A 53804-nucleotide genomic window follows, 5' to 3' on the forward strand; every position below is an offset into this window, starting at 1 on the left:
CCGGAGTTCGACCGCTGGAACGATCAGGTCTGGAAGGCGCTCTTCGTCATCGGTGAGGACGAATCCAGCGGGGAGGTGATCGACGAGGTCTTCTCCGGGGCGGTCGCCGGATTCTACTCGCCGGCCGACGATCGGATCGTCATCGTCGTCGACGACGATGAGAACGTGCAGGTTTCGCCGTCGACGCTGTTACACGAACTCGGCCACGCGATGCAGGACCAGTACGACGATTTGAGTGACGAGCGGTTCACCGGCGAGACCCAGGACGCCGACCTCGGCATCGACGGGGCCGTCGAGGGCGAGGTGGTCTACATGGAGGAGGTGTATGCCGAACGCTGTGCGGACGAGTGGGCCTGTACGCCGGAGCCGTCAGGGACCGGCGGCGGGGGTGGTGAGGAGAACCTCGGCGTGTTGCTTACCGTCCTCCAGCCGTACTCCGACGGCGCACCCTACGTCGACGAACTGATCGAGGCGGACGGTTGGGAGGCCGTCGATGACCTGATGGCCGATCCGCCGGAGACGACCCGCGAGACGATCCATCGGGAGCCGTTCGAACCGACCCCCATTGACCTCAACGATACCGCCGAGGAGGGTTGGGAGCGGTACGACGAGCAGGGCGTCAACGGCTCGGATACGGTCGGCGAGGCGTCGATGTTCGTCTCGCTGTGGTATCAATCAAGCACCTACGATGCGGGTGTAATGGCACACGACGATCTGTTTCCAAGCGAGGATGCACATCCCTATCAGACCTATAACTACTCACACCCGGCGACGAACGGCTGGGCGAACGACGTCCTCTACCCCTACCGGAACGACGAGGGCGACGAGGAGCGGGACGGCTACGTGTGGCGGATCGAGTGGGAAAGCGGCGCGGACGCCGAGCGGTTCCACGAGGCGTACCTCCAGATCCTCGACGCCCACGACGCCGACCACCGACCCGACGGCATCTACGAGGTCGCCGACGGCGACTTCCGGGGGGCCTACGGGATCGAACGCAACGACACGACGCTGACGATCACCCACGCGCTGGCGCCCGACGAGGTGTTCGAGATCCGCCCGGATCTCGACCCGACGGACACACCTGCGAACGTCGAGCCCGACGATTCCTTTGACGAGCCGATCGGGGACGACCTCGGCGGCGTCGATCCCGACGGGTCGCCCGAGGCGGACGATGTCGGTGACGACGCGCCCGGATTCGGTGTCCTCGTTGCGCTCGCGGCGGTGCTGTCGGCGGCCACACTCCTCGCCCGCCGAAGCCGGACCATTTAGAGTCCCGGCCCGGCTAGCCCGTGTATGACTGATTTCGACATCGTCGGGCCCGAAGCGATCCGAGAGGGTCGCGCGACCGACGCCTACTTCGAACGGACCGAGACGACGCTTCGGGAGGCAGGCCGGAACCCCCGGGTCGTCGCGGAGGTGACCGCGGACCAGTTCCCCGACGGCGAGTTCGAGCTGTTCGCCGGGTTGAAGGACGCGGTCGCCCTGCTCGAAGGTCGGCCGGTAGACGTCGACGCGCTCCCCGAAGGTCGGCTCTTCGACGGGGGACCGGTGATGCGGATCGAGGGCGAGTATCGGTCGTTCGCCCGCTTCGAGACCTCGCTTCTCGGGTTCCTCTCACACGCCTCCGGGATCGCGACCGCCGCGCTCGACTGCCGGGTCGTCGCCCCCGATGCGACCGTGTTCTCCTTCGGCGCCCGCCACGTCCACCCCGCGATGGCCGCGACGGTGGAACGCTCCGCGCTGCTCGCGGGCTTCGACGGCTTCTCACACGTCGCCGCCGGCGACCTCCTCGGTCGGGAGGCAGCGGGGACGATGCCGCACGCGCTCGTCCTCTGTTTCGGCCCCGGCGAACAGGAGGCAGCGTGGGTCGCCTTCGATGAGGCCGTCGACGACGATGTCCCGCGGATCGCGCTCTGTGATACCTACACGGACGAACGCGACGAGACGCTCCGGGCGGTCGCTGCACTCGGAGACCGGCTCGATGGAGTCCGGATCGACACCACCGGCTCCCGGCGGGGCGATTTTCGCCACATCGTCCGGGAGGTTCGCTGGGAGCTTGCGGCCGCCGGCCGGCCCGAACTGCCGATCTACGTCTCCGGCGGGCTCGGCCCGGACGACCTGCGCGAGCTTCGCGACGTCGTCGAAGGGTTCGGCGTCGGCGGATACGTCTCGAACGCCGACCCGGTCGACTTCTCGCTCGACCTCGTCGCCGTCGACGGCACGCCGGGGGCGAAACGGGGGAAGCTCTCCGGCGTGAAGGAGGCATACCGGACCGCCGACGGCGCACATGCGGTTCGCCCGTCGGCCGATCCCGCACCCGACGACGCCGAGCCGTTGCTCACGCCGGTCCTCCGTGACGGCTCGCTCGTCGACGGCGCGGACGACCTGTTCGCGCTCGAATCGGGCATCGAGCGCGCCCGCTCGGACGCGTCGCTCGTCGGGTATGGCGAGGCGTGAAAATCCGGAGACGATCGGCGCTTACAGCTCCTCAACGGCGCCGCCGTCAACGCGCTCGCGGAACACCTGTCCCTCGATCAGCGTCACCATCGTGTCGTCGTCCTGCCAGGCGTTCGGCGGGAGTTTGGCCTTTCGGCAGGCGCGCGAGAGGAACTCGGCGCCGGACCAGTCGTTCTCGACGGGAAGCGTCGGGTAGAGCCAGCCGTGGGCGTTGCCGCGGTCGACCGCGACGCCGTGAGTACCGATCTCGAGGTCCGCGAGGGGATCGTTCGTGATCACGGTGTTCGAGACGATACAGACGGAGACGACGATGTTGTCGAGCTCCTTCGGTTCGACCTCCGAGCCACAGGAGTCGCCGGAGGCGGCCTGGATGGCGGCCTCGACGATCGCGTGTCCGAGCTGCTCGGTCGTGTCCCACGCGCCGGCACAGCCACGGAGCCGGCCGCGTCCCCGCGTCGATTGAAGCCTGACGAACGCGCCGGTCCGCGCGTAGAACGCCTCGCGCATGCTTCCGGGCTGTTCCCGCTGTCCCTGTCGTACGAACGATTCGACCGCCTCCCGCGCGAGTTCGACCGCTCGTGCTCCGTCGTCGTATGAGAGATGAACGGTCTGGGCCTCGGACATACCTCACATTGCGCTGCCGTGAACTTGAACGCTTCCCTTGGCGGTGAAGGTTCATGAGGAACCCTGATCGGACGTGAGAGCGCTGAAAAACCCGGATTTCGGGGCGTTCCTTCCGGCTTCGATCCCGTGGCCACGGCGGTCCAGTCGGATCACATCCGGTCAACCGAACGATCACACCCGATCGACCGAACGGCTTATTCGGACACGCCGGGTACGTTATGGCGGACAGAGGGAGCCCGACTCCCGTGCATCCGCATGAGGAAAGTCCCCCCACCGGCCGGACGGGCGACCGGGCTCACGCCCGGAGTCGGAGACGGCTGGCGCTGGAACAGCAACGAGACCCCCCGCCCCGACCGATGAGGTGCGTCAGGTCGCCATCGGCGACCGGCGACGTCCGTAGCCTCGCTATGGCCGTGCGAACCGACTCGTAAGAGGAGGGAGCTAACCCACCGAGGGCCCACGACGGGCGGGAACGGATGGAACGGCGAATCCTCGCCGGTGCAAGTCCGTGCCATCAGGTAGTCCGGCCACGGCGCGGACGCTGAGCCGAATGTCGGGACGAACCGAAGGGGGCTTACTCCCCTCAGTCCAGCTCACCCGTGGAGCGACGGCGATATCCTGTGACATCCGTGGTCGCTTTACCGATTCGACGAGGGCCTCACGGTCCACCGACCGTACACTCAGTCGACGGCCGCAAGTCGCCGGCGGATCGTCTCTTCGACCCGTTCGATGCATCCACGCTTGCCGAAGCCGAAATGGACGGTATTCGTATCGACCGGGGTTGAAAACAGGCTCTCGCTGTCAGCGGTGATTCCGTCCTGTTCGATCTGGAGGTAGCTGATGACGAGTCGCTTCGAGTACGTCACGCCGGTGATCTCGGATAGGGGGATCCACCGATCGGTGAACTGTGACTTCGGGGCGCGTTCGATGAAGACGCCGTCGGGGTAGACGTGGACGGTGCCGTCTTGACACTCACAGGTAACGAGGATCTCGTCCTCGCGAGGAGGTCCTGTCGGGGGCTCATCGGTACGCTCGGACTCCATTACAGGTCCGTTTCGGGAGTTGATATAAAAAGGCTGGCGCCGTGTGCATCCGTTTCAGGGACAAGCAACTCCGACCCGTCCTCTCTCGTTCAAAACGGAAGCGGTAAGACAGCCATCTCGGCGAACTCCTCGATTTCGTCGGCGAACGTGACCGAGATGTAGAGGATGGTGAAGATCACGGCGTTGTGGAGGCCGTGGAGCAGCGACGGCACGACGATGTTCTCGGTGTACTCATAGACCGCCCCGAAGACGAGGCTCGGGAAAAAGAGGATGGCGACGGTCGTCAGACGACCCTCGACCCCGCCGGTGAGCGCGACGACGTGGATGAACGCGAAGACGGCGGAGGCGATGACGATCGACGGCGCCGCGGGGAGGCGCTCCCTGAGCCGCCCCTGAACGACCCCGCGATACAGGATCTCCTCACAGGGGCCGATCACGAGGAACGACGCGAGGATGAAAAGCGGGATGATCGCGGGGTTGTCGATCGCGAGCTCCGCGCTCTGGTTCGCCGCCGTCTCCACGCCGAGCAGCTGGACGATAAACGAGATGCTGAGCACCGACGCGAGGATCACCACCCAGCCGACGACGACGAGGCCCAACTCGAAGGGGGTCGGCCAGCGCACGCCGAGATAGGAGACGATCCTCGAGCGGTCGAACCCACGCCAGGCGAGGTAGGCGATGGCGAGCCCGGCGAAGGCGACGTACTGGCCGACGATGAGCGTGAGGACTAGGTTCGCGACGAGCGGGAGTCCACCCACCGCCCAGTCGACGGCGAAGATCCCGAATCCACCCACCACCGCGATAAGCGGTCCGAGAAAGCCCAATCCGACGGCAACGATGACGGCGACTGCCGCGGAGTCGTTCGTCCCGCCTCCATCGTCGTCGACGACAGTTCCCTCGGGCGGATCGGGTGTGGGGCCCCGTGTGTCGTCGGCACCCAGCGTCGTCGTCTCGACGCCGCCGTCCGGCGCCGATTCGTCCTCGCTGTTTGCCGAGCGGGTTTCGTCCCGCCGATCGGCCGGCGCACGTCCGTCCCCGTCGTTGCGGGAGGTGTCGGTCATTATTCACCCCTAGGCGATGGAGGTTGAAAAGGGCCTTCGTCGTGACGCTCCGGGAGCGTCCGCTCCGTTCGGCTCACCGGCTGATCAGTTCGTAGTACACCAGCGCGGTGACGGCCCGGCCGTCGCGGAGTTCGCCGTCGATGGCGGCGCTCACGAGTTCGTCGTACTCGACGACGGTGACCCGTATCGACTCGTTGTCATCGAGGTTTCGCTCCCCGATCGGTCGGCAGCCCCGGGCGACGAAATGATGATGGACGGCGTTCGACACCCCGTTCGTCGGTTCGATGGTGAGGAGATGTTCGAAGGAGTCGGCTTCATACCCGGTCTCCTCGGCGAGTTCGCGGGCGGCTGCGCCCACCAGGTCGTCGCCGTCGGCGTCCTCGACCGAGCCGGCCGGCAAGCCACGGTTGACCCGGCCGACCGCCTGTCGCCACTCGTCGATGGCGACGACGTCGCCCTCGGGCGTGAGCGGAAGGACGACCACGGCCGGCGGCTCCTCGACGGAGTGGTACTCGTCGGCGGTTCCGTCCGGAAACCGCACGTCGTCGCGGCGGATCTCGAACCCCGGACAGCGGTACTCGATCTCGGTGTCCGTCGTCTCCCAAGCGAGGTCATCCATGCCGGGTTCTCCGCCTGCGGACGGATAAAACCGACCGGGTTGGACCCGTATCGAACCGCCGCCGTATCCGACCGCGTGTCCGGTTGAACCGACTCATCCCTCCGCAGTCATGCGGTTTAATCCGGCTAAATTCGGGACAAGGGTCGTCCCGTATGAAGTCTCGGGGTGGCATATGGACGTGTATGTCACCGTGGGAGCGACGGTACGTCGGGGAACTCATCGATGCATTGGAACGACACGATCGGATCCCACCTGCCGTCGCCACGGAGGCGCGTCTGGCCGTCGATGAGGATCGGTACCGCGACGCACTCGATACCGTCCTCGCCGTTGCTTTCGAGGATACCCCCCCGACCGGGATCGACCTCGACGGCGATACCTACGGGTACACGGACGGTACGTGCCGTCCCGTCGCCGGGGAGGAGTGAACCGCGGACGGCTACGCCCCGTCCTCGAGGCATGCGACGACCGGACGGTCCGCCCCGTACAACACGTCCTGTGTCACGTCGCCGAAGACCGCCTTTCCGACCGGCGATCGTCGGGTTCCGCCCACGACGAGCAGGCTCGCGTCGACGTGGGCTCCATGTTCCATGATCGTCTCGGCTGGGTCGCCGATGAGCCCGACGTGATCGACGGCCGATGGAACCGTCCCGGGCCCTGCGGTGTCCACGGTCCCGCCGTCGGTGGGTATCGTTTCCTCGCGCGTCCCGTCGAACGCCCGTTCGAAGGCGGCGGCCGCGACCTCCGCCGCCGCGTCGCGGACGGCCCCGAACGTCGGCGTCCCCTCGCCACCGTTCCGGTCCTCGAATCGCTTCTCCGATCGGACGTGGACGACGTGGAGGGGCTCATCGAGGCCGACGGCGAGTCGGGCCGCCTCGCGGATCGGTTCCGGCCGACAGTCCTCCCCCGGAACGCCGACGACGACGGTCATCGCTCCACGCGGGGGCGGCCCCCTGGCTCGTCGGCGCCCGATCCCGCATCCTCCATCCCTCCATCAGCGTCCGGATCGGTCGGGGACAGCGCCTCGCCGGCGTGGTCGCCCGCGATCGCCCGGGAGGTCGCAAGCGGGGAGACGCTGATCTCGCCGTCGATGGCCGCTCGTCTGTCGGAACCGGCGTCGTCTGCGACGTCACCACGGAGGAACTCCCGCCAGAATCGATCCCGAAGTTCGAGGCCCATCTCGCCGCGTCGTTCCTCGGCGCCGGCCTCCGAGGCGGCCGTCTCGCCGGGGCGGAACTCGATCACATCGAACCCACGCGCGGGCTCCGTGATCCGATAGGTCGGGGCATCGGCGGCCTCGTCGCTCGCGGCCGGCACGTTGACGTTGATCACGTCGGCGCCTAAGGGGAGTCCGTCGCGTTCGAACCGTTCGACGAGCGCCACGGCCACCCGCCCGGCGAGCGCGAAGTCGTCCCGCCCCGTCGTCGGCGACACCGGGAGGTTCCCCCGATCGTACATCGAGACGGCGATCCCCGGCGTGCCGAGGAACGCGGCCTCCATCGCCGCGCCCACCGTCCCCGACTGCCCGAGGATGTGCGCGCCGATGTTCGGGCCGTGATTACAGCCGGAGACGACGAGGTCGGGATCAAGCCCGAGCGCGACGTCCGCGACCGCGACGCAGTCGGCGGGAGTTCCCTCCACCGCGTAGCCGAACGGCGTCTCCGCGTACTCCACCGTCGTCTCCCACCAGGACCGCCGGCCGCCGACGCCGGACTGGTTCGTCGCCGGCGCGACCACGGTCACGCGGTGGTCGGCGGCGAGCGCGTCGTGAAGCGCCCGGAGGCCGGCGGCGTCGATGCCGTCGTCGTTCGTGAGGAGAATATCAACGCTCATACTCCTCTCTGGTCACCGCGGGTAAAAACCTCGGCGAAACGCGATCCGCGGTCGGCCGAGTCGCCGGAGACTGCCGACCCTCAGTCGGCAGCGACGCGGCGACGGGCGTCCGCCATCGCCAACACGTCATCGAAGAACCCGAGCGAGTCGTGCGGGCCGGGGTTCGCCTCGGGGTGGTACTGCCGCGTGATGACCTCCAGTTCCTCGCTGTCGAGTCCCTCGACGGTGTCGTCGTTGACGTTCACCTGGGTCACCTCCAGCGGGCCGGTGTCGTCGACGGTGTAGCCGTGGTTCTGTGTCGTCATGACCACCTGCCCGGTGCGGAGGTCGCGGACGGGCTGGTTGACGCCGCGGTGACCGAAGGCCATCTTCTTCGTGGAGCCGCCGAGTGCGCTCGCGATGATCTGCTGGCCGAGACAGATTCCCGCAAGGGGCAACTCGCCCGCGAAGGCGTCGACGACCGCCTGCGCGTCGACGAAGTTCTCCGGGTCGCCGGGGCCGTTCGAGATGAAGAGCACGTCCGGGTCGATCGCCTCGACCGCCTCCGGTGTCGCGTCGTACGGAAGGACGTGGACGTCCGCGCCGCGCTCGGTCAGCGAGCTGATGATCGAACCCTTCGCGCCGCAGTCGATGAGCGCCACGTCGACCTCGCCGCCGCCCTCGTGGACGGTCGGCTCCGCGATGGTGACCTGCGCGCCGATGTCGGTATGGTCGCTCATCGGGACGCAGGCCTCCATCTCCGCGACCGCGTCCTCGGGTGTGACGTCCTCGCCGGCGGCGATCCCGCAGGCCATCGCACCCTCCTCGCGGACGGTCGTGACGATCTCGCGGGTGTCGACGTGGTCGACGGCGGGAACGTCCTCGCCCGCCAGCCATTCGGCGACGTCGTCGGTCATCTCGCGGGCGATCGCCGCGCGGGGATGAACCGTCTCGGATTCGAATCGCTCCGCTCGGACGCCGTAGTTCCCGATCAAGGGGTATGAGAAGGTCAGGATCTGTTCGGCGTAGGAGGGATCGGTCAGCGATTCCTCGTAGCCGGTGTACGCGGTCGTGAACACCAGTTCACCACGTGTACGCCCCGGCACGCGGGTGCGTGCTTCGAGCACGCGCCCGTCGGCCAGCGCGATGTAGGCGTCCGACATTACGAGATACGTATGCATGTTCGCTAATAAATGCGTCGTTCGTAGATTCGTTACGATATTCGTAACGGGTAAGTCGGACGCGCCGTACGTGACGACATGGACGACCTCGATCGACGGATCCTCTCGATCCTCCGACGGGACGCCCGAACGCCCTATACCGAGATCGCCGATCGCGTCGGGACCTCCGAGGGCACCGTGAGAAACCGCGTCGATCGGATGACCGAGGAGGGCGTTATCGAACGGTTTACCGTCACCACCCGCACGGGGAACGTCAAGGCGATGATCGAGATCTCCGTGGAAATGAACGTCAACACCGCCGCCATCGGCGAGCGGATGGTCGAGTGGGAGGAGGTCGATTTCGTCTGGCAGGTCTCCGGCGAGGAGGACGTCGTGCTCGTCGTCGATGCCGTCGACACCCGCGCCGTCAACGAGTTGATCACCAAAGCCCGCGAGATGGACGAGGTCAAATCCACCAAGACGCGGCTCATCCTCGAAGAACGGCTCGGATGAGACCCCGTGGGTGAAGGTGAGGCCATCCCGACGCGTATCGAACGCTTATTAGTCCCCGTCGACGAGGATTTCCTCATGAGCACACATGACGCCAACGCCTCCGGGGCGGACGCCCCCGAAGTCGACGCCGCCGGGAGCGCCGACGACGCGGACGTCGAACACGAGAACGCCCTGCAAGACGTCATCGCCGTCGACCCCGACGACACCCCACAGGGGACCGTCAACCGCCTCGACGCCCACACCGGCGACGGGATCCGACACCGCGCGTTCACCTGTCTCGTCTTCGATACGGACGGCCGCATCCTCCTCGCACAACGTGCACCCACGAAACGATTGTGGGACGGCCATTGGGACGGCACGGTCGCCTCCCACCCCGTCGAGGGCCAGAGTCAGGTCGACGCGACCGAACAGCGCTTGGAGGAGGAACTCGGTATCACCCCCGACCAGTACGACGACCTTCGGGTGACCGACCGGTTCGAATACAAACGCTACTACCCGAACGAGGGCGTCGAGTGGGAGGTCTGTGCGGTGTTGAAGGTCACGCTCCAGGACACGTCGCTCGACCCCGACGACGAGGAGATCGGCGGGATGCTCTGGGCGGATTATGAACACCTCCACGAGAACCCCGCCCTCTACCGCCAACTCCGGCTCTGCCCGTGGTTCGAGATCGCGATGCGTCGCGACTTCGCGTAAGCAGCCTTCTGTCGAGCGTTGAACGTTCGTCCCCTGGGTTACATGCGGCGCAACATGTATGATGCACGAGCCGCTACTAGCGCGTATGGCAGCCGAAGAAGCTCCTGAAGAAACCAAAGTCAGTGACCGAGGGATGGTCACGATCCCAGCTGACCTTCGGCGACAGCTCGATATCGAGCCTGGTGACAAACTTCGTTGGCACACTGATGAAGCGGGTACGCTCACCGTAAAGGTGGTCAAGCAGCGGTATGGAGCGTTCGAAGACGACGATATGAAGGCGCCAATGGGCGGAGATAGCCTCGAAACACATGACCTCACCGGTAACGAGGAAGATCCAGCGTTTACGGAGGATACCTGAATGGCAGTTGGGGTAGTCGATTCCAACATCCTCATCGACTACAAGGACACCAGTCCGGAAACCCGCCATAAACGAGCTGAGAACATTGTCTATGCCATTGACAGCGGCGATCTCCCGGTCGCCCACGTCACGAATTATGTTCTGTTAGAAACGCTGAACTGGATTCACGAGCGGCAGCGACACGATATTGCTGTCGACTTGAAGACTCGCCTCGCCAATTCAGCAGGGTTTGAAGTGGTCCATTGTGCCCAGAAAGACTTCCACCGTGCCATGGAACTCTTCGAGAGCTATGGGCCGCTCTCGTTTGGTGACGCGACCGTTGTAGCGTATATGCAGCGGACGGGTATCGAGTACCTCTACTCGTTTGACGATGACTTCGACGGGGTCGAGAGTATTACACGGCTAGAGACTGTTGAGAACCCATTCAATTGAGTTTATGAAACACTCTCTCCGATGTCCCCACCGATACACCCTGTCCCCGAAACGCCGAGTTCAAGACGATTCCGCCGCCACCTCCGTGTATGACCATCGTCGTCGCGTTGGCGAACCCGCCGCGTGAGGGACTCGTCGGCACGGAACTGGCCGCCTCGACCCCGCTGTCGACGGCGGAGGCGGCCGATCTCTATGAGGCACAGCTCCGTGATCTCGTGCTCGCCGTCGACCGATCGGGTGGCGACCTGCTTATCAACTACCCCGAGCCGGACGCACTTCCCGAGGCGTACCGGACGGAGCGCTCCCCGGAGGCCGAGTTGCGCGCGGTCGTCGCCGACACGCTCGGCGGGACCGAGGAGGTTCGGTTCGAGCCGCAGGTCGGCTCGACGGTCAGCGCCCGCGCGGGCAACACCGTCACCCACCTGCTCCGCGAGGAGGGGGCCGACTCCGTGGCGGTCATGACGCCGACGACGCCGCTCTGTTCGCGGACGACCATCGATGCGGCCGCGATGAAGCTCCGAACCAACGGCGTCGTCCTCGGGCCGTCCACCGAGGGTCGGGTCCACTACGCGGGCTTCACCCAACCGATCGATTTCGAGGCGGCCTTCGAGCGGCCGAGCCTGTCGACGCTCGCTCAGCGGGGTCGTGACGCCGGGCTCGATGTCGAGTTCATCGAGCCGTTGCCCGTTCTGGAAACCGGGCGGGACCTGCTCGATGTCGTGCCCACGTTGCGCGCGCGGTTCACCGCCGAGCGCGTCGTCCCCAAACACGTCTCCGAGTTCGTCTACGATCACGGGCTCGATGTCGTCGTAGAGGACGGCGAGACGCGGCTCGTTCGAGAGGAGACTGAATAGGCTCCGTTGAAATGCTAGAGAGGTGGTGTATTCTGAACTCCCGTGATCAAGAGAGGGACCCAGCGAGCGATCCCGGACTCGATCGGTCAGTTATAAGTGCCACTAACCCGGTGACGAGAGCATATATAAACCGGCCCCTAGCGGTCGGCGCGCTCCGGTGAGCGCCCGAAGGGCGCGAACCGAGCGCGAGGGAGCCCACGGCTGATTTATAATCAGCCGTGGCGAGGCTGGGGAGGCGTGAGGTTGCGGTGTGGATTTACAACGTTCCAAGTTGGTGACGTGGAAGCGTTCAGAACTGACCCACACCGACACGCATTAGTTGACCCATACCGACCGTTCGAGTCGAGGTGGGATGGCAGAGCGGCCTATTGCGCCGGTCTTGAAAACCGGTAGCCTCACGGCTTCCTGGGTTCAAATCCCAGTCCCACCGCATCCACCGTTCTCAAGGCTCCACCTCCGCCAGCCCGCCGGCCCCCGCCCCCACATCATGTAACGACTCATGGTTACTTCCCGTTGGCCGTCGATCGTGACTGCCGTCGTCGGATTTCGGGCGGGACCGCAATCCCAGCGGTGCTGACACGGGCTCCCCGGTAACGCTCACGTCCGGTGATCCATGATACCACGACACGCATTATCTTTAACAGGTTTCGGTTGGATCTATGAGGTGGGTGATTAACCGATGAGCTACGAACTCGATCCGCTTCCGTACGATTACGACGCACTTGAACCGCACATCTCCGAGCAGGTGCTCACCTGGCACCACGACACGCACCACCAGAGCTACGTCAACGGGTGGAACGCCGCCGAGGAGACGCTCGCCGCGAACCGCGAGGAGGGAGACTTCTCCTCCTCCGGCGGCGCGCTCCGCAGCGTGACCCACAACTCCTCGGGTCACATCCTCCACGACCTGTTCTGGCAGAACATGTCGCCCGAGGGTGGCGACGAGCCCGAGGGGGCACTCGCCGACCGCATCGAGGAGGACTTCGGCTCCTATGAGGCCTGGAAGGGCGAGTTCAAGGCCGCAGGCGGCGCCGCAAGCGGCTGGGCGCTGCTGGTGTACGACACCTTCTCGAACCAGCTCCGCAACGTCGTGGTCGACAAGCACGACCAGGGCGCGATCTGGGGCGGCCACCCGATCCTCGCACTGGACGTCTGGGAGCACTCCTACTATCACGACTACGGCCCGGCCCGCGGCGAATTCATCGACAACTTCTTCGAGGTCGTCGACTGGGAGGAGCCGTCCGCCCGCTACGAGCAGGCCGTCGAGCTGTTCGAGTAACGTCGCTCGGACGTGTCCTTCAGGACGCGTCGAACCCCGACCGTTTTTTGAAACGCCGTGTCCGGAGAGCCCCGGGACCGTTTTTCCCGTGACTTCCGTGGCCTCTTAGCCGCCGGCCCTCCTAGCTTCGATCATGCCGAAACCAAAGGAGGCCTTCGAGGAGACGTTCCCCTGTGACTTCTACACGCCCGCGGAGCTGCTCGAGCCGGATCTGCTCTACACCATCCCCGAGATCGCCCGGCTGTTACAGGGGCTCGATCCGGAGGCGACCGTCGACCCCGATACCGAGGCGGTGCTCATCGACTGGGCGGTGCCGTGGGTGATCGTGAACGGTGAGGACCTCGTGATCGCAGAACCACTCGAGGAGAACGGGCCGGGTTACTACGGGGTCGCGCCACACGCGCTCGAAGACGACGGGGCGCACTGAGGGGGCCTTCCAACAGCTCACAGCTCGTATGCCTCGCCGTCGACGGCGAGCGGTTCGGCGAACGCCTCCTCCGCGGGGTAGTAGTGGGCGATGTGGACGAGCCGGGTTCGGGCGGCGTTCAACTCCTCGGCGAGCGCGAGCGCTCCCTCGCGGGTCATGTGTTTCGACCCGAACGTCCGTGGGACCCCGTTGGGACCCTCATGACGACCGCCGATCGGATGATACTCACAGACCGACGCCGGGACGATGGCGTCGGCGAGCAGCAGATCGGGGTCTGAAAGCGCTTCGCGCGACTCCTCGGATATCCCGTAGCTGGTGTCGCCGGTTATCGAGAGCTTCGCGTCCGTCTCCGGATCCTCGATAACGACGCCGTAGCCCAGAAGCGGCGGATGGGTGACGGGGACGAACCGGACGGTGAGGCCGCAGGCCTCGAACGGCTCGAACGCCGGGCGGGCGTGGACGCCGATCCGGTCCTCCAGATAGTCGTATTTCGACCGGATCGTGTCGGCGACGCTCTCATCGGTCGCGGGGTCGACCTCCGCGGGTGCGTGGATCGGAACGCCGTCGACCAGCCGGTAGAGGTTGCCGAGCCCGTCGAGGTGATCGAAGTGAATGTGCGTCACGATCCCCTCGTCGGGGAGCGGCACGTCGGCCGCGAGGAACTGGCTTCGGAAGTCGGGGCTGAAATCGATAAGTAGCGACTCCTCGAGACGCTCGTTGTACACGTGGACGGAGAACCGCGACCGAGAGATCCCGCGGTCGCGTGCGGTCCGGCAGGTCCCACAGTCACAGCCGACCGTCGGCGTGCCCGTCGTGTCGCCGGTTCCGAGGAGCGTCACCCGCATTGGTTCCCCTCGACTCCCCATCCGTTTAGCGTGCACGATCCGCGGTGTGGGAGGGGCGTGTTCCGAGGCGTTTCGTGTCCTCGATCCGCGGCGTTGCAGTTCACAGCGCCCCCGCTGACGCGGGGTTTATACTCACCCGTGGCTAACGACCGACGATGCCTGATCGCGAGGGCGGGATGGCGTCGGAACGGTCCGACGATCCGGGCCCCGACGTCCCCCTCCCGGAGCCGCTCCAGACGTTCTTCCGGATCGATGGCGTTCGTGCCGACGATGGCCGGATCCGCTACGTCGGCGAGTCATACATCCCCGAACGGACGTTGCTCAGGAAGATCGTCCCCGCGTTTCGCGAGGCGGGCTACGACGTCGACCTCGAGGCTACGGAGACGGGACACGTCGTCATCGCGACGCCGTTCGACCACGGTCGCGAGGGGATCCCATGGGTCAACGTCACGCTCTTTGTCACCACCGTTATCACGACGCTGTTCGTCGGCGCGTACGGGTGGTACTACGTCCCGCTCGCGGAGATCCGCGCGAACCCGCTCACGATGTTGCAGGCGTGGCCGTTCACCGCCGCGGTACTCGGCGTGTTGATGGTCCACGAGTTCGGCCACTACCTCGCCGGGAGGTACCACGGCGTCGACGTCTCCTTGCCGTACGTCATCCCGTTCGTCTTCCCGTTCGGGACGCTCGGGGCGGTGATCCGGATGCGTGGTCGAATGCCCTCCCGAAAGGTCCTCTTCGACATCGGCGCGGCCGGGCCGATCGCGGGGCTTTTCGCCACGGTCGTCGTCACGATCATCGGCCTGTCACTCGATCCGATCCGGGTGCCCGCGGAGGTGGCGAACCAGTCGGGGACGATGATCCAGTTCAACAATCCACCGCTTTTGACGATCATCGCCGATCTCCTCGGGCAGGAGACGACCTACGACGACCCACATCTCTCGGCGCATCCGGTGATCATCGGCGGGTGGGTGGGAATGTTCTTCACGCTTTTAAACCTGCTTCCCGTCGGCCAGTTGGACGGCGGCCACATGATCCGCGCGATGGTCGGTCCACGTCAGGAAACCATCGCGTCGCTTGTCCCCGGCTTCCTCTTCGGACTCGCCGCGTATCTCTACTACTGGCGTGGGTTCGGGCTCGACGAATCGGTGGGGCTCTGGGCGTTCTGGGGCGTCTTCGCGCTCGTCATCGCCTTCAACGGCCCCGCGAACCCGGCCGAGGAGGACCGCCTCGGGCCCGCCCGCATGGCGATCGGGGTCCTGACCTTCGCGGTCGGGGCGCTCTGTTTCCTGCTCGTCCCGATCGAGGTCGTGACGACCTGAGGGAGGTCGGTATCGACCCGCCGAGGCCGGGATCGTCACGGGTTTATCACCGGAGCCGAACCGTCGATCATGAGCGAGACCCTCGATGACGACCTCTACGTCCGGACGAAGGCGTTGTTGGAGCCCGGCGATATCGAGTTAGTCGGTTGTATCGTCCATACGACCCTCTCCGGCAGCGAGGACCTCGAGATGCACGAGTTGACCGTCGCGGCCAACGACGTTATCGCCGCACACGCCGACAAGGGCGAGACGTACATCGAGGCCGGGAACGACAACACCGACTTCTCCTCGAACCAGTTTCAGGGGCTTACGCTCGACGATGAAGCGTTCGTCTGGGAGTGTCAACAGCTCCTCCGTGAGGGAACCTTCGACATCGTCTTTTATTATGAGGCCGGCGTCGATCAGGATGCACTCGCAAGCGCCCTCGCCGATCTCGACGGCGTCGATCGCGTAACGCAGGTCCCGTGAACTGCCTCGGGGTCAAGCCCCGAGGCACTCGCCTTGTTTTCTCTGTAGACCTCAGGGACACCGCGTTCGGACGTGACGTGATCACACACCCCTCGTTAAATTATGCCATTTGAACATCTGGAAATAAATCTTTAAGCGGGGTTAAACCACATCCCGAAACGCATGCCATACGAACATCAGCCGGCGCACCAGACGCCGGGCGCAGGGCACGTGGACAGCAGATATGAACCGCCCGTCGCCACCGATACCGTCGACGGGACTCCAAAGGGCGAGTTGGCCGCCGGCGAACCCATCGGAGGGTGCCTATGAATACAGACGCCCCATCAGACGAGTTCTTTTATCCTGACGGTGGCACCGATGAAGGTGCGCCGTCCGAACCGATCCCCGAACAACACTTCGATACCGTCTCCGAGGTCCTCACCGGCGACTACGTCGCCGTCGGCTCCGATACCTTCGCCGGCATCGCCATCGAACGCTTCCGAGAGTTCGCGCCGACCGACGAGGACGAGACCACGGTCTACTACGTCTACGTCGTGGAGGGCGCCGATGAGAACGGCGAACCCGGCGAGCTCGTCGGGGTGCTCTCGCTGCGCGAACTGTTGAACGCGCCGGAGGACACACCGGTTTCGGAGATCATGACCGAGGACCTGATCACCCTCGGCGTCGACGACGAGATCGAACCCGCCGCCCGCCGGATGCGCGAACTCGAGTTCCCGGTGCTGCCGGTAACCGACGCCGACGGTGCGCTTCGCGGCGTCCTCCGCGCCGACGACATGATGGGCGCGCTTGAGGAGGAGGCAACCGAGGACATCATGAAAAGCGCCGGTATCTCCTTTTCGAGCGCCGAGGAGGCGCGCTCGACGGCGATCCTCGAATCCTCGATCTCGCGGATCCTTCGGCTGCGACTCCCCTGGTTGCTCGTCGCGCTGGCGGGTGGACTCGCTGCGGGGCTCGTCATCGAGGGCTTCGAGGAGACGCTGGATGCGGTCATCGTCCTCGGCTTCTTCATCCCCGTCATCATGGACATGGGTGGCAACGTCGGCACGCAGGCGTCGACAATCTTCGTCCGCGGCCTCGCGCTCGGGCACATCGACGACGAGAACGCGATGCGTCACTTCGCCCGCGAGACGAAAGTCGGGCTCGTGATCGGCGTCATTATCGGATCCATCGGCGCGCTCGCCGCCTACGGCTGGATCGCCGGTCTGCGCGGTGAGGCGGCCGACGCGGGCACCATCGCCTTCGTCATCTTCGTCTCGCTCGTCGCGGTCTGTGTCATCGCGAGCCTCGTCGGCTACGTGATCCCGTGGATCGCCCACAAACTGGACTACGACCCCGCGGCGGTCTCGGACCCGCTCGTGACGACCGTGAAGGACGTCACCGCGCTCGTGATCTACTTCGGGCTCGCGACGGTGCTTCTCGCACACTTGTTGTAGGGATCGTACCTCCGCTGTGGGGTTCGCGGAGCCGACCGCCGCTTCCTTTTATACACCTCGGCCGGGAAGTTTTCAATATGAACCGGACCTCCCACCACGGCCGTGAGACCGCCTACCGCCGATTCGATCGCGGCGGCGACGGCCCGCCGATCTGTTTCATCCACGGCAGCGGCGGCACCGGCGACGTCTGGCGCGCACAGACACGGCTCGCCGATCGGTTTCCGGTCGTGACGCTCGATCTCTCCGGACACGGCGCGAGCGACGACGTCGACGCCGAACCCGGAAGCGAGACGCTCGGTGTCTACGCGGACGACGTCCTCGCCGTCGTGGAGGCCGCGACGAACTCCGGGGAGCGGCCGGTCCTCTGTGGCAGCTCCCTCGGCGGGGCCGTCGCGTTGTGGGTCGCGCTCGAACGCGACGTCGACCTCGCGGGGCTGGTGCTCGCCGGGACGGGCGCGAAACTCCCCGTGCTCCGAGATCTGCTCGACTGGCTCGCGAACGATTTCGATCGGGCGATCGAGTTCCTCCACGGCGAGGACCGGCTCTTTCACGACGGTTCCTCGGCGTACGTGGACCGCTCGGCGGCGACGATGCGCGAGTGTGGACGAGCCGTCGTCGAGCGCGACTTTCGGAGCTGTAACCGGTTCGACGTGCGTGACCGGCTCCCGGCGGTGGAGCCGCGGACGCTGGCGGTCGTCGGCGAACACGACCGGCTTACGCCGCCGTCGTATCACGACTTCCTCGCCGAATCGATCCCGCGGTGTGAGCGGGCGACGGTCGAGGACGCCGCCCACCTCGCGATGATGGAGACGCCGGTGGCGTTCAACGCCGCGCTCGCGTCGTTTCTCGACCGATTGGGGTGACGATCCGCGAACCGTCCCGGGGTCGGCCACCTTTTTATATACTCATCTTGTCCCTCCCTGCATGAGCCGCGACGATGGGGCCGAGGATACGTCCCCTCCGGACACGACCGGGGCCGAGGCACCGACGGGCGATCCCAACGGCACCCTCACGGCCGGGCTGCCGGAGGACCCCAACATCGACGACCTGTTGAATAAACTCGACGCGCTGGAGGCGATCGTCGACGACGACGCCGAACGCCGGAAGGTCAAACAGACGATCGCGCTGGTCGAACGGATGCCGGGGAGCAGGGCGTTTACCAGCCACATCAACAAATACACCAGCCGCGATATGGCGGAGTCGTTCGTCGGGGCGGTCATCTTCTCGTTGCCGCTTTTGGTCGAGGACGGCGTCTTCGAGATCGCGGAGTGGTTCATCGAGTTTACGCCCGGCGGCATCCCGGTCTTTTTTATCATGAACGTGCTGTTCGTGTTGGGCATGACCGCGGGATTGTTGTATTACGCCGATTTCAGGCAGGTACAGGTGACGAACCCGATATTCGGGTTCATCCCACGACGGTACCTCGGCGTGCTCCTCATCTCGTTGCTGACCGCCTTCTTTATGCTCCTCATGTGGGGCCGGCTTCACGAGGAGGACCCAACGACGCTGGAGCAGGTCGGTCGCGTGACGGTGATCTGGGCCGCCGCCGCCTTCGGGGCGGCCCTAGGGGACATCCTCCCCGGCGAGTCGAAGGGCGACGACATCGGCGGACCCGTCGAGTGAGCGCCAAACGGACGCCCTTATACGCCTCGGCCGGCAATTCGGGGCTATGATATTCGAAGGCCTCCCGACGACCCCTCGGTCGGGGGAGTTGGTGGATAAGGCCTTTTCGCGGGCCGCACGCGCGGGCCGCGCAAAAAGCGGCCACGAGGCCCAAGAGTCGATGCTGCGGACCGCGGGCAACGTCCTCTCTGACAACTTGGAGAACGTCGTCGTCTCCTGGCCGGATTTCGGCTTCGACGTCGACCCCTTTTATTACGAGCTCGCGGACGCCATCGTCGACGTCGACGAACTTCGCCAGTCGCTCTCACGGGTGATGTGGACCGCCCGGCGGATCGAGACGCTCCGTGACGATTACAGTTCGCGGCTCCGCAGTTCGGACCTCGAAACGGCCACCAAACATCGCAAGCAGGCGTTCGCGCGTATGGCCGACCTGATGGACGACATCGAGGAGGACCTCCTCCGGATCGGCGAGGCGCGGGACGCGCTCCGTACCCTCCCGGACATCCGGCCCGATGAACCCGCGATCGTCGTCGCCGGCTATCCGAACGTCGGGAAATCCTCGTTCGTCAACGCGGTCACGCGCGCCTCCAACGAGATCGCCGAATATCCGTTCACGACGAAGGGCGTGCAGGTCGGCCACTTCGAGCGCGACCACATCCGCTACCAGATCGTCGACACGCCGGGATTGCTCGACCGGCCCGCCGACGAGCGGAACGATATCGAACGACAGGCCGTCAGCGCGCTCGAACACCTCGCCGACGTCGTCCTCTTCGTGTTGGATCCCTCCGGCGACTGCGGCTATCCACTCGAGGTGCAGTTGGCGCTTCGCGAGGAGGTCAGGACGCTTTTCGACCCGTCGATCCCCGTGCTCACCGTGGCGAACAAACACGACCGCTTCGAGGCGGTGAAAGCGGAAGCAGTAGATGCGACGATGAGCGTCACCGAGGACGAGAACGTCGACGAGGTTCTCGAGATGGTCGTCGAGGCGATCGCGTACGAACCGGAGCTCCCGACCCGGGATCGAAGCGAGAAGTGAGCGGCGAACCGGGAGCCGTGCTAACTTCCTCCGGCCGGCGCATGTACGGACGCGACGTCATGCGCGCTCGACGGTGACGAACCGCACCTCGACCGCGACCCCATGGCCCACCGTCGCCTCGATCCGTGTATCGAGTGCCGCGGCGAGGCCGTCGACCGCCGTACCGGGCGGGCCGCCGACGGTGATGATCACGCGGTCCGTCGACAGCGGCGGGACGGTTCCGGAGCGTTCGACTTGGAGCTCGAGGAGTTCGAGTTCCCCGTCGATCGCGGCGAGTTCGTCGCCGACGGCGCTTCTGATCTCCGCTTCCGTCGTCGTTTCGACGTAGGTGTCGTAGGTGACCCCGCCGAGAAACATCGAGAGGATCGCGATGGCGACGACGAGCGCCGCCGCGCGCTTCAAGAGTGCCGCCCGCGCCTCGTCCTCACGGAACCATCGCTGTGGGCGATACCCCTCGTACCAGAGCATGACGAGCGCCGCGAGGTTGATCGAGAGGACGTTGACCATGACGAGGACGCCCGCACCGAGGGCGAGCCGTGGGATGCCGAAGGCGATCCCGATGCCGACGGCGGCCGCGGGCGGGATGAGCGCCACCGCGATCATCACTCCGACGAGCGCGGCGGAGACGCCGGTCATGAGCGAGACGATCCCCGCGACGCCCGCGCCGAGCGCGACCGCGAGGGCGAGCACGTTCGGTGCTAGTCGCTCGGAGACCTCCGCGAGCGCCAGCGGATCGACTCCGGGGGGCACGAGGTTGAGCGCCCGAAGGGCCGCGGCGAAGACGGCGGCGGACCCGACAGCGAGGGCGACCCCGAGTACCTGGAGCCGTATCCCTCGTCTGAAGAGGTCGTCGTCGTCCACGACCGTTCCGACCGCAGCCGACATCGCGGGTCCGATCAGCGGCGCGATCACCATCGAGCCGACGACGGTTGCGGGCGAGTCGAGCAGGAGGCCGGCGGTCGCGATCACCGCCGACAGCACCGTCATCAACACGTATGTTTCGATACCGGAGACGAGGTCGACCGCCTTCGTCTGGAGTTCCTGCGTCGAAATACGGTCCTCGCCACGCTCGGCCTCCTCGGTGTACTGCTCCTCGAGCGTGTCGAAATCCCGAGAGACGACCGTCTCCGCCGCGGTGATGACCGTGTAGGTTCGTTCGTCGATCCCGGCCTCCCTGAGCCGCTCGAGGACGGGTTCGACGGCGGCGGTCGGGAGCGGAAACATCGCGACCGCGTCGTACTCGCGGGTACTCGTTTCGTCCGTGATCACGTAGTCGACCCCCTTCTGATCCAGCGCGTCGATGACCGCCTCCCGTTTACCGACGGGGATCATGATCTGTACGAGTCGCACGACTGTGGGTCGATCAGCCAACGTTTATAGTTCCGGGTTCATCCCGCGATCCATCCCGGCGGGTCGCCCGTCCGCCGAAACGGAACTTTAAAGCGCGAATCCCGCCCAGATGACGACACGAATGACCACGCCCCTGCTCATCGACGCGTTCCTGCTCGATTATCACTTGGGCCACGTGCTGATCCTGGCGTTCATCGCGTCCTTGCTCGGCGCCGCGCCGCTGAAGTCCCAGAAAGTGATCTCGCTGGTCGTCATGGGCTTCGGCGCGATCTTCCTCATGGCCCCGTTTACGACGATGCCGCCGACGTACATCCTCTTCGGGATCGGGCTCGCGATCGTCGGGCCGCTGCTCTGGACGACCGCCGACTCGTGAATCGCCTCGGGGACAAGCCGTGCACGTCCCCGGTATCGTTCTATCGGTCCCGGTGACCCGCCCTCCGGATCCCTCCTGATCGGCCCGAAACTACCCGTTTAAGTCGGTCCGCCGGATAGCGTGCATACATGGCGTTAGAGCAGACAACGACGGGCGACGGTGAGCGCGTGTACGTCGACCGTCGGCGGATCGAACGGGGCGCCGAGGGGCCGTTTCACGTCGTGTTCGACGACGAGCGCGCATCGAGTCGATGGGGGTTTTACTGTGGCAGCTGTGACTCGCTCGATACCGCGATGGACACGATGGGGCGGATCCAGTGTAACGACTGCGGAAACGTACGGAAACCCGACGAGTGGGACGCCGCACACGAGTGATTCGTCCGTGATGACCGCGGGCCCGCCGGACGGGCCTACACCGTGGGAAAGTTTATCACGGTCGCGATCGAATTTTCAGCCAGATGGCCACTGCGAGCATCCCACCGACGACGGAGGCCAGAGACGTCTTTCGTGAACTCGGATACACCGTCACCGAGGGCGGACAGGAGTTCGTCGCGGAGCGGAAATGGCGACGTGTCCATGTGACCGCGCTTTCCTCCGACGGAACGGAGGACCTCGGACCGTATCTCGCGGACGGTGGGGAGACGCCGCGGCTTCGGTGTTTCGTGACGTGGCGTGACCACGCGACGGCGCTCCGCGACGACCTGACCGCGTTGAAGCCGCCGTACGACTGGGCGGTGATCGGCGTCGACGGCGACGACTTCGTCGTCATGGAGGGCGCCCCCGGTAGCCCCTGACGGCGATCGAAACACACGCCCCCGATGACGCACTGGGGCTGCACCCGGCACGGCCTTTTATTAACACGTGCGTCCAACCGACACGACGCATGGTATTCAAGAAGATCACGCTGATCGGAACGAGCGAGGAGAGCTTCGACGCCGCCGCGGACGACGCGATCGACCGGGCCGAGGACACCCTGGAGAACGTCTACTGGGCGGAGGTAAAGGAGTTTGGGGTGGAGATCAAAAACGCCCCGGAGCGTGAATATCAGGCGGAGGTCGAGGTCGCCTTCGAACTGGAGGACTGATCGGAGACGGTCCGGTGGACGCCGCGTCATCCGCGGTCGGGGCCCCGGCCGGTCGTCCCGCCGGGACCGATATCCATTTTCTACGGGGGGACCGAGGGGCACGACATGGAGATCCTCGTGTACGGCGCGGGTGCGCTCGGAAGTCTCATCGGGGGACTGCTCGCTCGAACACACGAGGTGACGCTCGTCGGTCGGGACCCGCATATGCGTCGTATCCGAGCCGACGGGCTGCGGATCGAAGGGGCGATCGAGACGGCCGTCCGGCCGCGGACGACGACCGACGGCCGCGACCGCAGCGCCGACATCGCGCTCGTGACCACGAAGGCGTACGACATCGACGACGCCGCACGGGCGCTTGCAACCGGCGAGTACGGGATCGTCTGCCCGCTCTCGAACGGACTCGTCGAGGAACGGTTCGCGTCGCTCGAAACGACGGTCCTCGCCGGCACCGCGAGCTACGGCGCGCGATTCGACTCGCCCGGTCGGGTTCGATGTACGGGGATCGGCGAGGTGGTGGTGGGTGGGCTGACGACGGACACACAGCCGGCGGCCGAACGCCTCCGTGAAGCCTTCGCCGCGGCAGGCGTTGAGGCGACCGCTGCGGACGATATGCCCGAACGGCGATACGAGAAGCTCGCGGTCAACGCGGCCATTAACGGCCCCTCGGCGCTCGCACGGATCGAAAACGGTAGCACGCTGTCGGGCCCGACGGGTCCCGTCGCACGGGAGGCGGCCCGCGAGGTCGCGTGCGTCGCTCGCGCGGAAGGGATCGATCTCCACCGCGATCGAGCGGTCAGCGCCGCCGAACGTGTCGCGGCGAACACCGCGGGAAACCACTCCTCGATGCGCGAGGACGTCGAGCGTGGGCGGCGAACCGAAGTCGACGCGATCTACGGGGCCGTCATCGACCGCGCGAACGACGTCGGGATCGACGTGCCGGTCTGTCGACTCCTCGATGCGCTGTTACGCGGATGGGAGGCCGAGCATGGGCTGCGCCCGTCGGAGTGAACCGCCTCACAAACGAAATCGCTGCCGACCGTTAACACCACTCCTCGAGGACCGGTGCGTCCGTCTGGTCGACGGAGAGCCACGCGTCCTCGCGGGAGACGTCGGCGATCACGAGCTCCGGTCGGGACCGGGTGGAGTCGACGGACGCCATCACGTCCGGCGACGGCGATACCGTCGCGTCGGCACCCGTCGGCACGCCGGGTCGGCGGCGGTCGGGGTCCGGTTCGTCCCAAGGAGTGGAACTCCGTGACATGGTAGTGAGTATTTCTCACGTATTTATAAGGGTTCCGAACTGTGACAGCGATCGCACTCAGACGTTCACAAACGTGCAAGCATGCGACTCTAATCAGCTAGATGAGTAGAAAAACACCGATTATCGATCACATAACCAATTTTCACGTGATGTGGGAACACTGTTTAAGATAGCATGCTGACAATAATTTCGGTTCCCGGTATGCAGCTCCACGGAATGGCCGAGACGGCGGGGCGGCCGGCCACGAAATGGTCGAGACGGCGGGGCGGCCGGCTTCGAAGTACACAAGAGGCGTGCCGGCAAATGGCGGGGCATGAACGTAATAGACGCCATGACGTCGCGGGCGGACCTCGTCGTCGTCGAGATCCCCGGGAGCCGCGGCGACGTGCTGGAGTACATTCAAGAGCACGGCTTCTCCTCGGTGCCGGTCGTCAAGCACGTCGACGGCGAGGAGATCTACCGCGGGCTCGTCTCGCGTGACGACCTCATCGAACAGCCCGACGAGGACCAGCTCGCGCTGTTGATGCGCGAGGTTCCGACCGTCGGTGCCGACGATGACCTCCGTGAGGCGGCGGCGACGATGGTCTCCGAGAAGTCCCGTCGCCTCCCCGTCGTCGATGGCGACGCGCTCGTCGGGATCGTCACCGTGACCGACGTGATCCGCGCCATCGCGCGGGGCGAGGTCGACGGATCGAGCGAGGTCGGCCCGCTCGCGACGAGAACGGTCAACACCACGTACGTCGGGACCCCCCTGCCCGTCGCCGAGCGTGAGATCGGGCTCGCGGACGTGCCGTACGCCATCGTTCTCGACGACGACGCGCGGATGGCGGGGATCCTCACCGAGGTCGACATCCTGGAGGTCGCCCGTGTCGTCGAGGGCGAGGCGAGCACCGGGGACTCGATCGCCGAACAGGACTCCGAGTGGTCCTGGGAGGGGATCAAAGCGATCGGGGCCCGCTACCTGCCGACACGGAACGTCGAGATCCCCGCCGAGGAGACGCGTCAGTTCATGACCGAGGACCTCGTCACCGTGACGGAGACGCGGACCGCAAAGGAGGTGGCTCAGGAGCTCATCACGAACGACGTCGAGCAGGTCCCGCTCGTGAGCGGTGCCGAACTCGTCGGCATCGTCCGGGACGTCGACCTCCTGGAGGGCCTCTGATGGGCGGCGGCGACCTCGTCGAGTTGGCGAAGCGCCGCGGATTCTTCTTCGGCTCGAACGGCGCATACGGCGGAACCGCCGGCTTCTACACGTTCGGTCCACAGGGGGCCGCGCTGAAACGGAACGTCGAGGACGCCTGGCGCGACCGCTTCACGATCAAGGAGGGAAACCGTGAGATCGAAGCGCCGACGGTGATGCCGGAGCCGGTCTTCGAGGCCTCCGGGCATCTGGAGGGGTTCGACGACATGCTGATCGCGTGTCCGGAGTGTGACTCCTCCCACCGCGCCGACCACCTCGTCGAGGACGCGACGGACGTCGAGGACGCCGAGGCGCTTCCCGGCGAGGAGGTCGAGGCGCTGATCGCGGACGCGGAAATCCCTTGCCCGACCTGTGGGGCGTCGCTTTCGGGCGTCCCCGTCGAGAGCTTCAACCTGATGTTCGCGACCGACATCGGCCCCGGCGACGCCCAGCCGGGCTACTTGCGCCCGGAGACCGCACAGGGGATCTTCGTCGAGTTTCCCCGATTAAAGGAGTACGCCCGCGGGAACCTCCCGTTCGGGATCACCCAGATCGGTCCCGCCTACCGCAACGAGATCTCCCCGCGGGGCGGACTCCTGCGGCTTCGTGAGTTCACGCAGGCGGAGTTGGAGCAGTTCATCGATCCCGAGACGGACGACCCGCCGCTCGACCGCGTCGCGGACGTCGAAGTGACGCTCTACCCCGCCACTGAACAGGAGGCCGACGACGGCGACTACGTCGAGACGACGATCGGTGCGGCCGTCGAGGATCGGATCATCGGCTCGCCGTGGGTCGGCTACTACCTCGGCGTCGCGAAACGGTGGTACGACCGGATCGGCGTCGATATGGACCGGTTCCGGTTCCGCCAACACCTTCCCGGCGAGCGCGCGCACTACGCCACGGACTGTTGGGACGCCGAAAGCGAGGTGGACGGCGACTGGATCGAGATCGCGGGGTTCGCCTACCGGGGCGATTACGACCTCTCGAAACACGACGAGTACGGCGACGACTCCTTCACCGTCTTCAAGCGGTACGACGAGCCGAAGACGGTGGAGCGGGCGAGCGTCGACCCGGACATGGCGACGCTCGGCCCCGAGTTCGGCGCGGACGCCGCGGCGGTCGCGGAGGCGCTGGAGACCCTCGCCGCCCGCGATCCGAACGCCTTCGACGCGGCGACGGTGACCGTGGAGGTGGGCGAGGGCGACGCGGCCGAGACGTACGAGGTCGAAAGCGAGGTGGCGAACTTCTCCATCGAGGAGGTGACCGAAAGCGGCGAACACATCACTCCGCACGTGGTCGAGCCCTCCTTCGGGATCGGGCGAACCGTCCAGACGCTGCTCGCACACGCCTACCGAACAGACGAGGTCGACGGCGAGGAACGGACCTACCTCGCGTTGGAGCCGGGGATCGCCCCGCGTGACGTCGCCGTCTTCCCGCTCGTGACGAACGACGACCGGTTGGTCACGTTGGCCGACCGGGTCGCAAGCGACCTCCGCGAGGCCGGCTTCTCGGTCGCGTACGACGACTCCGGCTCGATCGGCCGCCGCTATCGGCGACAGGACGAGGTCGGCACCCCGTTCTGTCTCACCGTCGATCGCGACGGGATCGAGGGCGACGGCCCCGAGACGGTGACGCTTCGCGAGCGCGACTCGGCCGTACAGGTGCGGGTGCCCGTCCCGGCGCTCGTCGACGAGGTGGCTACGCTTCGAGAGGACGGCGACTTTGCGGCCCTCCGCGAACGCCACGAACTGGTCGAAACGGACGTGGAGACCGCGTAATGGACCGGATTGGCGGCCCGATGGGTCACCGATGAGCCTCCCGGGAGCGGCGTGGCGCGAACGCGTCGAATTCGAGCGACGCCTCGTGCACGCGGGTGGAACCCTCTACGCCGTCCCGTACCTCCTCGGCTGGATCTCCTGGCAGCAGACCGGCTACCTCCTCCTTGTGGGACTCGCCATCGTCGCGATACTGGAGGCGCTGCGCCTGCGCGGAGCCGCCGGTCCGCTCGATCCGCTGTACGACGCGCTCGTCCGGGAGTACGAGGCGGACGGGATCGCCGGCTACGCGCTGTATCAGGTGAGCATGACCGCCGTCGCGCTCGCGCTGGCGCCGACGCTCGCGATCCCGGCGATGTGGATGCTGTCGCTCGGCGACCCGATAAGCGGAATGCTCGGGGACAACGGACCGACGGAGCCGAAGCGGGCGACCGTCTGGGTCGTGATGGGGCTCGTCTGTACGGCGATCGCGGCCGCCTTCACGGTTCCCGCGTTCGGGACGACCGTGGGGGTCGCCGTCGCGATCGCCGGGGGAACCGCCGCCGCCGTTGCGGACGGATCGCCACCGATCATTCGGGGGGTCGCCGTCGACGACAACCTCACCATTCCGCCAGCCGCGGGCGTCGCGATGGTCGCCGTGCTCGCGCTCCTGGGGTAAGCGGCGTTCCGGGTGGGCAGCGTTCCGGGTGAGAGGACCCGACGGGAGGGCGTCGATCCCGGACCGATAGACGAAAGGGCCACGCGCACCGAGGTTCGGGTATGAGCGAGGAACGCGAGGCCATCGCCCCGAGCGACCTCGGCGGGGAGGGGCCGCCGATCGACGAGAAGCCGTACAAGATCGTCTTCGAGGCCAACAAGTGCTTCGGGGCGGGCAAGTGCGCGGAGGTGGCGAAAAACTGGGAGATGGACATCTCCACGGGGCTCTCGAAGCCGCGAACCTACTATTTAACCGAGGAGGAGCTGCCGGAGAACGTTCGGGCGGCGGAGGTGTGTCCGGCGAAAAAGGATCGGGGGATCATCCACGTCGTCGACCGCCGAACCGACGAGGAGATCGCGCCGGATCCACACGGCGACGGGACGCTGTCGGTCGACTGGTAGTCCGGAACGGCCCGCGGGCGATCGTATCCGAAAGGGGTTTGCCCGCCCACCGAGAACGCGAGGATGCGCGGGGGTGGCTGAGCCTGGCCAAAAGCGGCGGACTTAAGATCCGCTCCTGTAGAGGTTCGAGGGTTCGAATCCCTTCCCCCGCATCCCGTGGCGAACGACTGTGAGCCACGGGTGCGGCTCAAAAAGGGATTCGAGCTAGAGAGCGGGAGGTGAGCGAGCCGTGCGAGCGAACGGGAGCGACCGTGGTTCGAATCCCTTCCCCCGCATCCCGTGGCGAACGACTGTGAGCCACGGGTGCGGCTCAAAAAGGGATTCGAGCTAGAGAGCGGGAGGTGAGCGAGCCGTGCGAGCGAACGGGAGCGACCGTGGTTCGAATCCCTTCCCCCGCATCCTACGGCGAGCAATTCGCGAGTCGGAGATATGGACAAAGAGGGATTCGAATCAGGGAGCAACTCCGTTGCGACCGAGGTTCGAATCCCTTCCCCCGCATCCCGTGGCGAACGACTGTGAGCAACGGGTGCGGCTCAAAAAGGGATTCCAACCCACGACGATGTCCGCTACTGGATGCCGAGATATCCCGCAGCCTCCGCCGCGATTGTAGCAACGGCTTCTTCTGCGAGACGTCCCTCTTCATGTCGAATGTCACTGTGGCGGATCGAGACGATCGTCCAGGGGTTTACGTAGCTTTCACGCGGCAATCCCCCGGAGACGAAATCTTCCTCGTCAAGCGGGAGTGCAACAGGTCGCTGGGTCGTCGTGACGGCAGTATACAGGGCTTCTTCGTCGGAGAATGGGTGTGATTCATCGCTGAGACACACGTAGGGGCGGTAGTCGTGCCCCGCAAGGAGGTCGGGACCTTTCACCACCATCCCACGAGTATAGATGGCACTCATTCCTCGCCGTAGTAATCGTCCATCGTCGAGGCCGAACTCGCCGCTTGTTGTGCGGCATACGAAGCGAGGCGATCGTCTTCGCCGATCGCCCAATATCGTCCACGATGCCGGACGAGGCCTCGATCCTCCAGTCGCGAGAGCACGGCACCGACGCTTCCCCGATTGATGCCGGTCGCCTCGTGGATCTCCGTCTGTGTAAACGCCTGATCACTGTGTTCGGCGAGAAACTGGAGGATGCGAGACGGCTGTGTGCCCGTCTGTATGTCGAGAGCGTCATCTGGGCCCTCCTCGAACCGATCGATGCTGATTGGCATAGTAAATAAAATGCAATAGAGTGTAATAACTGTTCGGTGCGAGCGAACGGGAGCGACCGTGGTTCGAATCCTCTCCCCCGCATCCTGCGGCGAGCAATTCGCGAGTCGCAGGTGTGTATTAACAGGGGGATTCGAATCAGAGAGCGGGAGGTGAGCGAGCGATGCGAGCGAACGGGAGCGACCGTGGTTCGAATCCTCTCCCCCGGATCTTGCTTAAATTGGATATAAATCACCCACAACAGAGTATATAAACAATCGTCGAAGCAACGGGTAATACGACACCGACCCGCCACCCGCGGACGCTACCTCCCGACGTGCCGCTGAAGCCCGTCGATCCCGGCCGTGATCGACGCGATCGGATCGTCGGGGTCGTCGTGTTCGTAGACCCACCAGTCGGCGTCGACGCGGTGGAGCGCGTCCGCAAGCGCGTCGAGGTCGAGGTCGCCCTCGCCGAGGCCGACCGGTTCGCCGGCGACGACGTCGGCGTCGGAAACATGGATGTGCGTGATCCGGTCGCCGTATCGGTCGAGCAGGAGGCCGGGGTCGACGCCGCCGACCAGCGCCCAGCCGAGGTCGACCTCGAGGCCGATCCGGTCGTCGGTGCGGTCGAGCAGTTCGTCGAGTGCGGTCCAGCGTGCGTGATCGGCGCTTTCGAGGGCGACGAGTTCGTGGTCGTGGTGGTGATACGCGAGCGAGATCCCGTCGGCCGCGAGGTCGGCGGCGAGCTCGTTCAGCCGCTCGGCGACGGTGGCGATCCGCCCGACCGTCTCGAAGCGATCCGGATCGATCCACGGGATAACGAGCGTGTCACAATCCAGTTGCGTATATAATGCGACCGTCGCGTCGTACTCGACTGCGAGCGATTCGATCGGAACGTGTGCGGCGGCGACCGCCAGATCGGTCCGATCGAGGGCGGCACGGACCTCGTCGGTCGGCGTCTCCTGAACCCGATAGGCGAACTCGACGCCGTCGTAGCCGAGGTCGGCGATCCGGTCGAGGAGGGCCGGAAGCGGCTCGTCGAGGGATCGAAGCGTGTAGAGTTGGATGGCGAGTCGAGGCATGGGTATTCCACCGTACGGACTGGATTAAAAATCCGTCCACTCGGTCGGGCCACCGACCCGATCGAGGGTGCGGAACTGGCGGCCGTCGTCGGTCACGCGGGTCTCGACGATGAGTTCGAACGGCTCATGCAGGGTGTGGATGGTCTGTGTGTCGTGTGTCTCGGAGCCGATGACGGCCACGAACGGCCACCCCTCGCCGGAGGATTGTGCAGCCATTACCCGGGTGAACTGGTAGATCCGCTCGGCCTCCCAGTACATCAACAGCTGTGAGAGCGAATGGATCCCGATCGCACGCTCCAGTCCGGCCGATGACTCGACGACGTTGGTGAATTTGATCCCGATGTCGGTGAGGTTTCCGGGGCTGGCGACGTACTTCGTGGTCGGGGTGTCGGCGTGTTCTGCGCCCTGTTCGTGGGAGGCACAGTCGATGACGACGAGATCATCCCCGGAGCGGTCGGTGATCTGTTCATACTCCTCCCGGACCTTCCCTGCCGACCGTCCCGTGGAGATCATGACCGGCTGCTCGGACCACTCGGCGAGGATCCGCATCAGGAGTTCGTACTTCCCGCTCATCGGCGGCCCGCTTACCAACACGCTTTCGGCGTGGCGGACGGCGTCGGGAAGGAGGGTCATCGTCTTGGTGTGGGGGCGAGGCCGGTAAAACCCTTCCGAGGGATCACTTTCGGAGCATCGACGGAAGGTCCAACGAGGACGGCAATCCTTCGCTTCGCTTGCGTAGAAGTGTCAGCTCCGTTATTGCACCGGGGACCGCCGCCGGCAGCGGTGCCTCCCGCGGATTGCCGAGTTCGTCGACCAGTTCCTTCCAGAGCGTCTCGGTGTCCTCGGCGGACGCCTCGAGTCCCTGCGTGCGCCCCTCGTCGTATGCGAGCTGGATGAGGCTCCGATCGTAGGCGCTATCCGCGGTTTCGAGGAGTCGCGAGAGCTCCCGCCGTCGCTTCGTTCCACCGGCCGCCATGACGCCGAGCGCGAAGGCGCGATCGATCGCCTCGCCGCGATCCAGTTCGGTCCACTCCGTGCCGTACGTTCGATCGTACATCAATGTCTCACCGTCGCGGCCGTCCCGACGTGGAGTCCGGCGTTCGTGAACTCGACGTCCTGAATGTCGGTGTCGATGTTGGTTCCCCGCATCTTCAACACCTGAATGCCGCGGCGCATCCCGCCGTCTTCGAGGTAGTTGTGCATGAAAATGACGCCGTGAGCGAGGTAATGCTCCTCGGAGTAGGCGCTCGGGTCGGTCATCTCGGAGATGAGAAGCGTCGTCGCCTGAGAGCGTTTGAGCGAGGAGAGCATCTGGATCATCGTGTCCTCGTCGTCATCGAGCAAAAACCGCATGAGCATCGTCGAATCGAAGACGACCCGGTCGATATCGCGGGAGTTGATAAATCCGGTGAGTCGGTTCGTCACGCCCGACCGATCGCGGCGTTCACCCGGCAGCCCGAAGAACCGGCGACCGTCGGTAGAAAACGAGTCGAGAAACGTCACGCGGTCGGTGTCGAGTGCGCGATCGAACCCGAAGTCGTATCCGCTCATGTCCTCACGGATTCCCTCCCTCGTCTCGTGCATACTGACGTACAGCACGTTTTCGCCGTTGCGGGCGCCCTGGGCCGCGAACTGTGAACAGAACGTCGTCTTGCCGCTGCCGGGCGGGCCGCTCACGACGTATAATCGTTGCCCCGGAAAGCCCCCGTCGACGAGTTCGTCGAACCCGGGAACGCCGCTGGAGACACGCATAGCCGTATTCAACTGAAAGGACTCATAAACCTTGATGTCCGAATTTCATCCGCGAGAATGGCCTCGGCGGATCGGATGGGTTTTCCAGTAGAGCCGGGCTCCGCATTATGTTGGAAGGGGGACGGTCGTGAGGATCGGCACGCTCAGGCTTCGGCCGGTGTCTCCGTGGTCTCACTGTGGACATCCGGCGCGACCCAGACGACGAACCGATCGTCGGATTTGACGATCCCGTTGACGCCGTCGTCATCGACCGTCGTCGCCTGATCGACGTCTTCGGGGGCGACATCGCGTACCTGGAAGACCTCATCGACCATCCATCCCAGGGTCCCGCTCTCATCGAGCCGATCGTCATCGAAGACGACGATCCGTTCTCGGGGACCGGCCTCGTCGATCCCGAACAGCGTCTTCGGATCGACGATGGTCGTCGTACGCCCGCGCAGATCCATCACCCCCTCGACGTGTGCCGGGGAGTTGGGGATCCGCGTGAGCTCGCCGGCGTCGACGATCTCGTCGATGACGCCGATGTCCAGACAGTACGTTCCGTCGCCGAGGCCGAACTCCAGCACCTTCGTGGGTTCGGCGTCCGCCTCGATGGCTGCCATACTCACCGATGCGTCCATTCGACTCATAACGGTATCCCCTGAATTATCAGGGGTGATTACTGGGTCCGTGTCTTTATGCTCGTCCTGCGTGCCGATCCAGACATGAGTAGGACGACGGATCGGCGCGTCGATCCCGAGGGTTCACCGAGGGCGGTGGTCGTCGACGACTCGCCGTTCATGCGCGGGTTAATCGCCGACCTGTTGACCGACGGCGGCGTGTCGGTCGTGGGTGAGGCCGGGGACGGCGCGGAGGCGGTGCGAGTCGTCGCACGGGAGCGCCCGGACGTGGTCACGATGGACGTTGAGATGCCCGGAATGAACGGGATCGAGGCCGTTGAGCGGATCATGGCGGAGACGCCGACGCCGGTGTTGATGCTTTCGGCATACACCGATGAGGGGGCATCCGTCACCTTCGAGGCGCTCGAACGGGGCGCGATCGACTTCTTCGCGAAACCCGGCGGGGAAATTTCGACCGGGGTCTCACAGCAGGCCGACCGCCTCGTGAAGGCGGTTCGATCGGTCGCGGACGCGGACCTCGATGCCGTCGTACGTGACGGGACTGAGTCGATGGCCGGCACGGTGGACACAGCGGACACGACGAACACGGCGACACCGCGGGCGACTCGGAACGCCGAGGAGCCGCTCACCGTCGTTATCGGCGCGTCGACCGGCGGCCCGAACGCGGTCGAACGTGTCATGTCGGCGCTGCCGGCGATGGACTGCCGGGTGTTGATCGTCCAGCACATGCCGGAGGCGTTCACCGCCCGGTTCGCGGCGCGTCTCGACGCGGCGTCCGCATACGACGTCTCGGAAGCGACCGACGGCGCACGGGTCGGGTCGGGGGAGGCGGTCGTCGCCCGCGGCGGGACCCACATGGAGGTGACCGGCTATCGGGCGGGACGGCTGCGGATCGGGCTCGAAGCTGACGATTCCCTTCCCGTCGCTCCAGCCGTCGACGTCACGATGCGATCGGCCGCCGAGACGATAGACGATCCGCTCGTCGGCGTGATCCTGACCGGAATGGGTTCGGACGGCGCAGCGGGGATCCGCGCGATGGCCGACGCCGGGGCGCGGACGCTCGCACAGAGCGAGGAGACCTGTGTGATCTACGGCATGCCGAAACGGGCCGTCGAGACGGGGGCCGTCGACGAGGTCCGCGACCTCGACGGCGTCGCAGAGGCGATCGTCGGGGGTGGTGCCTGATGGACGCCCACCGCGCGGCCTTCGTCGCGGAGGCCGAGGAGGGGATCACGGACCTCAACAACGCGCTGTTGGCGCTCGAGGCGGATCCCGAAGACGACGCCGCGATGGACGACGTCTTCCGCGTCGCACATACCCTGAAAGGGAACGCCGCCGCGATGGGCTATGACGACGTCTCCTCGTTCGGCCACGCGCTTGAGGACCTCCTCGATGCGATCCGCCAAGGCGAACGTGAGGTGACTCCCGAGGTCATGGACCTGCTCTTCGAGGGCGTCGACGTCGTCGAGGCGATGGTCGCCGAGATCGACGCGGACGGAGCGGTCGTGACCGATCCATCCGATGTCGAAGCCCGGCTCCGTGAAATGGAAGAACATGGGACGATCGGGGGTGCGGCGACCGACGCCGACATCGAATCATCTGGCTCCGATGAGGCGGACGCCGATGAGATCGACGACGCCCCCGAGACGGAGCTCAGCGAGGGCGGACAGGAAGACGATCCCGTCCCGCCGGTCCCGGATGCCGCGACGGTGCTCGACAGCGACACCGTTGTTTTTTGTGACGTTACGATCGGCGAGACGGCGATGGCGGGCGTCGATGCGACGTTCGTCATGCAGGCGCTTGAACGTGAATTCGACGGGTATGTCACTGACCCCGAGCCGGCGACGTTGGAGGCCGGCGAGTACGACGAGGGGTTCGATGTCTTCGTCGCCGCCGAGGATCCGGCGACCGTCGAGTCGACCCTGAACTCGCTTACGCAGGTCGAGGCCGTGGAGACGGCCTCCATCGGTGAGGGATCGGCTGAGGGGACGGCTCGGAACGAAGCGGCCGTCGAGGCTGTCGACGAAGCCGACGAGATTGTCGAGGAATCCGCCGAGAAAGCCGACGAGGATCGGCTCACTGATCGGGACGAAGAAGCCGACGACACGGAGCGTGCCGGGGACAGTGCCTCCGGGGCGTCGAAACGGAACGGAAGCGACCGCGACGAGATCAAATCGATCCGGGTCGACGTCGATCAAGTCGATGACCTCTATGGACTCGTCGAACAGCTCGTGACGAGCCGGATCAAGCTTCGACGGGAGCTCGAGGAGGCCGACATGGAGTCCGACGCCCTCGACGAGTTGGACAAGCTCGCATCCAGCCTGCAGGACACGGCGATGGATATGCGACTCATCCCGTTCTCACAGGTATCCGATTCGTTCCCCCGGCTGGTTCGTGATATCGCACGCGACGTCGACAAACGGGTGCAGTTCGACATCGAGGGCGACGACGTCGAACTCGATCGGACCATCCTCACCGAGATGCGCGATCCCCTCGTACACGTCCTGCGGAACGCCGTCGATCACGGGATCGAGCCGCCCGAGGCGCGTGAGGCAGCCGGGAAGGACCCGACCGGAAACGTCCTGTTGCGCGCCGAACGTGACCGTGACCACGTCGTCATCGAGGTCATCGACGACGGCGGCGGCCTCGACCCGGACGCGCTCCGCGAGAAGGCGGTCGCCGAGGGCGTCGAGAGCCGCGACACGGTCGCGGCGATGAGCGACGAGGAGGCCTATGACCTCGTCTTCCACCCCGGCTTCTCCACGGCCGAGGAGGTGACGGACGTCTCCGGCCGCGGGGTCGGCATGGACGTCGTCCGGACGACCGCCCGCGACCTCGACGGCTCCGTCTCGATCACGAGCGAGCCGGGCGAGGGAACGGTCGTCCGGTTCCGGCTGCCCGTCACCGTCGCCATCGTGAAGGTGATGTTCGTCGACGTCGCCGGGACCGAATACGGCATCCCGATCAAATCGATCGCCGAGGTCTCCCGCGCGAACGACGTCGAGGAGGTTCACGGCCGGGAGATCGTTCGCCACGAGGACGACCTGTATCCGGTGATCCGGCTCGGCGAGCGGCTCGAAACGGTCCCCGATTCGGCGAGCGGCTCGCACGGATCGGCGGGAACGAGCGGCTCCCGCGGGTCGGCGAGGACGCAATCGACGGGAGAAACCGACGATGGAGGCGTCCCGGTCGCCGCCGACGGCGGGGCGGACACACTGAACGCCGACGCCGCCACACCGAACGCCGACGCCGCCACACCGAACGCCGACGCCGCCACACCGAACGCCGACACGGCTGCACGGAATGCCGACGGGGCCAGTGTCGATGCGACCGCGACGGACGCCGGCATGCTCGTGCGGATCCGCGAGGAGACCCGTCGGGTCGCGCTCCACTGTGACGCCGTCTTGGATCAGGAGGAGGTCGTCGTGAAGCCGCTTGACGGGCCGCTCTCGGGAACGCCGGGGCTCAGCGGCACCGCGGTGTTAGGCGACGGCGACGTCGTGGCCGTCCTCGACGTGGTGAGCCTATGACCGGACGGACCGCCTTCGAGGGCGTCTTACGACAGATCACCGACTCCGTGCCGTTCGAACCCGGCTACTACAACGAGTCGTACCTCGACCGACGGATCACCGCCCGCATGCGCCGCCGCAATACCGACTCACACGCCGAGTACGAGCGGCTCCTCCGGGAGGACGAAACCGAGCGACAGGCGCTCATGGACGCGCTTACGATCAACGTGACCGGGTTCTTCAGGAACCCCGAGATGTGGGAGGTGCTCCGGGAGGTTCTCCGCAAACTCACCGCGAACCAACGACGCGTGCGGGTCTGGTCTGCGCCCTGTGCGGACGGCCGCGAGCCCTACTCGCTCGCGATGCTCGCCTGTGACGACGCCGAGATCGAGGAACGGCGGATCGAGATCCTCGGCTCGGACATCAGCGAGGAGGCGCTCGAAAACGCCCGGGAAGGCGTCTATCACACCACCCGGACGACGGATATCGCCGAGGAGCTTGCGCCGCTTTCTGACCCCGACCGATTCGTCGAACGCGAGGGTGACGACTTTCGGGTTCGATCCGCTCCACGCCGGCTGGTCACCTTCGAGACCCACGACCTCATTCGCGACGGCGCACGGGGGCCCTTCGACGTCGTGCTCTGCCGGAACCTGCTCATCTACATCGACGTCGATCACAAGGGAGCGCTCTTCGACACGCTCGAGACGTCGCTCACCGACCGCGGCGTCCTCGTCGTCGGGATGACCGAGAGTGTTCCGCCGGATCGCAGCGACCGGTACGAACCGATCGACAAGCGGAGACGGGTGTTCAGGAGGGCGTAATGTCGTTATACCAGTACGCGCGCGAGGGAAACGTCGAACGTCTGCGGGACGCGCTCGGAAGCGACAGCGCGGCGGTCAGAAAACGGGCGCTCGAGCTGCTCGGCGAACTCGCCGACGAGAACGACCAGGCGTCCATCGACGCGATCATGCGGGCGGCGATGGGCGACGCGGACGAGCAGGTCCGTGGTGCCGCCGTCGACGCGCTCGATGCGATCGGCCCGGATGCCGTCGAGCAGTTCCTCGCGGAGGTGACCGGGAGCAAGCGCTCGGAGGCGGACTGGGTCACGGCCGAGCGCTTCGCGCGGGCGCTCGGCGCCGAGCGACCCGAGCTTCGGATGGCCGCCGCGAACGCACTCGGCCGTCTCGGTGAACCGAGCACGCTGCCGGCGGTCGTGGAGGCGCTTTCGGATCCGGACCCGCGGGTTCGGCTGCGCGCCTGCCAGGCCTGTGGCGCCTTCGCGGACCCGCGGGCGATCCCGGCGCTCATTGAACGGCTGGAGGACGACCCGCGCGTCCGGCGGGCCGCGGCCAACGCGCTCGGCGGGATCGCGACGGATCGCGCGCTCGATCCGCTCATCGACCTCCTCGATGACGCGGATGAGTCGATCCGCCGTATCGCGGCGAGCGCGTTAGGCAAGGCGAACAACCCGCGGCCGGTCGAACCGCTTGCGCGGGCGCTCGGCGACGAGAGTGCCATCGTGCGGAACGCCGCGGTTTACTCCGTCATCGAGCTGCTCTCGAACGTCCCGACGAAACACAGCCACGACGTCCGCGATCGGGTCGTCTCGGAGCTGAAAGCCGCCGACGACGAGACCGTCGTCGAGCCGCTCGTCGAGATCCTCACCCAGGGTCGACAGACGAGACAGCGTCGCAACGCGGCGTGGATCCTCGGTCGCGTGGCGGAGCCCGACTCGGAAGTGGCCGTCGCCGCGCTCGCCGACGCGCTCGCCGATGACGACGCACAGACGGCACAGTTCGCCGCGACCAGCCTCAGATCGCTCGGCGGCACGACGGTCGAGACGGAGCTCCTCGGGCGACTGGATTCGGAACATCCGGACGACGTGCGGGCAAAGGCCGTGTTCGTGCTCGGGGCGATCGGCGGGCAGGAGACGTTGAATCGGATCGAGGAACTGACCAACGACGAGAGCAAGGCGGTCAGAAAGCGCGCGTTCTCGGCCGTCTCGAAACTCCGCGCGGGAGGGGTATAAATGTCGAACGGACAAGGAGAGTACAAGATCGCCGACGTACAGGCGCGGTTCGCGGTCGCCGTTCGCGACGGTCGGCCGGTGAACGACGTCTCGTGGACGCCCGGACGGGTGCTCCTTTCGAACCGCCGACTGGTGCTCGCAGGCAACGACGGGAAACGGACCATTCCGCTCTCGAAGCTGCAGGGACTCGGCGGGCGACACGACGCCAACCAAGCGATCACGCGCGTCTCGAATTACGTGAGCTTCGATCTGGGCGAGCAGGTGCTCATCGTCGCCGCGAGCGACCACGAGGCGTTCGAACGCGACGTCTACCGCGCGTTGCTCAACCAGCGGACGGTGTTGGCGAAACACCCGGCGGTCGCCGGCGGCGTCGTCCAGGATACCGAATGGGAGCAGGCGCGGGTGAAGATCGACGAGAACGGCCTGAACGCCGCGACCGAAAGCGGCGCGTTCGTCCACTTCGACCTCGATGACATCAGCGGACTTGAGGCGGCTAAACGGACCGTTCAGGGCGAGAAAAAACCCGTGATCGAGGTCTCCCACACCGACAGCGACGGCACGAGCATCGAGACACACATCGCCGGCGAGCCACAGCGCGTTCGGTTCGTGACGGCGTGGCTAAAGAAGGGCGAGGAGCGCTCCTCGACGAACGTGGACCTCACGAACCAGGACCGGGAGGTTCTCATGGCGCTGTACTCCGGTGTCTCACCCTTCGAGATCCCCGGATTCCTCGGGCTCGACGTCGACGTCGTCGAGGAGACCTTCGAGAAGCTGATCGAGTTGGAAGTCGTCGAGGAGGTCCGGGTACGTCGTGAAGTCTCGCTCAACTCGCGTGGCCGCAACATCGCCAGCGAGGCGATGAACGAGCAGTAGCACGGGCGTTTCGACGGATACAAACGACGACGGGGCCGACAGCAGGCCGGACCGCCGCTCAGGCGTTAACGGACTCCAGATACGTCGTCACGACCATCTGTCCCTTCCTGGTGAGCGTCAGCCCCGATTCGCCGTCGACGATGAGCGCGTCCTCGCGAAGCGAATCGAGGATCATCGACGTCTGGGTGACGTCCCCGGTGACCACGTCCGCGACGTCGACCTCGCCGCCGGCGGAGTAGATGGAGACGAGGATCTCCAGCTGTTCTTCGGTCGGATCGAGGGATTCGACCTCGGTTTGAACCTCCTCGTACTCCAGTCTGAGGTATCGACCGAGCAGGTTGAGCGTCCGTTCGTCGGGAACGGTCACGATGGACGTGACGGTCCGTGTGTTCGGGACGTGTCTGAAGACGAGGGCGGGACGGTTCTTCCCGCCGAGCGTCCGATCGGTCCGTTCGAAGTCGATGACCGTCGAGAGGTCGACGGAGAACGGCTCCGGGCAGTCTATGAACCCGAGCGCCCCCTGTGAGAGCTTGACGGCGGCGGTGTGATCGGTGGCACCGGTGACACGGCCACCGACCTTCGCCGGGTGACGCACGGTCACGGTGACGCCCCGAAGCAGCGCCTTGAACAGGATCCGGATGAACCGCTCCATGTCGTCCTCCTCACCTTCGACCATCGCGGTCCGTCGGGACGAACCGACCTGATACGCGATGGTGACCGTATCGCTGAAGAAACTCCGGAGGTCGTTCGGAACCATCCCGACGGCGACGTCGAAGACCGCGGACAGCGGGATCGTCGTCTTCGCGTCCGCCGTCGCGAGAACGAGCCGACGCTGGCTCAAGAGGATACGGCCGGTGACCGGCTCGTCGGCCCCGATATCGGGGGTGTGTAGCCGACCGACGAAATCCGCGACGACAGACTCCTCCATCGGTACTCCCTGCGTTGGCGCTGCCCTTTAGGGTTGCCCACACGGTATCAAAACTGAAAACCGGTCCCGAGGGATGGTCCCTCGATGACCGGTCCGGCGCCGTTCCGGAGGGAACAGCAAAGCCTAATGAGGTGGGCTTCAAACCGTCAGGTGATGCCCACCGTAGAATACCTCAATTACGAAGTGCTCGACGACCACGGCTGGTCGCTCGACGACGACGACCTCTTCGCGGAGGCCGCAGACGCCGGTCTCGGCGACGAGGACTATGGGTCGCTCGAGGTGAATCAGGGCGAATACATCCTTGAAGCCGCCGAGGCGCAAGGGTTCGATTGGCCGTTCTCGTGCCGCGCCGGCGCCTGTGCGAACTGTGCCGCCATCGTCAAGGAGGGCGACATCGAGATGGACATGCAGCAGATCCTCTCCGATGAGGAAGTCGAAGAGAAGGACGTCCGCCTGACCTGCATCGGCAGCCCCGCTGCCGACGAGGTCAAGATCGTCTACAACGCAAAGCACCTCGATTACCTCCAGAACCGCGTCATCTGAGACGACGGACGCCGTCGCGACCCGATTTTTATTTGATCAACCGACCACGAGCGTAAGCGATCGAACCGCGGTCACGAACCATCGAACGACGGCCACCACGTCGTTTATCGATCTGCTCGGCGACGAGCGAAGACGAACTCGGAGCTGCTCCCCAGCGGGTCGTCCGCGGTAGCGGTCTCCACCTCGCTAAATCCCGCCTCACGAAGCTTGGCGAGCGTCCGCTCCCGACCGGGCGAGGAGAAGAACATCCGGCCGCCCATCCATCCGCGTCTGACCGTCTCGAATCGGCCACTCGGCAGCGTCATCAACAGCCGCCCGCCGGGCCGGAGCACCCGCGCGAACTCCGTGTATACCCGCGGATGGTCCGCTCGTGGAACGTGAAAGACCGCGTAGTAGGCCGTGATCGCATCGAAGGTCGCGTCGCGAAACGGCAACTCGGAAAGCTCACCCTGCGCGAGCCGAGCGGCCGGGGCCGTCCCGCTCGCGAGCGCGAGTCCACGCCGGGAGATGTCGAGCCCGACGCTTCCGTCCGGAAGGTTCGCGAGGGTTCGCGCGCCGTCCCCACAGCCCACGTCGAGCACCTCCGGATCCGAGGGCAGGAGCTCTAGCAGGTCGTCGATCAACGCCGCATCCGAGCCGGTCGGGTCGCGGCGTTCAGCATACCGCTCCGCGACCGACTCCCACGCCCGGCGAACCTCGTTTCGGTCCATGTCATATCGAAGGGCGCGGGGGATATGATTCCACGGCGGTGGCCCGCCGCTCGCGCCGTCGGGAACGGAACGAGCGCGAGAGACGGACGGGGCGTGGCCGGCGCTTCGTGTACGTTTTTACTCCCGCGCCCGTAGCGTGACCGTGAAACAAACCGGCCTTTTCCACCTCGCTGCGACCGCGGCCGTCGGCGTCGGGATCCTCGTGAGCGACCAACTCCTCACGGCGGGGTTGCTGATCCTCGGACTGCTCCTGTTCGTCGCCGGGATCGTGATCGCCCGTCGGGACGATGGCGACGATGTCGATACCCCCGACGGGACCGAACTCGTCGACGACTGAGCCCGAGAGGGGAGACGCGAGCGCGACGGACGACAGACCCGTCACGGGCGACGTGAACGCTGACTTTTAAATAGGGGCGGATGGGGCGCCGGTTACCACGCAGACCAGGCTGTCAACGTCTCGTCGCGGGCGTACACCCGCTTGAGATCTTTTGCATACGCCATATCGCCGCGGTGGTCGAGCTTTTCGTGACGGTACGCCGGGGCGTCATCGCGGATCTGTAGTCCCTCGATCGTGAACTCCTCATCGCCGAACTCGACGGTCTCGCCGACTTTGAACTCGTAATCGCCGGGGACGTTCACGCGAAGCGATCGGGTCCCATCGGGGTCGTTCGCCCCCTCTTTCGGGTGGAGCGTCACGTCGACGCCGACGTTGTCGACCGCGCGGGTCCACAGGGTCTCGATATCGGTGACGTCTGCCTCCTCAACGCGGGTTTCCGGACCGACCTCGATTCCCGTGATCCGCACCTGCATCAACGCCTCGGGCGTGTCGACGACGAACTCGTCGGTCTCGGCGACGTAGGTGTCCGCCGGGACGGCCATCTCCGTGGTGAACGACTCGCCATCCTGTGAGACGACGATCCGCAACGGCGTCGTCTCCTCCTCGGGGATCGCTACTTTATGCGTGTGGCTACACTCCTCACAGCGGACCGTCGAGTGACCGCCCGGTTTCAACACCTCGTGAACGGTCGGCTCGCCCGGCGAACAGGACGGGCAGGCGAGACCGACCCGGTCTCCAGCGTCTGTCATGCCGCGTCGTTCCCGTCGCGCACCTAAATATTCGCCCCTGTGGCGGGCCGCATGTGGAGAGGTGGCGTACCACGCGTGGACCGGGGACAGGGACGGGGGCGACGCTCGCGCCGCGAGGGAAACTGGTTTATTGGAGTCGGCGGAACGGACGGCCATGATCGTATCCGGGTCGAGTTCCCAGCTGCTCGCGGCCGCGCTCGCGGACGAAACCGGCCACGAGCTGGCGACGGCGACGTACGACCGGTTCCCGGACGGCGAACAGCTCGCCGCCGTGCCGGCCTTCGAGGGCGAGGAGGCGGTGGTCGTCTCGTCGACCGCCTCCGATGCGGCGTGGGTCGAACTGCTGCAGCTCCAGGACGCCGTTCGTGAGGCCGGTGCGAACGAGATCACCACCGTCGTGCCGTACATGGGCTACGCCAGACAGGATCGGGCGTTCCGTGACGGCCAGCCGATCTCGGCGCGGGCGATGGCGCGAGCGATCTCGACCGGCACGGACCGTGTCGTACTCGTGAACCCGCACGAACCGGCGGTCGCCGAGTTCTACGACGTTCCCGTCACGGTCGCCGATGCGGCCGCGACGCTGGCCGATCCGCTCACGGACCTCACCGATCCCGTGTTTTTAGCACCCGACGCCGGCGCGGAGGGGATCGCGGAGACGGTCAGGGACGCCCACGGCGCGGGCGAGACGGACTACTTCGAGAAACGACGGGATCGGGAGACCGGCGAGATCGAGATCACCCCCTCTGACGCGCCCGTTTCGGGCCGCGACGTCGTCGTCGTTGACGACATCGTGGCGACGGGATCGACGATGAGCGAGGCCGTGAGCGTGCTCCGCGAGCGCGGTGCGGAACGGCTGGTCGCGGCGTGCGTTCACCCCGTACTCGTCGCGAACGCGACGACGAAGCTACGGGCGGCTGGTGTCGACCGACTGATCGGTACCGACACCGTCGAACGCGGCTGCAGCGTCGTCAGCGCCGCTCCGGCGATCGGAGACGCGCTGAAGTAACGCGTCACGGAGCGAACGGCCGCTTAGGTCATCTCGAAGCCTTCCCGTCGCAACAGCACGACCATCGTCACACCCGAGATCAGGATCAAAAGCAACGCGGGTATCGCCGCATAGCGATACGCGAGCGCGTCGTGTGCCTGCCAGACTTTGATGACGAGCGTGTCCATACCGATCGGCTGGAGCATGAGCGTCATCGGCAGCTCCTTCATCGTGGTCAAAAAGACCAGCACGGCACCGGCGACCATCCCGGGAGCGATCAGCGGAAGGGTGACGCGCCGGAACGTCTCGATGCGTCCGGCGTCAAGTGAACGAGCGGCCTCCAGCGTCTCATCGTCGATCTGTAGCACCGAGGATCGGACGGTTCCGACGGCCTGTGGGAGGAAGCGGACGACGTAGCCGAACACGAGCAGCCAGACGCCCTGCCGGTAGAGCGAGGGGAGCGTGCGGGTGCCGAGAAAGACCAGCGCGAGCCCGATCACGACGCCGGGAACCGCGAACCCGAGGTACGTCGCCCGTTCGAGCACGCGGGAAACGAACGAATTCGTGCGCCCGGAGTAGTAGGCGACGGGTACCGCAAAGATGCACGCGGCGAGCGCGGCGAGCCCGGCGAGATACACCGAATTGAACGCCACCACCGACTGGAACTCCAGTGCGGGGATCCGGTCGCCCTCGCTTCGGAGCAACCAGCCGACGAAGATCGACACGGGAACGACCAGGGTGAGGACCCCGATGGAGGCGATGGAACCCATAGCCGGCCACTTCCAGTAGCCGAGCCGGAGCGTGCTCCCCCGCTTGCGCCCGCCGCTCGCGTCCGTATCCTGGCCGATACCCGCCTCGATCACGAGGATGACCGCGACGATGGCGATGAGTTGGAGCGCAAGCAACGCGGCGTACTCGACGGCGAAGTTGTTGAACTCGGCGTAGATCCGATTGGTGAACACGTTCGCCTGCATGAACGCGGGCGTGCCGAAATCGGAGATCGCATACAGCGCGGTCAACAGCGCGCCGGCGGCGATGCCGGGACGGATGAGCGGAAACGTCACCCGTCGGAACGCCGCGACGGGACCATGGTTCAAGGTTCGGGCCGCATCGATGAGCGAGTCGTCCATCGACACGAGCGCGGCACGGGTCGTCAGGAAAACGTACGGATACGTGTAGAGGGTGATGATGAAGATCGAGCCGGAAAGCCCCTGAATGCGGGGGATCGTCATCCCGAGCACGGAGTCGACCTGCCCGCCGGAGCCGAACATCGAGACGAACGCGATCGCCCCGATATAGCTCGGAATGACGAGCGGCAAGGCGGCGACGATCGTCCAGAATCGGGGGTACGGGAGGTCGGTCTGTGTCGTCAGGATGGCGAGCGGGACGCCGATCAGGATCGATGCCGCCGTCACCGCCGTCATGAGGACGAGGCTGTTGAGCGTGACCCCGGCCGTCGCCGAGGAGAAGATCAACTCCGTCGCGCGGGCGACCTCCACGGTGGCCGCCTGCCAGAGCAGCCAGGCCATCGGCGAAACGATGAGGATCGCGAAGACGGCGCTGATGGCGGCGACGGCGACCATCCACGGATCGATCCCGCGGAGACGGCTCTGGACCGCATCCGGCGACCATCGATCCGTGCGTGGTGTGCGTCGGCCCATGACTGACGGTCGGTGCGTATCGGCCGGCTACGCCCGCGGCGCGTTTGACTCTTCTGAGTCGTCGATCCGGCGTGCTGGCTGCGCTCGTCTCTCGATTCACCGTCTCGGAACTCGGTTCAGACCTCCATCCCTTCCTCTTCGAGGAGCCGGCTCGCGCTCTGTAAGTCCATATCGAATCCCGAAAGGTCGAACTCGGGGGAGTCGAGGTCTGCGGGATTGGGAAGGTCGCCGACGTAGTCGACGCCCTCGATAACGGGAAACTCCCCGTTATCCTCCATCATCGCTTCCTGTCCCTCAATGGCGAGGAGGTGACGCACGAACTCGGCCACGAGTTCGGGGTCGTCGACGGTGGGGGTGGCCGCGACGCCCGCGACGCTGAAGAGCGCCCCCGCGTCGCCTTGGGTGAAAGTCACGCGGATCGGGGCGGTGGGATCCTCATTGACGAGCCGCGCGCCGTAATAGCTGTTGCCGAGCGCGAAGATCGGGTCGTCGTCGCCGCCGCGGTTGATCGCCTCCGCCTGATCGCTCCCGCCGGAGAACAACTGCGGATCCTGATCCATGAAATCACGCACCCACCCGCGGGTGGTCTCCTCACCTTCGAGCTCGACCATCGCCTGGATAAACCCGCGGAACGTGCCGGAGTTCGGACGCGTCGAGATGATCCCCTCGAAACGGGAATCCTCGGCGTACGCGAAGATGTCGCTCGGCAGGTCGTCCGCGTCATCGAAGTCCGTCTCATCGAGCCGGTCCTCGTTATACAGGATCGAGCGAACCCGTCCGCTGACCCCGGTCCAGAGCCCGTCCGGATGGCGGTAGCTCGCGGGGACCGCGTCGACGACATCCGCGGGAAGCGCCTGCACGAGGTCCTCGGCCCTGACCGCCTCAAGCGCGCCGGGGTCCTGCGAGTAAAACACGTCGGCGGGAGTGGCCTCGCCCTCCTGCATAAGCGAGTTGACCTGTGTGTTGTTGTCGTCGTAGTCGCGGCCGATCGTCAGGTCGTCGTACCGTTCCTCCAAGGCGTCAAAGACGAGGTCGATCTGGTCCGCGGTCCGCCCGGAGTAGATGGTGAGTTCCCCTTCGAGGTCGCCGAGGTCGTCCCACGTGACGCCCGAGGAAGTGACCGGTTCACCGAGCGGTTCGGCGTCCGCGACGGCACCCGCCGGATTGCCGCCATTCCCACCGAGACAACCGGCGAGCCCGGTGAGCCCCGCAACGGATGCACCGGCCGCGGCGAGAAACGGCCGGCGGCCGATCGTGTGGTCGCGCCCACGCTGGTTGTCCTCCATGCGTGGATTTAGGTTAACCTAAAAGTAAATGCCTGTCGGTCGCCGCCGACTACCGGTTGAGCGTGTGGATCGCCTGTCCGAGGGCGTTCTCGGCGGCCTCCATCACCGCCTCCGAGAGCGTCGGATGCGTGTGGGTCGTCCCCGTCACGTCCTCCAGTGTGGCCCCCATCTCGACGGCGAGGGCGACCTCCGCGATAAGCTCCGACGCCTCCGGGCCGACGATCTGCCCGCCGAGCACGAAGCCGGTCCCGTCGTCCGCGACGATCCGAACGAACCCGTCGGTGTGTCCGGTGGTCAGCGCGCGGCCGGAGCCCATGAACGGCATCTCGCCGACGACCGGGTCGAACCCCGCTTCCGCCGCCTCCGATTCAGTCATCCCGACGGTGCCGATCTCCGGGTCGGTAAAGACCGCGGCGGGGACCGCCTGTCGGTCGAGCGCGGCCGGTTCACCCGCGATGGTCTCGGCGGCGACGATCCCTTCAACCGAGGCGACGTGGGCGAGCATCGGCTCGCCGGCGACGTCGCCGACCGCGTGGATATGCTCGACGTCGGTCCGGGCGCGATCGTCGGTCTCGATGAAGCCCCGATCGGTCGTCTCGATGCCGGCGCGTTCCAGATCGAGCGTGTCGGTGACGGGCTGCCGGCCGACGGCGACGAGGATCTTGTCGGCCGCGTAGGTGGACCCGCCGTCGGTATCGTCGACATCGGCGTCCGTGTCGCTGTCCTCGGTCTCCCGATCCTCGTCGCCATCGGTACCATCCTCGTCGCCATCGGTACCATCCTCGTCGCCATCGGCACCCTCCTCGACGGGCTCGGTGTGGAGGAGATAGCCGCCGTCGGCACCCTCCGACCAACCGGTCGCGCCCTCCCCGAAGTGGAACTCGATCCCGAGGTCCTCGGCACGTTTCCGAACCACGCGAGCGATGTCGTCCTCGTATGGGCCGAGGATGTCATCGAGCATCTCGATCACCCGAACCTCGGCGCCGAGTTTCGCATAGACCGTCGCGAGCTCCATCCCGATGTAGCCGCCCCCGACGATCGCGAGTCGATCCGGAACGGACTCGGCCGCGAGCGCGTCCGCGGAGGTCCAGATGTGGTCCTCGCTGAACGCGAAGCCGGGGATCTCGATCGGCCGCGACCCGGTCGCGATGATCGCGTGCTCGAAGGAGAGCGACTCCGAGCCCTGACCGTCGCCGCCGTGGGCGACGCGGACCGTGTGTTCGTCGACGAACGACGCCTCCCCCTCGATGAGGTTCACGCGGTTCGCTTTACAGAGCTTCTCGACGCCGCTCGTGAGTCGATCGACGATCCCGTCCTTCCAGTCGACGGTCTTCGCGAAGTCGACGGCGGGATCCGCGTGGATCCCCATCGACTCCGCGTTACCCGCCTCGTGGGCCAGGTCCGTCGCCGTGATGAGCGCCTTCGAAGGGATACAGCCCCGGTTGAGACAGGCGCCGCCGTAGGCGTCCCGTTCGACGAGCGTCGTGTCGAGGCCGCGTTGGGCGGCCCGGATCGCGGCGACGTAGCCGCCCGGCCCCGCGCCGATCACCAGTACCTCCGTTCCCGTCGTGACGTCTCCGACGACCATACTATCGTTCCTCCATCGCTGGGTATTTTTGTGAGTTCATTCGGTTAGCAACAGCAGGGGATTCTCCAAGTGGTCCTGTACCGTGTTCGCGAACGCCGCCGCCTCCGCACCGTCGACGACCCGGTGGTCGATCGACAGCGACAGCGGCAGCGTCGGGGCCGGGACGACCGTCGATCCGTCCGCCTCATCGAGGAAGCCGCCGTCGACGTCGGCGTGACTGCGGACGACCGGCCGCTCCTCGATCGCGCCGAGCCCGAGGATCGCCGTCTCCGGGTAGTTGATGATGGGCGTCGCGTACTCGCCGCCGATCGCCCCGAAGTTCGTGAGCGTGAACGTCCCGCCCTTCATCTCCGCCGGGGTGATCTCGCGCTCGCGGGCGCGGGCGGCGAGGTCGTTCACCTCGTCGGCCAGCTCGAACAGACCCTTTGTATCCACGTCCCGGACGACGGGGACCATCAGGCCGGCGTCGGTCGCGACCGCGATCCCGAGGTTGTACTCGCCTTTGATCAGGATCTCCTCGTCCTCCTCGCGAAGTTCGCTGTTCAACTGCGGGTACGCCTTCAGCCCGGCGACGACCGCCTTCATCACGAACGGCATGTAGGTGAGTTTCACCCCGGCCGCCTCCGCCTTTGGCTTGAGTTCGGCGCGAGCGTCGACGAGCGCGTCCACCTCCGCCGTGTCGTGATGGGTGACGTGTGGGGCGGTGAACTTCGACTGCTCCATCCGCTTGCCGATCGTCCGGCGGACCCCACGGTACGGGATCCGGTCGATGACGGTGCCTTCAGGGTCGGCGGCGGTCGCTCCGGCCGTGCAGGCCGCTTCTGCCGCGTCCGTCGCTTCCGCAGCTCCCGTTACGTCCGTGGGCGGTGCCGACGACGCGTCCGCCTCCGCGTAGGCGCGTACCGCCGCCTCGTCGACGAACGGCTCGCCCTCGCGGGTGCGGTCGGTCGGCACGTCGTCGACCTCGACGCCGAACTCGCGCGCCAGCTTCCGCGTCGCCGGCGCGGCGAGCGTCCGATCCCGTCCCGCCGGTTCGGTTGCGGTTGCCCCCGCCGATGCCCCGCCCGCAGCGGCGTCCGAGTCGTCGCCGCCCCCGCGTTTCGTCACCGCGGATCCCCGATCCTCCGATCCGATGTCGATGGGCTTCGGGGTGGGTGCGTCGTCCGCTTCGTCGTCCGCGGAATCCGTTTCCTCGTCAGCGTACGCGCGAACGTCCGACTCGCCCACCCGGCCACCCGGGCCGCTCCCGTCGACCGCGGCGAGGTCGACGCCCAGTTCGCGAGCGAGCCGCCGGACCGACGGCGGCGCGAAGGTTCGACCGCCGGGAGCGACGGCGTCCGCATCGTCGGCAGCGTCGGTGTCGTCGGCTACATCGGTGTCGTCGACCTCGGCCTCGCTCGGCTCGGCGGGACCGTCGTCCGTGTCGGCCGCCGACTCGGGGGCCTCATCGTCCTCATCGACGCGGAACGAGATGATCACGTTTCCGACGGGAACGATCTCGCCTTCCTCGGCGAACAGCTCCTCGACGACCCCGTCGTATCGCGAGGGTACCTCCACGAGGGCCTTGTCCGTCTCGACCTCCGCGACCGGCTGATCCTCCTCGACGCGGTCGCCGGGTTCGACCAACCAGGTGACGAGTTCGCCCTCGGCGACGCCCTCGCCAACGTCGGGTAATTTGAATTCCTTGATGGCCATGATCAGAACTCCACCGCCTCCCTGATACCTTCCTCGATACGTGTCACGCTCGGGAGGTAGTAGTCCTCCAGCGCGTAGAGCGGATAGGGAACGTCGAAGCCGGTGACGCGCGTGACGGGGGCCTCCTGATACAACAGCGCCTCCTCCTGAATGATCGCCGTGATCTCCCCGGCGAGCCCGCCGGTCTTCGGCGCCTCGTGGACGACGACCGCCCGGCCGGTCCGTTTAAACGCGTCGACGATCGCCTCCCGGTCGAGCGGCGAGACCGTTCGCAGGTCGACCACCTCGGCGTCGATCCCCTCCTCCGTGAGCGACTCCGCGGCTTCGAGCGTCGGGCGGGCCATCGCGCCGTAGGTGAAGACCGTGACGTCCTCGCCCTCGCGACGGGTGACCGCCTCGCCGATCGGGACGGTGTAATCCTCCTCGGGTACCTCGCCGCGGAACGCCCGATAGATGAGCTTCGGTTCGAGGAAGATGACGGGATCCGGGTCACGGATCGCCGAGATGAGGAGACCCTTGGTGTCGTACGGGGTCGACGGCATCACGACTTTCAACCCTGCCTCGTGGACGTAGAACGCCTCCTTCGATTCGGAGTGGTGTTCGGGTGCCCGGATACCCCCGCCGTAGGGCGCACGGAGCGTCATCGGGAGGGTGAACCGACCGCGGCTGCGCGCGCGGAAGCGGGCCATGTGTGAGACGATCTGGTCGTAGCTCGGGTACATAAAGCCGGAGAACTGGATCTCCGGAACCGGCCGCATTCCCATCGCGGCCATCCCGACCGCACAGCCGACGATCCCCGATTCCGCAAGTGGTGTGTCGACCACGCGGTCACCGCCGAACTCCTCGAACAACCCTTCCGTCGCCCGGAAGACGCCGCCGTTTTTGCCGACGTCCTGTCCGAGGACGATCACCTCCTCGTCCAATTGCATCTCCGTATATAACGCGTCCCGGACCGCCTGTACCAGCGTCAGGTTCTGTGTCTCGCTCATTTATTCCTCCAGGAAGGCCGCATCGCCGTGTTTTTCGCGAAGCGCTTCGAGCGCCTCGAACTGTCGTTCCAGCTCAGTAGGGAGCGCAGCGTACGCGTGTTCGAACAGCTCACGGGGTTCCGGTCGCACCATCGACTCCGCCTCGTCGATCGCCGCCGCCACTTGCGCTTCGACGTCCGATTCGATCGAGGCGACCCGCCCGTCATCGAGGATCCCTTCGGTTCGGAGATACGACTCCAGCCGCGGGATGGGGTCCTTCCGTCGCCACGTTTCGACCTCGTCGTCGTCGCGGTAGACGGTCGGGTCGTCGGCGGTCGTGTGTGCGCCGAACCGGTACTGGACCGCCTCGATGAGCGTCGGCCGCGGGCGGTCTGGATCGGGGTCGCGGGCCTTCTCGACGGCCGCCTTCGTCACGGCGTAGACCGCGAGCGGGTCCATCCCGTCGACCTGTACCCCATCGATCCCGTACGCCTCCGCCTTCTGTGCGAGGGTCTCGCTCCGGGTCTGGCGCTCCCGTGGCACCGAGATCGCCCACTGGTTGTTGTTACAGAAGAAGACGTTCGGGGTGTCGAAGACGCCCGCGAAGTTCACGCCCTCGTGGAAGTCGCCCTCGCTCGTCGCGCCGTCACCGAAATAACAGCAGACGACGGCATCCTCGTCCCGAAGTTTCGACGCCCACGCCGCCCCCATCGCGTGCGGCACCTGCGAGGCGATGGGCACCGCGACGGGCAAGACGTTCACGTCCTCCGGCGCCCGGTTGCCGTCCTCGTGGCCCATCCAGTAGAGGAGCGTCTGGGTGAGCGGGATCCCGCGGACGAGCGCGGCGGCGTGCTCGCGGTAGGAGGGAACGATCCAGTCGTCCGCACCGAGCGCGTACGCGGATCCCACCTGTGCGGCCTCCTGCCCCGACAACGGCGGGTACGTCCCCATCCGTCCCTGTCGCTGCAGGCTCACCGCCCGGCCGTCGAAGTGACGGGCGATCCGCATATACCGGTACACCGCGAGGAGGTCGGACTCCTCAAGGTCGGGGACGTCGCCGACGACCGCCCCGTGCTCATCGAGTACGCGGACCGGATCGTCGTACGGTCTCTCAAAGACGTTCACGGTCGCACCCTCCGGTTCATACCCGAAAAGTCCGAGTCCCACCTAATAGTGTTTTCGTTGGAGGTTTACGATAGCCAAAAATACGGCCATTCGAGATAAATACGTCCATAACGATGTTTGAAAACTGAACAAATTTAGGTTCTATGGGAGCACAGCGGCAATATTTTCGGAACGATCGTGATTTTTCCAAACAGTAGTGGGCAAAGGGCACGCTTTCACGGCGGATCGACGGCTGGACCGTCACCCGCTCACGTCTCCTGTTCGTTTCCACCCGTTCACGCCCGTGATCGACGGGCCCGGATCCCGCTGCTTTTTGAGTCCTGCCGTCCACCGACGCACATGATCACGGTACGGGCACCGGCGACGAGCGCCAACCTCGGGAGCGGCTTCGACGTCTTCGGGGCCGCGCTCTCGCGCCCGGCCGATGTCGTGACGGTCGAGAAGGCCGACCGGACGACCATCGAGGTGACCGGCGTCGGCGCGCAGTACATCCCGGAGGACCCCGAGAAGAACACGGTCGGCGCGGTCGTCGAGGCGCTCGATGCGCCCGCCCACATCCACATCGACAAGGGCGTTCGGCCGGCCTCCGGGCTCGGCTCCTCGGCCGCCAGCGCCGCGGGCGCGGCGGTCGCGCTCAACCGGCTGTATGACCGCGGGCTCTCACGAACCGAACTCGTCCCGATCGCGGCGGAGGGCGAGGTCGTCGTCTCCGGGGTCGCCCACGCCGACAACGTCGCGCCGTCGATCCTCGGCGGCTTCACGATCACGAGCACACACGGCACCCGCGCGGTGAGCGCGGACGTTCCGCTCGTCGCCTGTCTCCCCGACGTGGCTGTCTCGACGCGTGATGCCCGGCGTGTCGTCCCCGATACCGCGCCGATGGAGGCGCTCGTCGAGACCGTCGGCAACGCCGCCACCCTGACCGTCGGCATGTGTCGTTCCGACCCGGACCTCGTCGGCGCCGGCATGGACGATCCCGTCGTCACACCCGAACGCGCGCGGCTCATCACCGGCTACGACGACGTCCGCGAGGCCGCCTTTGCGGCGGGCGCGACCGGGGTTACCGTCAGCGGCGCGGGCCCCGCGGTCATCGCCGCGTGTCGCGATGGCGACCGCCGCCGGGTTGCCGCCGCGATGCTCGACGGCTTCGCGGACGCCGGCATCGACGCCCGTGCCTACCAAACGCGGATCGGCGAGGGGACGACGGTGCTCCGCGGGTGAGTACGTACTCAAAAGTTCGTCGTGTCGGCGCTAGACGCCGCGGCTCTGAAGCCGTTCCTCCTCGGGGATCGAGTCGTTCGACTGTCCCTTCATGCCCTTGCCGATGCCGGTGGCGATGGCGGCGAGCTCGTCGGGGTCGTCCCAGTTGTTCACCGCCTCGACGATGGCGTTGCCCATCTCGACGGGGTCCTCCGCGCCGAAGATACCGGAGCCGACGAAGATGCCGTCACAGCCGTGATACATCATGAGCGCGGCGTCGGCGGGCGTCGCGATCCCGCCCGCAGCGAAGTTGACCACGGGGAGGCGACCGGCCTCGGCCGTCTCGTGGACCAGTTCGCGTGGCGCACCGTGATCACGGGCCCACTTCTCGCGCTCCTCGTGGTTGAGGCCGGTGAGGGTGCGGATCTGGTGTTTGATCGTCCGCTGGTGTTTCACCGCCTGATTCACGTCGCCCGTTCCGGCCTCACCCTTCGTCCGGATCATCGCCGCGCCCTCGTTGATGCGCCGCAGCGCCTCGGGAAGGTTACGCGCCCCGCAGACGAACGGGGAGGTGAAGGCCCGCTTGTCGATGTGATACTCGTCGTCGGCGGGCGTGAGCACCTCCGACTCGTCGATCATGTCGACGCCGAGCGCCTCCAGGATCTCGGCCTCCTTGCGGTGGCCGATCCGCGATTTGCCCATCACGGGGATGGAGACCTCGTCGATGATCTCGGTCACGTTCGTCGGGTCGGGCATGCGGGCGACACCGCCGCGTTTGCGGATGTCCGCCGGA

Annotated in this window: 62 protein-coding genes, 2 tRNA genes and 1 other RNA gene (2 of these 65 only partly in view); 38 read left to right on the forward strand and 27 right to left on the reverse strand. The window is 66.1% G+C overall.

Annotation, left to right across the window (positions count from 1 at the left end; translation table 11 throughout):
- Together CHB65_RS05755 and CHB65_RS05760 are read left to right on the forward strand one after the other, a co-directional pair.
- On the forward strand, positions 1-1269 hold the 3' portion of the coding sequence (locus tag CHB65_RS05755) for an Hvo_1808 family surface protein (RefSeq protein ID WP_245809910.1). Its footprint begins 378 nt before the window's first position; only the last 1269 of its 1647 coding nucleotides appear in the window; its start codon lies off the left edge, out of view; its stop codon occupies positions 1267-1269.
- Positions 1270-1293: 24 nt separating this feature from the next.
- Entirely contained in the window at positions 1294-2457 is a 1164-nt protein-coding gene (locus CHB65_RS05760; protein WP_089384112.1) for a nicotinate phosphoribosyltransferase, read from the forward strand.
- Between the two features lie 21 nt (positions 2458-2478).
- Here the strand turns inward: CHB65_RS05760 and CHB65_RS05765 are convergent, their stop codons facing one another.
- Positions 2479-3081 (reverse strand): TIGR00296 family protein, encoded by a 603-nt coding sequence (locus tag CHB65_RS05765; RefSeq protein ID WP_089384113.1) that lies wholly within the window; start codon positions 3079-3081, stop codon positions 2479-2481.
- Between the two features lie 224 nt (positions 3082-3305).
- On the opposite strand from CHB65_RS05765, the gene rnpB reads away from it, so the two are divergent.
- Positions 3306-3670, forward strand: an RNA gene (rnpB, locus tag CHB65_RS05770) — RNase P RNA component.
- Between the two features lie 91 nt (positions 3671-3761).
- Here the strand turns inward: rnpB and CHB65_RS05775 are convergent.
- The 3 genes from CHB65_RS05775 to CHB65_RS05785 all read right to left on the reverse strand — a co-directional run bounded on the left by CHB65_RS05775 (position 3762) and on the right by CHB65_RS05785 (position 5804).
- A complete protein-coding gene (locus tag CHB65_RS05775) occupies positions 3762-4124 on the reverse strand; it encodes a hypothetical protein (protein WP_089384114.1) in 363 nt (120 codons plus the stop codon).
- A gap of 89 nt (positions 4125-4213) precedes the next feature.
- On the reverse strand, positions 4214-5185 hold the full coding sequence (locus tag CHB65_RS05780) for a CPBP family intramembrane glutamic endopeptidase (RefSeq protein ID WP_089384115.1): 972 nt from the start codon (positions 5183-5185) through the stop codon (positions 4214-4216).
- 73 nt (positions 5186-5258) lie between these two features.
- Positions 5259-5804 (reverse strand): NUDIX hydrolase, encoded by a 546-nt coding sequence (locus CHB65_RS05785; protein WP_089384116.1) that lies wholly within the window; start codon positions 5802-5804, stop codon positions 5259-5261.
- 182 nt (positions 5805-5986) lie between these two features.
- Here CHB65_RS05785 and CHB65_RS05790 point away from each other — a divergent pair, with 182 nt between their 5' ends.
- Positions 5987-6229, forward strand: coding sequence for a hypothetical protein (locus CHB65_RS05790; RefSeq protein ID WP_089384117.1), 243 nt, complete (start codon positions 5987-5989; stop codon positions 6227-6229).
- Positions 6230-6240: 11 nt separating this feature from the next.
- Here CHB65_RS05790 and CHB65_RS05795 read toward each other — a convergent pair whose 3' ends face one another.
- The 3 genes from CHB65_RS05795 to carA form a co-directional block, all read right to left on the reverse strand.
- A complete protein-coding gene (locus CHB65_RS05795; protein WP_089384118.1) occupies positions 6241-6732 on the reverse strand; it encodes a universal stress protein in 492 nt (163 codons plus the stop codon).
- The gene (gene surE / locus CHB65_RS05800) at positions 6729-7634 is read right to left on the reverse strand and encodes a 5'/3'-nucleotidase SurE (protein WP_089384119.1); all 906 of its coding nucleotides are present in this window, start codon (positions 7632-7634) and stop codon (positions 6729-6731) included. Before surE ends, CHB65_RS05795 begins: the two co-directional genes overlap by 4 nt.
- 80 nt (positions 7635-7714) lie before the next feature.
- Complete coding sequence (gene carA / locus CHB65_RS05805; RefSeq protein ID WP_089384120.1) at positions 7715-8776, reverse strand: glutamine-hydrolyzing carbamoyl-phosphate synthase small subunit; 1062 nt, start codon at positions 8774-8776, stop codon at positions 7715-7717.
- A gap of 96 nt (positions 8777-8872) precedes the next feature.
- On the opposite strand from carA, the gene CHB65_RS05810 reads away from it, so the two are divergent.
- The 8 genes from CHB65_RS05810 to CHB65_RS05845 all read left to right on the forward strand — a co-directional run bounded on the left by CHB65_RS05810 (position 8873) and on the right by CHB65_RS05845 (position 13329).
- Entirely contained in the window at positions 8873-9286 is a 414-nt protein-coding gene (locus CHB65_RS05810; RefSeq protein WP_089384121.1) for an Lrp/AsnC family transcriptional regulator, read from the forward strand.
- Positions 9287-9361: 75 nt separating this feature from the next.
- On the forward strand, positions 9362-9979 hold the full coding sequence (gene idi / locus CHB65_RS05815) for an isopentenyl-diphosphate Delta-isomerase (protein ID WP_089384272.1): 618 nt from the start codon (positions 9362-9364) through the stop codon (positions 9977-9979).
- Positions 9980-10064: 85 nt separating this feature from the next.
- Positions 10065-10337, forward strand: coding sequence for an AbrB/MazE/SpoVT family DNA-binding domain-containing protein (locus CHB65_RS05820; protein WP_089384122.1), 273 nt, complete (start codon positions 10065-10067; stop codon positions 10335-10337).
- On the forward strand, positions 10338-10769 hold the full coding sequence (locus CHB65_RS05825) for a type II toxin-antitoxin system VapC family toxin (RefSeq protein WP_089384123.1): 432 nt from the start codon (positions 10338-10340) through the stop codon (positions 10767-10769).
- An 89-nt stretch (positions 10770-10858) separates the two neighbouring features.
- Positions 10859-11623 carry a hypothetical protein gene (locus CHB65_RS05830; protein ID WP_089384124.1) on the forward strand — a complete coding sequence of 255 codons (765 nt, stop codon included), beginning with the start codon at positions 10859-10861 and terminating at the stop codon, positions 11621-11623.
- Between the two features lie 346 nt (positions 11624-11969).
- A tRNA-Ser gene (locus tag CHB65_RS05835) sits at positions 11970-12053 on the forward strand.
- A gap of 249 nt (positions 12054-12302) precedes the next feature.
- Positions 12303-12902 carry a superoxide dismutase gene (gene sod, locus CHB65_RS05840; protein ID WP_089384125.1) on the forward strand — a complete coding sequence of 200 codons (600 nt, stop codon included), beginning with the start codon at positions 12303-12305 and terminating at the stop codon, positions 12900-12902.
- 133 nt (positions 12903-13035) lie between these two features.
- Entirely contained in the window at positions 13036-13329 is a 294-nt protein-coding gene (locus tag CHB65_RS05845) for a DUF5827 family protein (protein WP_089384126.1), read from the forward strand.
- Between the two features lie 17 nt (positions 13330-13346).
- On the opposite strand, the gene CHB65_RS05850 is transcribed toward CHB65_RS05845, so the two are convergent.
- Positions 13347-14174, reverse strand: a complete 828-nt coding sequence (locus tag CHB65_RS05850) for an MBL fold metallo-hydrolase (protein WP_089384127.1) — start codon at positions 14172-14174, stop codon at positions 13347-13349.
- A gap of 155 nt (positions 14175-14329) precedes the next feature.
- On the opposite strand from CHB65_RS05850, the gene CHB65_RS05855 reads away from it, so the two are divergent.
- The 7 genes from CHB65_RS05855 to CHB65_RS05880 all read left to right on the forward strand — a co-directional run bounded on the left by CHB65_RS05855 (position 14330) and on the right by CHB65_RS05880 (position 20056).
- A complete protein-coding gene (locus CHB65_RS05855; protein ID WP_179213592.1) occupies positions 14330-15496 on the forward strand; it encodes a site-2 protease family protein in 1167 nt (388 codons plus the stop codon).
- A gap of 69 nt (positions 15497-15565) precedes the next feature.
- Positions 15566-15964 (forward strand): DUF5778 family protein, encoded by a 399-nt coding sequence (locus CHB65_RS05860; RefSeq protein WP_089384128.1) that lies wholly within the window; start codon positions 15566-15568, stop codon positions 15962-15964.
- 162 nt (positions 15965-16126) lie between these two features.
- On the forward strand, positions 16127-16273 hold the full coding sequence (locus CHB65_RS17325; RefSeq protein ID WP_179213593.1) for a hypothetical protein: 147 nt from the start codon (positions 16127-16129) through the stop codon (positions 16271-16273).
- Complete coding sequence (gene mgtE, locus CHB65_RS05865; protein ID WP_089384129.1) at positions 16270-17397, forward strand: magnesium transporter; 1128 nt, start codon at positions 16270-16272, stop codon at positions 17395-17397. The genes CHB65_RS17325 and mgtE overlap by 4 nt, the downstream gene beginning before the upstream one ends.
- Positions 17398-17474: 77 nt before the next feature.
- A complete protein-coding gene (locus CHB65_RS05870) occupies positions 17475-18260 on the forward strand; it encodes an alpha/beta fold hydrolase (protein WP_089384130.1) in 786 nt (261 codons plus the stop codon).
- Between the two features lie 61 nt (positions 18261-18321).
- Complete coding sequence (locus CHB65_RS05875; protein WP_089384131.1) at positions 18322-19020, forward strand: DUF2391 domain-containing protein; 699 nt, start codon at positions 18322-18324, stop codon at positions 19018-19020.
- A 46-nt stretch (positions 19021-19066) separates the two neighbouring features.
- Complete coding sequence (locus tag CHB65_RS05880; protein WP_089384132.1) at positions 19067-20056, forward strand: NOG1 family protein; 990 nt, start codon at positions 19067-19069, stop codon at positions 20054-20056.
- Between the two features lie 57 nt (positions 20057-20113).
- On the opposite strand, the gene CHB65_RS05885 is transcribed toward CHB65_RS05880, so the two are convergent.
- Positions 20114-21406 carry a TIGR00341 family protein gene (locus CHB65_RS05885; protein WP_321166739.1) on the reverse strand — a complete coding sequence of 431 codons (1293 nt, stop codon included), beginning with the start codon at positions 21404-21406 and terminating at the stop codon, positions 20114-20116.
- Between the two features lie 121 nt (positions 21407-21527).
- Between CHB65_RS05885 and CHB65_RS05890 the strand changes: the two genes are divergently transcribed.
- The 5 genes from CHB65_RS05890 to CHB65_RS05910 all read left to right on the forward strand — a co-directional run bounded on the left by CHB65_RS05890 (position 21528) and on the right by CHB65_RS05910 (position 23870).
- The gene (locus CHB65_RS05890; protein WP_089384133.1) at positions 21528-21779 is read left to right on the forward strand and encodes a hypothetical protein; all 252 of its coding nucleotides are present in this window, start codon (positions 21528-21530) and stop codon (positions 21777-21779) included.
- A 128-nt stretch (positions 21780-21907) separates the two neighbouring features.
- Positions 21908-22153 (forward strand): DUF5816 domain-containing protein, encoded by a 246-nt coding sequence (locus CHB65_RS05895; protein WP_089384134.1) that lies wholly within the window; start codon positions 21908-21910, stop codon positions 22151-22153.
- Between the two features lie 83 nt (positions 22154-22236).
- Entirely contained in the window at positions 22237-22572 is a 336-nt protein-coding gene (locus CHB65_RS05900) for a DUF7116 family protein (protein ID WP_089384135.1), read from the forward strand.
- A gap of 89 nt (positions 22573-22661) precedes the next feature.
- The gene (locus CHB65_RS05905) at positions 22662-22862 is read left to right on the forward strand and encodes a dodecin (protein WP_089384136.1); all 201 of its coding nucleotides are present in this window, start codon (positions 22662-22664) and stop codon (positions 22860-22862) included.
- Positions 22863-22967: 105 nt separating this feature from the next.
- Positions 22968-23870, forward strand: a complete 903-nt coding sequence (locus CHB65_RS05910) for a ketopantoate reductase family protein (protein WP_089384137.1) — start codon at positions 22968-22970, stop codon at positions 23868-23870.
- A gap of 31 nt (positions 23871-23901) precedes the next feature.
- Here the strand turns inward: CHB65_RS05910 and CHB65_RS05915 are convergent, their stop codons facing one another.
- The gene (locus CHB65_RS05915) at positions 23902-24123 is read right to left on the reverse strand and encodes a DUF7556 family protein (RefSeq protein ID WP_089384138.1); all 222 of its coding nucleotides are present in this window, start codon (positions 24121-24123) and stop codon (positions 23902-23904) included.
- Between the two features lie 313 nt (positions 24124-24436).
- On the opposite strand from CHB65_RS05915, the gene CHB65_RS05920 reads away from it, so the two are divergent.
- The 5 genes from CHB65_RS05920 (at position 24437) to CHB65_RS05940 (ending at position 28328) form a co-directional block, all read left to right on the forward strand.
- Positions 24437-25285, forward strand: a complete 849-nt coding sequence (locus CHB65_RS05920) for a CBS domain-containing protein (protein WP_089384139.1) — start codon at positions 24437-24439, stop codon at positions 25283-25285.
- Positions 25285-27081, forward strand: a complete 1797-nt coding sequence (glyS, locus tag CHB65_RS05925; protein ID WP_089384140.1) for a glycine--tRNA ligase — start codon at positions 25285-25287, stop codon at positions 27079-27081. The genes CHB65_RS05920 and glyS overlap by 1 nt, the downstream gene beginning before the upstream one ends.
- 31 nt (positions 27082-27112) lie before the next feature.
- A complete protein-coding gene (locus CHB65_RS05930) occupies positions 27113-27736 on the forward strand; it encodes a diacylglycerol/polyprenol kinase family protein (RefSeq protein ID WP_089384141.1) in 624 nt (207 codons plus the stop codon).
- Between the two features lie 101 nt (positions 27737-27837).
- Positions 27838-28176, forward strand: a complete 339-nt coding sequence (locus CHB65_RS05935; protein WP_089384142.1) for a ferredoxin — start codon at positions 27838-27840, stop codon at positions 28174-28176.
- A gap of 67 nt (positions 28177-28243) precedes the next feature.
- Positions 28244-28328, forward strand: a tRNA-Leu gene (locus CHB65_RS05940).
- 414 nt (positions 28329-28742) lie between these two features.
- On the opposite strand, the gene CHB65_RS05945 is transcribed toward CHB65_RS05940, so the two are convergent.
- The 7 genes from CHB65_RS05945 to CHB65_RS05975 all read right to left on the reverse strand — a co-directional run bounded on the left by CHB65_RS05945 (position 28743) and on the right by CHB65_RS05975 (position 32807).
- Complete coding sequence (locus tag CHB65_RS05945; protein ID WP_089384143.1) at positions 28743-29078, reverse strand: hypothetical protein; 336 nt, start codon at positions 29076-29078, stop codon at positions 28743-28745.
- A complete protein-coding gene (locus tag CHB65_RS05950) occupies positions 29075-29392 on the reverse strand; it encodes a helix-turn-helix transcriptional regulator (RefSeq protein ID WP_089384144.1) in 318 nt (105 codons plus the stop codon). The genes CHB65_RS05945 and CHB65_RS05950 overlap by 4 nt, the downstream gene beginning before the upstream one ends.
- A 302-nt stretch (positions 29393-29694) precedes the next feature.
- Positions 29695-30453: a sugar phosphate isomerase/epimerase family protein gene (locus CHB65_RS05955; RefSeq protein ID WP_089384145.1), complete on the reverse strand. Its 759-nt coding sequence runs from the start codon at positions 30451-30453 to the stop codon at positions 29695-29697.
- A 24-nt stretch (positions 30454-30477) separates the two neighbouring features.
- Entirely contained in the window at positions 30478-31086 is a 609-nt protein-coding gene (locus tag CHB65_RS05960) for a DUF7504 family protein (protein WP_089384146.1), read from the reverse strand.
- 43 nt (positions 31087-31129) lie between these two features.
- Positions 31130-31510, reverse strand: coding sequence for a hypothetical protein (locus tag CHB65_RS05965; RefSeq protein ID WP_089384147.1), 381 nt, complete (start codon positions 31508-31510; stop codon positions 31130-31132).
- A complete protein-coding gene (locus CHB65_RS05970) occupies positions 31510-32205 on the reverse strand; it encodes an RAD55 family ATPase (RefSeq protein ID WP_089384148.1) in 696 nt (231 codons plus the stop codon). The genes CHB65_RS05965 and CHB65_RS05970 overlap by 1 nt, the downstream gene beginning before the upstream one ends.
- Positions 32206-32348: 143 nt before the next feature.
- The gene (locus tag CHB65_RS05975) at positions 32349-32807 is read right to left on the reverse strand and encodes a chemotaxis protein CheW (RefSeq protein WP_089384149.1); all 459 of its coding nucleotides are present in this window, start codon (positions 32805-32807) and stop codon (positions 32349-32351) included.
- Between the two features lie 102 nt (positions 32808-32909).
- On the opposite strand from CHB65_RS05975, the gene cheB reads away from it, so the two are divergent.
- Genes cheB through CHB65_RS06000 form a run of 5 tightly spaced genes read left to right on the forward strand, consistent with a single transcriptional unit; the run spans position 32910 to position 39236 of the window.
- Positions 32910-34010, forward strand: coding sequence for a chemotaxis-specific protein-glutamate methyltransferase CheB (gene cheB, locus CHB65_RS05980; RefSeq protein WP_245809911.1), 1101 nt, complete (start codon positions 32910-32912; stop codon positions 34008-34010).
- The gene (locus CHB65_RS05985) at positions 34010-36355 is read left to right on the forward strand and encodes a chemotaxis protein CheA (RefSeq protein WP_089384151.1); all 2346 of its coding nucleotides are present in this window, start codon (positions 34010-34012) and stop codon (positions 36353-36355) included. The genes cheB and CHB65_RS05985 overlap by 1 nt, the downstream gene beginning before the upstream one ends.
- Positions 36352-37155 carry a CheR family methyltransferase gene (locus tag CHB65_RS05990; protein WP_089384152.1) on the forward strand — a complete coding sequence of 268 codons (804 nt, stop codon included), beginning with the start codon at positions 36352-36354 and terminating at the stop codon, positions 37153-37155. The genes CHB65_RS05985 and CHB65_RS05990 overlap by 4 nt, the downstream gene beginning before the upstream one ends.
- Positions 37155-38363 (forward strand): HEAT repeat domain-containing protein, encoded by a 1209-nt coding sequence (locus CHB65_RS05995; protein ID WP_089384153.1) that lies wholly within the window; start codon positions 37155-37157, stop codon positions 38361-38363. The genes CHB65_RS05990 and CHB65_RS05995 overlap by 1 nt, the downstream gene beginning before the upstream one ends.
- Entirely contained in the window at positions 38364-39236 is an 873-nt protein-coding gene (locus CHB65_RS06000) for a CheF family chemotaxis protein (RefSeq protein ID WP_089384154.1), read from the forward strand.
- A gap of 58 nt (positions 39237-39294) precedes the next feature.
- On the opposite strand, the gene CHB65_RS06005 is transcribed toward CHB65_RS06000, so the two are convergent.
- Positions 39295-40164: a CheF family chemotaxis protein gene (locus CHB65_RS06005; protein WP_089384155.1), complete on the reverse strand. Its 870-nt coding sequence runs from the start codon at positions 40162-40164 to the stop codon at positions 39295-39297.
- 153 nt (positions 40165-40317) lie between these two features.
- Between CHB65_RS06005 and fer the strand changes: the two genes are divergently transcribed.
- Positions 40318-40707 (forward strand): ferredoxin Fer, encoded by a 390-nt coding sequence (fer, locus tag CHB65_RS06010; protein ID WP_089384156.1) that lies wholly within the window; start codon positions 40318-40320, stop codon positions 40705-40707.
- 104 nt (positions 40708-40811) lie between these two features.
- Here the strand turns inward: fer and CHB65_RS06015 are convergent, their stop codons facing one another.
- Entirely contained in the window at positions 40812-41417 is a 606-nt protein-coding gene (locus CHB65_RS06015; protein WP_089384157.1) for a class I SAM-dependent methyltransferase, read from the reverse strand.
- 142 nt (positions 41418-41559) lie between these two features.
- On the opposite strand from CHB65_RS06015, the gene CHB65_RS06020 reads away from it, so the two are divergent.
- A complete protein-coding gene (locus CHB65_RS06020) occupies positions 41560-41754 on the forward strand; it encodes a hypothetical protein (protein WP_089384158.1) in 195 nt (64 codons plus the stop codon).
- A 92-nt stretch (positions 41755-41846) separates the two neighbouring features.
- On the opposite strand, the gene CHB65_RS06025 is transcribed toward CHB65_RS06020, so the two are convergent.
- The gene (locus CHB65_RS06025; protein ID WP_089384159.1) at positions 41847-42503 is read right to left on the reverse strand and encodes an HVO_0476 family zinc finger protein; all 657 of its coding nucleotides are present in this window, start codon (positions 42501-42503) and stop codon (positions 41847-41849) included.
- A 154-nt stretch (positions 42504-42657) separates the two neighbouring features.
- Between CHB65_RS06025 and prs the strand changes: the two genes are divergently transcribed.
- A complete protein-coding gene (gene prs, locus CHB65_RS06030; RefSeq protein ID WP_089384160.1) occupies positions 42658-43509 on the forward strand; it encodes a ribose-phosphate diphosphokinase in 852 nt (283 codons plus the stop codon).
- Between the two features lie 23 nt (positions 43510-43532).
- Here the strand turns inward: prs and CHB65_RS06035 are convergent, their stop codons facing one another.
- From CHB65_RS06035 to pdhA, 6 genes are all read right to left on the reverse strand, one after another.
- Positions 43533-45071 (reverse strand): ABC transporter permease, encoded by a 1539-nt coding sequence (locus CHB65_RS06035; RefSeq protein ID WP_394335411.1) that lies wholly within the window; start codon positions 45069-45071, stop codon positions 43533-43535.
- A 194-nt stretch (positions 45072-45265) separates the two neighbouring features.
- Complete coding sequence (locus tag CHB65_RS06040) at positions 45266-46435, reverse strand: extracellular solute-binding protein (RefSeq protein WP_089384162.1); 1170 nt, start codon at positions 46433-46435, stop codon at positions 45266-45268.
- 49 nt (positions 46436-46484) lie between these two features.
- A complete protein-coding gene (locus CHB65_RS06045; protein ID WP_089384163.1) occupies positions 46485-48023 on the reverse strand; it encodes a dihydrolipoyl dehydrogenase family protein in 1539 nt (512 codons plus the stop codon).
- Between the two features lie 36 nt (positions 48024-48059).
- A complete protein-coding gene (locus CHB65_RS06050; RefSeq protein WP_089384164.1) occupies positions 48060-49718 on the reverse strand; it encodes a dihydrolipoamide acetyltransferase family protein in 1659 nt (552 codons plus the stop codon).
- 2 nt (positions 49719-49720) lie between these two features.
- Complete coding sequence (locus CHB65_RS06055) at positions 49721-50707, reverse strand: alpha-ketoacid dehydrogenase subunit beta (protein WP_089384165.1); 987 nt, start codon at positions 50705-50707, stop codon at positions 49721-49723.
- On the reverse strand, positions 50708-51811 hold the full coding sequence (gene pdhA / locus CHB65_RS06060) for a pyruvate dehydrogenase (acetyl-transferring) E1 component subunit alpha (protein WP_089384275.1): 1104 nt from the start codon (positions 51809-51811) through the stop codon (positions 50708-50710).
- 339 nt (positions 51812-52150) lie between these two features.
- Between pdhA and CHB65_RS06065 the strand changes: the two genes are divergently transcribed.
- Entirely contained in the window at positions 52151-53032 is an 882-nt protein-coding gene (locus tag CHB65_RS06065; RefSeq protein ID WP_089384166.1) for a homoserine kinase, read from the forward strand.
- A 30-nt stretch (positions 53033-53062) separates the two neighbouring features.
- Here CHB65_RS06065 and pdxS read toward each other — a convergent pair whose 3' ends face one another.
- Positions 53063-53804, reverse strand: partial view of a pyridoxal 5'-phosphate synthase lyase subunit PdxS gene (pdxS, locus tag CHB65_RS06070; protein WP_089384167.1) — the 3' portion only. 167 nt of this gene lie beyond the right edge of the window; the window shows 742 of its 909 coding nt (coding positions 168-909); its start codon lies beyond the right edge, outside the window — the gene reads right to left on this strand; it ends in the stop codon at positions 53063-53065.

Source organism: Halorubrum vacuolatum, from assembly GCF_900188065.1.
Taxonomy (GTDB): domain Archaea; phylum Halobacteriota; class Halobacteria; order Halobacteriales; family Haloferacaceae; genus Halorubrum; species Halorubrum vacuolatum.

Excerpts from the sequence above, each read along its gene's own strand:
- CHB65_RS05760 (WP_089384112.1), top strand. The coding sequence starts at position 1,294 with ATGACTGATTTCGACATCGTCGGGCCCGAAGCGATCCGAGAGGGTCGC.
- CHB65_RS05765 (WP_089384113.1), bottom strand. The coding sequence starts at position 3,081 with ATGTCCGAGGCCCAGACCGTTCATCTCTCATACGACGACGGAGCACGA.
- CHB65_RS05775 (WP_089384114.1), bottom strand. The coding sequence starts at position 4,124 with ATGGAGTCCGAGCGTACCGATGAGCCCCCGACAGGACCTCCTCGCGAG.
- CHB65_RS05780 (WP_089384115.1), bottom strand. The coding sequence starts at position 5,185 with ATGACCGACACCTCCCGCAACGACGGGGACGGACGTGCGCCGGCCGAT.
- CHB65_RS05785 (WP_089384116.1), bottom strand. The coding sequence starts at position 5,804 with ATGGATGACCTCGCTTGGGAGACGACGGACACCGAGATCGAGTACCGC.
- CHB65_RS05790 (WP_089384117.1), top strand. The coding sequence starts at position 5,987 with ATGTCACCGTGGGAGCGACGGTACGTCGGGGAACTCATCGATGCATTG.
- CHB65_RS05795 (WP_089384118.1), bottom strand. The coding sequence starts at position 6,732 with ATGACCGTCGTCGTCGGCGTTCCGGGGGAGGACTGTCGGCCGGAACCG.
- surE (WP_089384119.1), bottom strand. The coding sequence starts at position 7,634 with ATGAGCGTTGATATTCTCCTCACGAACGACGACGGCATCGACGCCGCC.
- carA (WP_089384120.1), bottom strand. The coding sequence starts at position 8,776 with ATGTCGGACGCCTACATCGCGCTGGCCGACGGGCGCGTGCTCGAAGCA.
- CHB65_RS05810 (WP_089384121.1), top strand. The coding sequence starts at position 8,873 with ATGGACGACCTCGATCGACGGATCCTCTCGATCCTCCGACGGGACGCC.
- idi (WP_089384272.1), top strand. The coding sequence starts at position 9,362 with ATGAGCACACATGACGCCAACGCCTCCGGGGCGGACGCCCCCGAAGTC.
- CHB65_RS05820 (WP_089384122.1), top strand. The coding sequence starts at position 10,065 with ATGGCAGCCGAAGAAGCTCCTGAAGAAACCAAAGTCAGTGACCGAGGG.
- CHB65_RS05825 (WP_089384123.1), top strand. The coding sequence starts at position 10,338 with ATGGCAGTTGGGGTAGTCGATTCCAACATCCTCATCGACTACAAGGAC.
- CHB65_RS05830 (WP_089384124.1), top strand. The coding sequence starts at position 10,859 with ATGACCATCGTCGTCGCGTTGGCGAACCCGCCGCGTGAGGGACTCGTC.
- sod (WP_089384125.1), top strand. The coding sequence starts at position 12,303 with ATGAGCTACGAACTCGATCCGCTTCCGTACGATTACGACGCACTTGAA.
- CHB65_RS05845 (WP_089384126.1), top strand. The coding sequence starts at position 13,036 with ATGCCGAAACCAAAGGAGGCCTTCGAGGAGACGTTCCCCTGTGACTTC.
- CHB65_RS05850 (WP_089384127.1), bottom strand. The coding sequence starts at position 14,174 with ATGCGGGTGACGCTCCTCGGAACCGGCGACACGACGGGCACGCCGACG.
- CHB65_RS05855 (WP_179213592.1), top strand. The coding sequence starts at position 14,330 with ATGCCTGATCGCGAGGGCGGGATGGCGTCGGAACGGTCCGACGATCCG.
- CHB65_RS05860 (WP_089384128.1), top strand. The coding sequence starts at position 15,566 with ATGAGCGAGACCCTCGATGACGACCTCTACGTCCGGACGAAGGCGTTG.
- CHB65_RS17325 (WP_179213593.1), top strand. The coding sequence starts at position 16,127 with ATGCCATACGAACATCAGCCGGCGCACCAGACGCCGGGCGCAGGGCAC.
- mgtE (WP_089384129.1), top strand. The coding sequence starts at position 16,270 with ATGAATACAGACGCCCCATCAGACGAGTTCTTTTATCCTGACGGTGGC.
- CHB65_RS05870 (WP_089384130.1), top strand. The coding sequence starts at position 17,475 with ATGAACCGGACCTCCCACCACGGCCGTGAGACCGCCTACCGCCGATTC.
- CHB65_RS05875 (WP_089384131.1), top strand. The coding sequence starts at position 18,322 with ATGAGCCGCGACGATGGGGCCGAGGATACGTCCCCTCCGGACACGACC.
- CHB65_RS05880 (WP_089384132.1), top strand. The coding sequence starts at position 19,067 with ATGATATTCGAAGGCCTCCCGACGACCCCTCGGTCGGGGGAGTTGGTG.
- CHB65_RS05890 (WP_089384133.1), top strand. The coding sequence starts at position 21,528 with ATGACCACGCCCCTGCTCATCGACGCGTTCCTGCTCGATTATCACTTG.
- CHB65_RS05895 (WP_089384134.1), top strand. The coding sequence starts at position 21,908 with ATGGCGTTAGAGCAGACAACGACGGGCGACGGTGAGCGCGTGTACGTC.
- CHB65_RS05900 (WP_089384135.1), top strand. The coding sequence starts at position 22,237 with ATGGCCACTGCGAGCATCCCACCGACGACGGAGGCCAGAGACGTCTTT.
- CHB65_RS05905 (WP_089384136.1), top strand. The coding sequence starts at position 22,662 with ATGGTATTCAAGAAGATCACGCTGATCGGAACGAGCGAGGAGAGCTTC.
- CHB65_RS05910 (WP_089384137.1), top strand. The coding sequence starts at position 22,968 with ATGGAGATCCTCGTGTACGGCGCGGGTGCGCTCGGAAGTCTCATCGGG.
- CHB65_RS05915 (WP_089384138.1), bottom strand. The coding sequence starts at position 24,123 with ATGTCACGGAGTTCCACTCCTTGGGACGAACCGGACCCCGACCGCCGC.
- CHB65_RS05920 (WP_089384139.1), top strand. The coding sequence starts at position 24,437 with ATGAACGTAATAGACGCCATGACGTCGCGGGCGGACCTCGTCGTCGTC.
- glyS (WP_089384140.1), top strand. The coding sequence starts at position 25,285 with ATGGGCGGCGGCGACCTCGTCGAGTTGGCGAAGCGCCGCGGATTCTTC.
- CHB65_RS05930 (WP_089384141.1), top strand. The coding sequence starts at position 27,113 with ATGAGCCTCCCGGGAGCGGCGTGGCGCGAACGCGTCGAATTCGAGCGA.
- CHB65_RS05935 (WP_089384142.1), top strand. The coding sequence starts at position 27,838 with ATGAGCGAGGAACGCGAGGCCATCGCCCCGAGCGACCTCGGCGGGGAG.
- CHB65_RS05945 (WP_089384143.1), bottom strand. The coding sequence starts at position 29,078 with ATGAGTGCCATCTATACTCGTGGGATGGTGGTGAAAGGTCCCGACCTC.
- CHB65_RS05950 (WP_089384144.1), bottom strand. The coding sequence starts at position 29,392 with ATGCCAATCAGCATCGATCGGTTCGAGGAGGGCCCAGATGACGCTCTC.
- CHB65_RS05955 (WP_089384145.1), bottom strand. The coding sequence starts at position 30,453 with ATGCCTCGACTCGCCATCCAACTCTACACGCTTCGATCCCTCGACGAG.
- CHB65_RS05960 (WP_089384146.1), bottom strand. The coding sequence starts at position 31,086 with ATGACCCTCCTTCCCGACGCCGTCCGCCACGCCGAAAGCGTGTTGGTA.
- CHB65_RS05965 (WP_089384147.1), bottom strand. The coding sequence starts at position 31,510 with ATGTACGATCGAACGTACGGCACGGAGTGGACCGAACTGGATCGCGGC.
- CHB65_RS05970 (WP_089384148.1), bottom strand. The coding sequence starts at position 32,205 with ATGCGTGTCTCCAGCGGCGTTCCCGGGTTCGACGAACTCGTCGACGGG.
- CHB65_RS05975 (WP_089384149.1), bottom strand. The coding sequence starts at position 32,807 with ATGGCAGCCATCGAGGCGGACGCCGAACCCACGAAGGTGCTGGAGTTC.
- cheB (WP_245809911.1), top strand. The coding sequence starts at position 32,910 with ATGAGTAGGACGACGGATCGGCGCGTCGATCCCGAGGGTTCACCGAGG.
- CHB65_RS05985 (WP_089384151.1), top strand. The coding sequence starts at position 34,010 with ATGGACGCCCACCGCGCGGCCTTCGTCGCGGAGGCCGAGGAGGGGATC.
- CHB65_RS05990 (WP_089384152.1), top strand. The coding sequence starts at position 36,352 with ATGACCGGACGGACCGCCTTCGAGGGCGTCTTACGACAGATCACCGAC.
- CHB65_RS05995 (WP_089384153.1), top strand. The coding sequence starts at position 37,155 with ATGTCGTTATACCAGTACGCGCGCGAGGGAAACGTCGAACGTCTGCGG.
- CHB65_RS06000 (WP_089384154.1), top strand. The coding sequence starts at position 38,364 with ATGTCGAACGGACAAGGAGAGTACAAGATCGCCGACGTACAGGCGCGG.
- CHB65_RS06005 (WP_089384155.1), bottom strand. The coding sequence starts at position 40,164 with ATGGAGGAGTCTGTCGTCGCGGATTTCGTCGGTCGGCTACACACCCCC.
- fer (WP_089384156.1), top strand. The coding sequence starts at position 40,318 with ATGCCCACCGTAGAATACCTCAATTACGAAGTGCTCGACGACCACGGC.
- CHB65_RS06015 (WP_089384157.1), bottom strand. The coding sequence starts at position 41,417 with ATGGACCGAAACGAGGTTCGCCGGGCGTGGGAGTCGGTCGCGGAGCGG.
- CHB65_RS06025 (WP_089384159.1), bottom strand. The coding sequence starts at position 42,503 with ATGACAGACGCTGGAGACCGGGTCGGTCTCGCCTGCCCGTCCTGTTCG.
- prs (WP_089384160.1), top strand. The coding sequence starts at position 42,658 with ATGATCGTATCCGGGTCGAGTTCCCAGCTGCTCGCGGCCGCGCTCGCG.
- CHB65_RS06035 (WP_394335411.1), bottom strand. The coding sequence starts at position 45,071 with ATGGTCGCCGTCGCCGCCATCAGCGCCGTCTTCGCGATCCTCATCGTT.
- CHB65_RS06040 (WP_089384162.1), bottom strand. The coding sequence starts at position 46,435 with ATGGAGGACAACCAGCGTGGGCGCGACCACACGATCGGCCGCCGGCCG.
- CHB65_RS06045 (WP_089384163.1), bottom strand. The coding sequence starts at position 48,023 with ATGGTCGTCGGAGACGTCACGACGGGAACGGAGGTACTGGTGATCGGC.
- CHB65_RS06050 (WP_089384164.1), bottom strand. The coding sequence starts at position 49,718 with ATGGCCATCAAGGAATTCAAATTACCCGACGTTGGCGAGGGCGTCGCC.
- CHB65_RS06055 (WP_089384165.1), bottom strand. The coding sequence starts at position 50,707 with ATGAGCGAGACACAGAACCTGACGCTGGTACAGGCGGTCCGGGACGCG.
- CHB65_RS06065 (WP_089384166.1), top strand. The coding sequence starts at position 52,151 with ATGATCACGGTACGGGCACCGGCGACGAGCGCCAACCTCGGGAGCGGC.